General features: G+C 61.0%; 57 protein-coding genes and 5 pseudogenes (2 of these 62 running past the window's edge). 44 read left to right on the forward strand and 18 right to left on the reverse strand.

The genetic code is table 11. The annotated features are described in order from the left end of the window. Positions 1-312 carry the 5' portion of a hypothetical protein gene (locus ABIC09_RS06250; protein WP_354108721.1) on the reverse strand. It extends 171 nt beyond the left edge of the window, so 312 of the gene's 483 nt are visible here — the first part of the coding sequence; the start codon lies at positions 310-312; its stop codon lies beyond the left edge, outside the window. Positions 313-661: 349 nt separating this feature from the next. On the opposite strand from ABIC09_RS06250, the gene ABIC09_RS06255 reads away from it, so the two are divergent. Both ABIC09_RS06255 and ABIC09_RS06260 read left to right on the forward strand, forming a co-directional pair. Next, positions 662-1,153: a lipocalin-like domain-containing protein gene (locus ABIC09_RS06255; RefSeq protein WP_354108722.1), complete on the forward strand. Its 492-nt coding sequence runs from the start codon at positions 662-664 to the stop codon at positions 1,151-1,153. 287 nt (positions 1,154-1,440) lie between these two features. Beyond that, positions 1,441-2,103 (forward strand): tyrosine-type recombinase/integrase, encoded by a 663-nt coding sequence (locus tag ABIC09_RS06260; RefSeq protein WP_354108723.1) that lies wholly within the window; start codon positions 1,441-1,443, stop codon positions 2,101-2,103. Positions 2,104-2,461: 358 nt separating this feature from the next. On the opposite strand, the gene ABIC09_RS37410 is transcribed toward ABIC09_RS06260, so the two are convergent. Together ABIC09_RS37410 and ABIC09_RS06265 are read right to left on the reverse strand one after the other, a co-directional pair. Then, complete coding sequence (locus tag ABIC09_RS37410; RefSeq protein WP_502917652.1) at positions 2,462-2,737, reverse strand: hypothetical protein; 276 nt, start codon at positions 2,735-2,737, stop codon at positions 2,462-2,464. A gap of 758 nt (positions 2,738-3,495) precedes the next feature. Continuing rightward, positions 3,496-3,768, reverse strand: a complete 273-nt coding sequence (locus ABIC09_RS06265) for a hypothetical protein (RefSeq protein WP_354108724.1) — start codon at positions 3,766-3,768, stop codon at positions 3,496-3,498. Between the two features lie 396 nt (positions 3,769-4,164). On the opposite strand from ABIC09_RS06265, the gene ABIC09_RS06270 reads away from it, so the two are divergent. From ABIC09_RS06270 to ABIC09_RS06280, 3 genes are all read left to right on the forward strand, one after another. Continuing rightward, a complete protein-coding gene (locus ABIC09_RS06270; RefSeq protein WP_354108725.1) occupies positions 4,165-4,599 on the forward strand; it encodes a hypothetical protein in 435 nt (144 codons plus the stop codon). A gap of 448 nt (positions 4,600-5,047) precedes the next feature. Continuing rightward, positions 5,048-5,329: a hypothetical protein gene (locus ABIC09_RS06275; RefSeq protein ID WP_354108726.1), complete on the forward strand. Its 282-nt coding sequence runs from the start codon at positions 5,048-5,050 to the stop codon at positions 5,327-5,329. A gap of 260 nt (positions 5,330-5,589) precedes the next feature. Continuing rightward, a complete protein-coding gene (locus ABIC09_RS06280; protein ID WP_354108727.1) occupies positions 5,590-6,345 on the forward strand; it encodes an outer membrane protein in 756 nt (251 codons plus the stop codon). Between the two features lie 732 nt (positions 6,346-7,077). Here ABIC09_RS06280 and ABIC09_RS06295 read toward each other — a convergent pair. Then, a complete protein-coding gene (locus ABIC09_RS06295) occupies positions 7,078-7,611 on the reverse strand; it encodes a GNAT family N-acetyltransferase (RefSeq protein WP_354108925.1) in 534 nt (177 codons plus the stop codon). 222 nt (positions 7,612-7,833) lie between these two features. On the opposite strand from ABIC09_RS06295, the gene ABIC09_RS06300 reads away from it, so the two are divergent. The 6 genes from ABIC09_RS06300 to fabI all read left to right on the forward strand — a co-directional run bounded on the left by ABIC09_RS06300 (position 7,834) and on the right by fabI (position 15,145). After that, the gene (locus ABIC09_RS06300; RefSeq protein ID WP_354108728.1) at positions 7,834-8,679 is read left to right on the forward strand and encodes an HD domain-containing protein; all 846 of its coding nucleotides are present in this window, start codon (positions 7,834-7,836) and stop codon (positions 8,677-8,679) included. Positions 8,680-8,745: 66 nt separating this feature from the next. Next, entirely contained in the window at positions 8,746-9,861 is a 1,116-nt protein-coding gene (locus ABIC09_RS06305; RefSeq protein ID WP_354108926.1) for an AI-2E family transporter, read from the forward strand. Positions 9,862-9,931: 70 nt separating this feature from the next. Then, complete coding sequence (locus ABIC09_RS06310; protein WP_354108729.1) at positions 9,932-12,154, forward strand: DUF3141 domain-containing protein; 2,223 nt, start codon at positions 9,932-9,934, stop codon at positions 12,152-12,154. A gap of 23 nt (positions 12,155-12,177) precedes the next feature. Continuing rightward, the gene (locus ABIC09_RS06315; RefSeq protein ID WP_354108730.1) at positions 12,178-13,140 is read left to right on the forward strand and encodes a phosphate acetyltransferase; all 963 of its coding nucleotides are present in this window, start codon (positions 12,178-12,180) and stop codon (positions 13,138-13,140) included. 5 nt (positions 13,141-13,145) lie between these two features. Next, complete coding sequence (locus ABIC09_RS06320; RefSeq protein ID WP_354108731.1) at positions 13,146-14,360, forward strand: acetate/propionate family kinase; 1,215 nt, start codon at positions 13,146-13,148, stop codon at positions 14,358-14,360. After that, positions 14,357-15,145: an enoyl-ACP reductase FabI gene (gene fabI, locus ABIC09_RS06325; protein ID WP_354108732.1), complete on the forward strand. Its 789-nt coding sequence runs from the start codon at positions 14,357-14,359 to the stop codon at positions 15,143-15,145. Before ABIC09_RS06320 ends, fabI begins: the two co-directional genes overlap by 4 nt. Before the next feature lie 19 nt (positions 15,146-15,164). On the opposite strand, the gene ABIC09_RS06330 is transcribed toward fabI, so the two are convergent. The 3 genes from ABIC09_RS06330 to ABIC09_RS06340 are packed head-to-tail and all read right to left on the reverse strand — an operon-like array spanning position 15,165 to position 16,939. Beyond that, positions 15,165-15,623 carry a MaoC family dehydratase gene (locus ABIC09_RS06330; RefSeq protein WP_354108733.1) on the reverse strand — a complete coding sequence of 153 codons (459 nt, stop codon included), beginning with the start codon at positions 15,621-15,623 and terminating at the stop codon, positions 15,165-15,167. A gap of 13 nt (positions 15,624-15,636) precedes the next feature. After that, a complete protein-coding gene (locus ABIC09_RS06335) occupies positions 15,637-16,287 on the reverse strand; it encodes a 3-oxoacid CoA-transferase subunit B (protein ID WP_354108734.1) in 651 nt (216 codons plus the stop codon). Between the two features lie 4 nt (positions 16,288-16,291). After that, positions 16,292-16,939, reverse strand: coding sequence for a CoA transferase subunit A (locus ABIC09_RS06340; RefSeq protein ID WP_354108735.1), 648 nt, complete (start codon positions 16,937-16,939; stop codon positions 16,292-16,294). Here ABIC09_RS06340 and ABIC09_RS06345 point away from each other — a divergent pair. After that, positions 16,881-17,153 (forward strand): hypothetical protein, encoded by a 273-nt coding sequence (locus ABIC09_RS06345; RefSeq protein ID WP_354108936.1) that lies wholly within the window; start codon positions 16,881-16,883, stop codon positions 17,151-17,153. The two genes, ABIC09_RS06340 and ABIC09_RS06345, sit on opposite strands and share 59 nt — an antisense overlap. A 542-nt stretch (positions 17,154-17,695) precedes the next feature. After that, a complete protein-coding gene (locus ABIC09_RS06350; RefSeq protein ID WP_354108736.1) occupies positions 17,696-18,154 on the forward strand; it encodes a potassium channel family protein in 459 nt (152 codons plus the stop codon). Here ABIC09_RS06350 and ABIC09_RS06355 read toward each other — a convergent pair. Further along, positions 18,132-18,821: a helix-turn-helix domain-containing protein gene (locus ABIC09_RS06355; protein WP_354108737.1), complete on the reverse strand. Its 690-nt coding sequence runs from the start codon at positions 18,819-18,821 to the stop codon at positions 18,132-18,134. The genes ABIC09_RS06350 and ABIC09_RS06355 overlap by 23 nt on opposite strands. A 366-nt stretch (positions 18,822-19,187) precedes the next feature. Here ABIC09_RS06355 and ABIC09_RS06360 point away from each other — a divergent pair, with 366 nt between their 5' ends. From ABIC09_RS06360 to ABIC09_RS06390, 7 genes are all read left to right on the forward strand, one after another. Further along, on the forward strand, positions 19,188-19,811 hold the full coding sequence (locus ABIC09_RS06360) for a response regulator transcription factor (protein ID WP_354108738.1): 624 nt from the start codon (positions 19,188-19,190) through the stop codon (positions 19,809-19,811). A gap of 199 nt (positions 19,812-20,010) precedes the next feature. Beyond that, a complete protein-coding gene (locus tag ABIC09_RS06365) occupies positions 20,011-20,385 on the forward strand; it encodes a response regulator transcription factor (protein ID WP_354108739.1) in 375 nt (124 codons plus the stop codon). 498 nt (positions 20,386-20,883) lie between these two features. Continuing rightward, on the forward strand, positions 20,884-21,549 hold the full coding sequence (locus ABIC09_RS06370) for a YoaK family protein (RefSeq protein ID WP_354108927.1): 666 nt from the start codon (positions 20,884-20,886) through the stop codon (positions 21,547-21,549). A gap of 25 nt (positions 21,550-21,574) precedes the next feature. Further along, positions 21,575-23,251 carry a SulP family inorganic anion transporter gene (locus ABIC09_RS06375; protein ID WP_354108740.1) on the forward strand — a complete coding sequence of 559 codons (1,677 nt, stop codon included), beginning with the start codon at positions 21,575-21,577 and terminating at the stop codon, positions 23,249-23,251. Positions 23,252-23,432: 181 nt separating this feature from the next. Continuing rightward, the gene (locus ABIC09_RS06380) at positions 23,433-23,648 is read left to right on the forward strand and encodes a hypothetical protein (RefSeq protein ID WP_354108741.1); all 216 of its coding nucleotides are present in this window, start codon (positions 23,433-23,435) and stop codon (positions 23,646-23,648) included. 2 nt (positions 23,649-23,650) lie between these two features. Further along, positions 23,651-24,052 (forward strand): aspartate-alanine antiporter-like transporter, encoded by a 402-nt coding sequence (locus tag ABIC09_RS06385; RefSeq protein ID WP_354108742.1) that lies wholly within the window; start codon positions 23,651-23,653, stop codon positions 24,050-24,052. Between the two features lie 31 nt (positions 24,053-24,083). After that, positions 24,084-24,518 carry a hypothetical protein gene (locus ABIC09_RS06390; RefSeq protein ID WP_354108743.1) on the forward strand — a complete coding sequence of 145 codons (435 nt, stop codon included), beginning with the start codon at positions 24,084-24,086 and terminating at the stop codon, positions 24,516-24,518. 43 nt (positions 24,519-24,561) lie between these two features. On the opposite strand, the gene ABIC09_RS06395 is transcribed toward ABIC09_RS06390, so the two are convergent. Continuing rightward, complete coding sequence (locus ABIC09_RS06395) at positions 24,562-24,696, reverse strand: hypothetical protein (protein WP_354108744.1); 135 nt, start codon at positions 24,694-24,696, stop codon at positions 24,562-24,564. A 3-nt stretch (positions 24,697-24,699) separates the two neighbouring features. Between ABIC09_RS06395 and ABIC09_RS06400 the strand changes: the two genes are divergently transcribed. Then, complete coding sequence (locus ABIC09_RS06400; protein WP_354108745.1) at positions 24,700-25,179, forward strand: hypothetical protein; 480 nt, start codon at positions 24,700-24,702, stop codon at positions 25,177-25,179. Between the two features lie 73 nt (positions 25,180-25,252). Here ABIC09_RS06400 and ppk2 read toward each other — a convergent pair whose 3' ends face one another. Further along, on the reverse strand, positions 25,253-26,053 hold the full coding sequence (ppk2, locus tag ABIC09_RS06405; RefSeq protein ID WP_354108746.1) for a polyphosphate kinase 2: 801 nt from the start codon (positions 26,051-26,053) through the stop codon (positions 25,253-25,255). 38 nt (positions 26,054-26,091) lie between these two features. Further along, a complete protein-coding gene (locus ABIC09_RS06410) occupies positions 26,092-26,544 on the reverse strand; it encodes a hypothetical protein (RefSeq protein ID WP_148752528.1) in 453 nt (150 codons plus the stop codon). A 176-nt stretch (positions 26,545-26,720) separates the two neighbouring features. Between ABIC09_RS06410 and ABIC09_RS06415 the strand changes: the two genes are divergently transcribed. The 6 genes from ABIC09_RS06415 (at position 26,721) to ABIC09_RS06440 (ending at position 32,944) form a co-directional block, all read left to right on the forward strand. Next, a complete protein-coding gene (locus tag ABIC09_RS06415) occupies positions 26,721-27,185 on the forward strand; it encodes a hypothetical protein (protein ID WP_148752630.1) in 465 nt (154 codons plus the stop codon). Then, positions 27,178-28,410 carry an HlyD family secretion protein gene (locus ABIC09_RS06420; RefSeq protein ID WP_354108747.1) on the forward strand — a complete coding sequence of 411 codons (1,233 nt, stop codon included), beginning with the start codon at positions 27,178-27,180 and terminating at the stop codon, positions 28,408-28,410. The genes ABIC09_RS06415 and ABIC09_RS06420 overlap by 8 nt, the downstream gene beginning before the upstream one ends. A gap of 98 nt (positions 28,411-28,508) precedes the next feature. After that, on the forward strand, positions 28,509-29,834 hold the full coding sequence (locus ABIC09_RS06425; protein ID WP_354108748.1) for a TAXI family TRAP transporter solute-binding subunit: 1,326 nt from the start codon (positions 28,509-28,511) through the stop codon (positions 29,832-29,834). Positions 29,835-29,953: 119 nt separating this feature from the next. Next, complete coding sequence (locus ABIC09_RS06430; protein WP_354108749.1) at positions 29,954-31,579, forward strand: DUF3300 domain-containing protein; 1,626 nt, start codon at positions 29,954-29,956, stop codon at positions 31,577-31,579. After that, entirely contained in the window at positions 31,576-32,493 is a 918-nt protein-coding gene (locus tag ABIC09_RS06435) for a DUF2950 domain-containing protein (protein WP_354108750.1), read from the forward strand. Before ABIC09_RS06430 ends, ABIC09_RS06435 begins: the two co-directional genes overlap by 4 nt. Beyond that, the gene (locus ABIC09_RS06440) at positions 32,477-32,944 is read left to right on the forward strand and encodes a hypothetical protein (RefSeq protein ID WP_148752523.1); all 468 of its coding nucleotides are present in this window, start codon (positions 32,477-32,479) and stop codon (positions 32,942-32,944) included. Before ABIC09_RS06435 ends, ABIC09_RS06440 begins: the two co-directional genes overlap by 17 nt. A gap of 350 nt (positions 32,945-33,294) precedes the next feature. On the opposite strand, the gene ABIC09_RS06445 is transcribed toward ABIC09_RS06440, so the two are convergent. The 3 genes and pseudogenes from ABIC09_RS06445 to ABIC09_RS06455 all read right to left on the reverse strand — a co-directional run. Further along, positions 33,295-35,022, reverse strand: a complete 1,728-nt coding sequence (locus ABIC09_RS06445; protein WP_354108751.1) for a sensor histidine kinase — start codon at positions 35,020-35,022, stop codon at positions 33,295-33,297. Position 35,023: 1 nt separating this feature from the next. Then, positions 35,024-35,524 carry a hypothetical protein gene (locus tag ABIC09_RS06450; RefSeq protein ID WP_354108752.1) on the reverse strand — a complete coding sequence of 167 codons (501 nt, stop codon included), beginning with the start codon at positions 35,522-35,524 and terminating at the stop codon, positions 35,024-35,026. Positions 35,525-35,674: 150 nt separating this feature from the next. Beyond that, a pseudogene (locus tag ABIC09_RS06455) lies at positions 35,675-35,827 on the reverse strand (epoxide hydrolase); the annotation flags it as partial. Between the two features lie 405 nt (positions 35,828-36,232). Here ABIC09_RS06455 and ABIC09_RS06460 point away from each other — a divergent pair. The 5 genes and pseudogenes from ABIC09_RS06460 to ABIC09_RS06485 all read left to right on the forward strand — a co-directional run. Beyond that, positions 36,233-37,042 (forward strand): annotated as a pseudogene (locus tag ABIC09_RS06460) (methyl-accepting chemotaxis protein); the annotation flags it as partial. A 1,458-nt stretch (positions 37,043-38,500) separates the two neighbouring features. After that, a pseudogene (locus tag ABIC09_RS06470) lies at positions 38,501-38,698 on the forward strand (hypothetical protein); the annotation flags it as partial. Positions 38,699-39,122: 424 nt separating this feature from the next. Then, positions 39,123-39,428 (forward strand): annotated as a pseudogene (locus ABIC09_RS06475) (Rossmann-fold NAD(P)-binding domain-containing protein); the annotation flags it as partial. A gap of 1,022 nt (positions 39,429-40,450) precedes the next feature. After that, positions 40,451-41,185 (forward strand): AraC family transcriptional regulator, encoded by a 735-nt coding sequence (locus ABIC09_RS06480; RefSeq protein ID WP_354108753.1) that lies wholly within the window; start codon positions 40,451-40,453, stop codon positions 41,183-41,185. Positions 41,186-41,319: 134 nt separating this feature from the next. Further along, complete coding sequence (locus tag ABIC09_RS06485; RefSeq protein WP_354108754.1) at positions 41,320-42,279, forward strand: MBL fold metallo-hydrolase; 960 nt, start codon at positions 41,320-41,322, stop codon at positions 42,277-42,279. 82 nt (positions 42,280-42,361) lie between these two features. Here ABIC09_RS06485 and ABIC09_RS06490 read toward each other — a convergent pair whose 3' ends face one another. Next, positions 42,362-42,940 carry a dioxygenase family protein gene (locus ABIC09_RS06490; RefSeq protein ID WP_148753415.1) on the reverse strand — a complete coding sequence of 193 codons (579 nt, stop codon included), beginning with the start codon at positions 42,938-42,940 and terminating at the stop codon, positions 42,362-42,364. 8 nt (positions 42,941-42,948) lie between these two features. Then, positions 42,949-43,965: a tripartite tricarboxylate transporter substrate-binding protein gene (locus tag ABIC09_RS06495; RefSeq protein ID WP_354108755.1), complete on the reverse strand. Its 1,017-nt coding sequence runs from the start codon at positions 43,963-43,965 to the stop codon at positions 42,949-42,951. Positions 43,966-44,055: 90 nt separating this feature from the next. On the opposite strand from ABIC09_RS06495, the pseudogene ABIC09_RS06500 reads away from it, so the two are divergent. The 3 genes and pseudogenes from ABIC09_RS06500 to ABIC09_RS06510 all read left to right on the forward strand — a co-directional run bounded on the left by ABIC09_RS06500 (position 44,056) and on the right by ABIC09_RS06510 (position 45,871). Beyond that, positions 44,056-44,993 (forward strand): annotated as a pseudogene (locus ABIC09_RS06500) (LysR family transcriptional regulator). Positions 44,994-45,310: 317 nt separating this feature from the next. Next, positions 45,311-45,529 carry a hypothetical protein gene (locus tag ABIC09_RS06505; RefSeq protein WP_354108756.1) on the forward strand — a complete coding sequence of 73 codons (219 nt, stop codon included), beginning with the start codon at positions 45,311-45,313 and terminating at the stop codon, positions 45,527-45,529. Positions 45,530-45,616: 87 nt separating this feature from the next. Beyond that, entirely contained in the window at positions 45,617-45,871 is a 255-nt protein-coding gene (locus ABIC09_RS06510) for a hypothetical protein (RefSeq protein WP_354108757.1), read from the forward strand. A 110-nt stretch (positions 45,872-45,981) separates the two neighbouring features. Here the strand turns inward: ABIC09_RS06510 and ABIC09_RS06515 are convergent, their stop codons facing one another. Beyond that, complete coding sequence (locus tag ABIC09_RS06515; protein WP_354033149.1) at positions 45,982-46,368, reverse strand: hypothetical protein; 387 nt, start codon at positions 46,366-46,368, stop codon at positions 45,982-45,984. Here ABIC09_RS06515 and ABIC09_RS06520 point away from each other — a divergent pair. Together ABIC09_RS06520 and ABIC09_RS06525 are read left to right on the forward strand one after the other, a co-directional pair. Continuing rightward, a complete protein-coding gene (locus ABIC09_RS06520; protein WP_354033148.1) occupies positions 46,367-46,591 on the forward strand; it encodes a hypothetical protein in 225 nt (74 codons plus the stop codon). The two genes, ABIC09_RS06515 and ABIC09_RS06520, sit on opposite strands and share 2 nt — an antisense overlap. 47 nt (positions 46,592-46,638) lie before the next feature. After that, a complete protein-coding gene (locus tag ABIC09_RS06525) occupies positions 46,639-47,586 on the forward strand; it encodes a restriction endonuclease (protein ID WP_354108758.1) in 948 nt (315 codons plus the stop codon). Positions 47,587-48,420: 834 nt separating this feature from the next. Here ABIC09_RS06525 and ABIC09_RS06530 read toward each other — a convergent pair. Then, positions 48,421-49,827 carry a DHA2 family efflux MFS transporter permease subunit gene (locus tag ABIC09_RS06530; RefSeq protein WP_354108759.1) on the reverse strand — a complete coding sequence of 469 codons (1,407 nt, stop codon included), beginning with the start codon at positions 49,825-49,827 and terminating at the stop codon, positions 48,421-48,423. A 264-nt stretch (positions 49,828-50,091) separates the two neighbouring features. On the opposite strand from ABIC09_RS06530, the gene ABIC09_RS06535 reads away from it, so the two are divergent. From ABIC09_RS06535 to ABIC09_RS06565, 7 genes are all read left to right on the forward strand, one after another. Further along, positions 50,092-50,400, forward strand: a complete 309-nt coding sequence (locus tag ABIC09_RS06535; protein ID WP_354033145.1) for a hypothetical protein — start codon at positions 50,092-50,094, stop codon at positions 50,398-50,400. 19 nt (positions 50,401-50,419) lie between these two features. Next, a complete protein-coding gene (locus ABIC09_RS06540; protein ID WP_354108760.1) occupies positions 50,420-51,331 on the forward strand; it encodes a sigma-70 family RNA polymerase sigma factor in 912 nt (303 codons plus the stop codon). A gap of 427 nt (positions 51,332-51,758) precedes the next feature. After that, positions 51,759-53,105, forward strand: coding sequence for an ABC transporter substrate-binding protein (locus ABIC09_RS06545; protein WP_354108761.1), 1,347 nt, complete (start codon positions 51,759-51,761; stop codon positions 53,103-53,105). 102 nt (positions 53,106-53,207) lie between these two features. After that, positions 53,208-54,167 (forward strand): carbohydrate ABC transporter permease, encoded by a 960-nt coding sequence (locus ABIC09_RS06550; protein WP_354033144.1) that lies wholly within the window; start codon positions 53,208-53,210, stop codon positions 54,165-54,167. Beyond that, positions 54,164-55,117 carry a carbohydrate ABC transporter permease gene (locus ABIC09_RS06555; protein ID WP_354033143.1) on the forward strand — a complete coding sequence of 318 codons (954 nt, stop codon included), beginning with the start codon at positions 54,164-54,166 and terminating at the stop codon, positions 55,115-55,117. Before ABIC09_RS06550 ends, ABIC09_RS06555 begins: the two co-directional genes overlap by 4 nt. Beyond that, the gene (locus tag ABIC09_RS06560) at positions 55,114-55,326 is read left to right on the forward strand and encodes a hypothetical protein (RefSeq protein ID WP_148750849.1); all 213 of its coding nucleotides are present in this window, start codon (positions 55,114-55,116) and stop codon (positions 55,324-55,326) included. Before ABIC09_RS06555 ends, ABIC09_RS06560 begins: the two co-directional genes overlap by 4 nt. 6 nt (positions 55,327-55,332) lie before the next feature. Continuing rightward, on the forward strand, positions 55,333-55,455 hold the 5' portion of the coding sequence (locus ABIC09_RS06565) for an ABC transporter ATP-binding protein (protein ID WP_148750850.1). Its footprint extends 975 nt past the window's final position; 123 of the gene's 1,098 nt are visible here — the first part of the coding sequence; its start codon is at positions 55,333-55,335; its stop codon lies off the right edge, out of view.

Here is a 55,455-nt window from a genome sequence, read left to right on the forward strand (position 1 = left end):
CTGAGCCTGATAGTCGATGAGCGCTGCGTACTCAACCGGCGGCACCCGTGCGACTTGGACCATGGATTTTTTGGTCGCCTCGGATACGGCACGGTGCGGGTCGGTGAAAAACTCGTCGTATGTGATTGTCCTTCTAGACTCGTCTACACCTATCCGTTGATAGGTGGATGGAACCTTTAGCCGCTCCTTGATTGCCTTGTCGCAGGTCAGAACGAATTGAGAGGTGAACGGCGGGTAGCCACGGCCGTAAGCATAGCCAAGGGCAACAACACCAAAAACTAGAAGTGCCGCGATAGCGAGCTTAGGCTTCATCTGTGACTCTTGCAGGTCTTTGCCGAATTGGTTGCATCTTTGCCCAACTCGCGCAGTGTGCACCACGCTGACCAAAGAAGCCGAAATCAAAAGTCGATCAATTGGATTGCAGCCGTTACTAAACGCTAACGATGTCGGCTTCGGGTCAATCGCGGCGGTTTCGGCCGTGGGCAGTCAGGGCCGGTCTACCCTCAACTTCGGACATGACCGGGCACCGCCCGGGCGGTTGCGATGGGCCGGCACCGGACAGGCTGGCGAGGAGCCTGCCGTCCGAAGGCTCGTAAGTTTTGATCGCTCAAGCTATCCTGATCATTGTCGAAGCCCGACCTGCCATTCATGGGAGAACAGCATGGCGCGTCTCGTTGCCTTATTGGTTGCTCTCTATTGCTATTTTCCGTCTGGACCTGTGTTTGCGGACGACGCATCGAAGCAGCTGGTCGGGAGTTGGAAATTGACCTCATGGACCATTCAAATTGTCGGCGGCGACGCCAGCGAACCATTTGGTCCCAACCCGAAAGGTAGAGCACTTTTCACGCCGGACGGATATGCGGCCTTCATCATTGTGGGGGCAAATCGCAAGCCTGCAACAAACAACGACGAGACCGCGGCGCTCCTCAAGTCGTTGAATGTCTACACCGGAAAATTCACCATCGACGGAGACAAGTTCACGACTAAAGTCGACATTTCGGGCAACGAGCTCCTCACCGGGCAGGATCAGGTGAGATTTTTCAAGCTGGACGGTGACCGGCTGAGCATCCGAACCGCTGAACAAGTCAGCTCCGTTGGCATCTATCAGGGTAAGAAAGTCGTCGGCACTCTCGCTTGGGAGCGCGAACGTTGAGGGCGCCTGTGCATTTGGCTCATTGCCCATTCGACAAACCACCGGCGCTGAATTTCTCCTGTGGGTCAAAATGCGAAGAACTCAACCTGAGCAAATCTGGTCCGCAATGCGCCGCTGAGCGGACTTCTCGAACCCCGCCGCCACTTCGCCAAATGGCCAAGCGGACTAAACCGCTCGCGCGGTAGGGCGCTGCGGCAGGCGACAGGGCCAACAGGGTAGCGCGATGAGGCGTCCTGTCTTGAGATTGAGGGGTTTCGACAACCTCACTCAAGACAGGAGCATCCCCAATGACCGGTCAGGCCATCAGCCCGTTGCGTCGGCGCATGATCGAAGACATGGCGATCCGCAAGTTAGCGCCGAAGACCCAACATGACTACGTCCAAAGGGTCAGGGATTTCGCGGCGTTCCTCGGTCGCTCTCCCGCCACGGCTAAATCGGAGGAGGTGCGCCGCTTTCGGCTGCATCTTGCGTCGAACGGCGCAGGCGCACCAAAGATCAACGCCACCGTCTCGGCACTGCGGTTCTTTTTCAATGTGACGCTCGATCGGCCCGACCTCGCCAAGCACCTGTTGTTCATGCGCGAGCCGCGCAAGGTGCCGGTTGTTTTAAGCCCCGAGAAGGTTGCGCGCTTTCTGGAGGCGGCGCCGAGCGTCAAGTACAAGGCGGCGCTCAGTGTCGCCTACGGTGCGGGGCTGCGCGTCTCCGAGGTTGTCTCGCTGAAGGTGTCCGATATCGACTCCGAACGGATGATGCTGCGCGTCGAGCAGGGCAAGGGTCACAAGGATCGCCACGCGATGCTGGCGTCCTCCTCTCTAGAATTCACGACCCTCAGACGCGGACATACCCCGAGCCTCAGGGTACGCCAAGATATCACAGCCCACGTTGGTGCGGCAGAGGCATCGAAGAAGCGGCGAGGACCGGACAATGATCATTTCGGGTCACTACCATGATGGACTGGAGCGAGAGTTAAAGTTTTTCAGTTGGTTAGAAGGCGCCGTGTGCACGATGTGTGCACCGAGAGGTCAAGAAAAATCTATATCGGGCCAATGAGGATCGGTCGCCGCATTGCGCTCCCATATGGGCTCTCACCAGCCGCCGCATGCGCAATTCCGGTTCGATCAAGCAACACCGAGGGCTCGGTAGAGCTCCTCTTCTCCGTAATCAGGGTCGCGCGAGGTGCTCGCAATCGAGCTCATGATCTGGGCTCCGTCGCGTTGGACTCTATCAATAGCGTTCCGAAACCTGAACACCGCATCCTGCGAACATCATCCGGCAGGATGCGGTGTTCAGAGCTGGCAACAACAGCTATCAACGGCAGACGTAGCTGCCGTTGACCAGAACGCGGACACATGCCGTGCCGACCGCGGCGGCGCCGACTGCCGCGCCGCCTACGATCGCGCGCCTAGTAGTGCGGCGTGCAACGCCGGCTACCGACACGGGTGTCAGGGGCCGCCCGACCCGTGCTTCCGCCGGGCTTGATGAGAGTGAAAGGCCTTCGTCGGCCGACCAGCGAATTGAACCAGACACTCCGAGGGCGACCACGGCAACCGCGAGTGATAATTTTGTGAGCATGCTACGCTTCATGATAGTCTCCGTCCTGTGAGAGTGAATGTCGATCGCTCCACGGCCCGGTGCCCGGACTATTGATCAAGGTCAAAGAACCGAAGAAAATCGCGCAGCTTGTAAGTGCGGGCGAAACGCGAAGAGGGCGTTCAGCCGAATTCGGACACACGCATCAGTCCGCGCAGCTCTTTTATTTCTGCACGCAGAGAGGCCTAAGCGTCTCGTCGGTACTGCGCGCCTTCGCGTATTCTATCAGTGCCATGCGGGCTGCTTCGCAACGTTCTGTGCTCGAAAATTCTTCGATATCACGGCGCCATTGGCAACGCCGAGCCAGCTGACGACGATCAGAACATAGGTCATGCTATTCGCGCCGCACAGCCGCCGCCGCGTGAGTGTGACTTAGCGCGATGAGCGGCTTAATGAGCGCCGCCCATCGTGCCGTTCCCAGGCTTCATTGACACACATACATGATGCCGTCCCCGCCCTTGACCAATGAGCCTGGGACGCATCCGATGCCGTTGCGTGCCGCATAGTCGGTCCAGCCGCTATAACCGTAGCTCCACGGTCCGCCGAAGTAATAGGCTCGCACAGCATACCAGGACACACCCTCGTCGTGTAGTAGTGACCGCGATAATAGGGAGCTACGTACAACCGCGTCGCCGCCTGCGCTTTGTCGAGCCGCAGCAAAAGTCCGCCTTGGTCTGTCCAGCCGATGGACAGCGTCGTGCCGCATACGAGGGCGGCGACGGCAACGGCAATCTTCCTTGCGCTTATCGACTTCATGGAGACGGTATGGCGCGTCTGGATCTGCTCTTCGTCATCTCTACCGTGAGGTTCGTAGGCTCGTGTTGCGCCGCGACCAACTTGCTGAACGCGAAGAAGAATTTGGCAACGATACCGCTTTCGAATTTGCGCTCATCATGAAGCGTCTCGGCAGCCATGCGTGACCAGCTTCTTGCCTCGGCCATCCAGACAGTGTGGTTTGCCGGATCCTGGCTTGCAAGCTGCCGACAAAGGGCTGCGCGCGAACTCAGCTCGAATTGACTCATCATCGGCTCTCCCTGCCAGAAGCTCGATGTACGCGACGAGAATTCTGTGTTGCGCGCCACCTTCCTGCAATTGCCCTCTTGGTCATTGTACCAAGGGGCATGTCACTGGCACTGACCAAGTCGTGCAACGGCGTGCGAGACGATGTTGCGACAATTCAATTCGTTGATCTGGCTCAAGCGAAGCCGCGCCTGGACGCGGTGAACATTAATCTGCCGCGGCGTGGGTGCGCTTGCCAATGAAGCGCCGCCTATGCCTCAGCAAGTGCTTCACCAGAGACGCGCCGCGGCGGAAGCGGCGGCGGCTCGATTTAGGCAACCACGCTCATGCAGGTTCGCCAATTTTGCCGCTGTGGCCCGTTGCTTGCCAGACGAAAATCTGCGGCGGCAATGGTGCCGACAATGCCCATCTCACGATATCTGTTCTATGTCGGCGGTACGTTGCTCGCGATGCTCTTCGTTGCGGACGCCCTGGTGCCGGATCGGCCTGCCAGACACGGTGGAGCTGCGCGCTCCGCCACCATCCGCATCCATTCCGATGGGAAATTGCCCGAGCGGGTCGTTCTCGACACTAACCTGCCCACGATCGTCGCGACCGACATCGCTAAGGTCGAGCTTGGTGCCCCGCCGGGCGCCGACTTCCCACACGCGCGCGTGCGCGAGGCATTTGCCCAGCTTGGACCGCTCGATGCCGAACGGCTGCGAGCGCGTCAGTCGACAAAGGCTGATGCAAAGCCGCAGCGTCAAAGCAAAATTGTGAGGAGACACATCGAAAGACGTATCCGGCTCGTCGCGCGGCCGCCGCAGTACGGTTGGTTCGGCAATCAGGTTTGGTGAGCGTCTCCGTTCGTTGCGTCTGCAGAGTGGGGCGCCTGCCGTTGACACTGATCAACGAATGCACGTCGAGGCATTGCCTACTGAAACGTCCTCAAGATCGGGAGTAACTGACATGAGTGAAACGTCGAGGTTTGAACGACTCGGTCGTCGCGAGGCTCTTTCGTTGCTGGGATGGGCCGCTGTGCTCGGGCTGGCGGCATCCGGTACGTTCCTGTTCGGAACACAAGCGCCGGCGCAGACAGTCGGAATGGAACGACGCCAGGAGAGGCGGGGAGCGCGCCACGAGCGCCGCCAGGAGCGGCGTATGGGACGTACCGAACGGCGCGAGGAGAGGCGTGAGGGACGCACGGAGCGACGCGAAGAGCGGCGCTACTAGGATGCCAACATGATCTCGCCGGTCGTTGTTGGTCGACAGATGTCCGCTTGATGGCGATTCGGAAGCGGGCGCATGCCGCAGACCTGGTACGTCACGTTCGAGGTGCACAAGCGCGGGACCTTGCCGAAGCGGCGAAGTCCCCGGGAGACGCGCACGTTCGAGAGCGAAGCCGAGGCACGGTCTTTCGCGCGAGAGAAGTTCAATGAGGGATTGATCGTGTTCGCGGGCACGCTCAATCCCTTTTTGCCGCGACGGCTGATTCCCTCGAGCGACATTCCGTCCTGGATCGAGCAAGGCCGAGGCGAGGAGGTTGCTGGCCACGAGGACAAGCGCGACTCGGAACAAGGGCCGTGATCACGACCGATTGTTGCCGAGGCCAAGAAGCGAACTCCGGCGGCAGACGGCTTTCCTCCATTCGGCCACCAGGCGAAATCATTGAGGGCTTCGCCAGCGAGAGAGATCAGCTCGAGTGCGAAATGTCTTGGGTGTTGCCATTTTGGCACGCGGAGATTGCGCCCTCGCCCGTAGAGTTCAGCCGGAAGTTGGGGAATCATTGCATTGCAACAAACCCGCCGTTTCGACCAGTCAGAGGCGGTCGGCAAGGAGAAAGCACGATGAAAAGGCTTCTGCTAACAACCGTTTGTCTGGTGGCATTGGGCGCCGTGGGGCCCGCCATGGCTGCCGATATGGCCGTGAAGGCGCCGCCGCCGGCACCGATTATTCCGATCTACAACTGGACCGGCTTCTATATTGGCGGCAATGGTGGATGGGCGCAGAACCACAACTGCGTGGATTTCCTTGACGCGGCTGGCGTGGCCGTCGCTTCCGGCTGCCGCGATCGATCCGGTGGCGTCATCGGTGGCCAGCTCGGTTATCGCTGGCAAGCCAGCCAGTGGGTGTTTGGTCTGGAAGCTCAGGGCGATTGGGCGGATCTCAGCAACCAGCGCGTCAGCCTCATCGATCCTTCGCTCTCCACTCGCACCAAAACGAGTGCCATCGGCCTCTTCACCGGCCAGATCGGCTACGCTTGGAATGCGTCACTGCTCTACGTGAAGGGCGGCGCGGCGGTGACGGACAACCGCCTCAGCGTTCTTGATACTGCGTCCGGCGCCGAGCTCGCCGCGCAAAGCGCAACCCGCTGGGGTGGCGTCATTGGTGTTGGATTCGAGTATGGCTTCACCCCGAATTGGTCGGTGGGCATCGAATACGATCATTTGTTTATGGGGCACCGGAATAATTCGTTCACGGTCGCTGATCCGCGACTTGCCGCTTTTGTAAACGACCGGATCACGCAGGACGTGGATATGGTCACCTTGCGCTTCAACTACCGATTTGGCTGGGGCAGCAATCCGGTCGTCGCAAGGTACTGACCTCTCCCGGGTCTGACGTCTTCAGGGGGGCCGACAGCAATGCCGGCCCTCATTTTTTGCGGCTTTGTCGCGGCATATGGTCAACGCCTGCCGACGCGGTCGACGGGACCGCCGCGGTTTGTCGGAGTGCCGGGCCTCACCGCTTCTCGTGCGGCAGCGCGCGCGACGGGACGCACTCCCAAGGCAACGCCCGGTCTCGCGACGCAATGCGCGGGGTAGTCCACATACTGGCAGTATACGACGGCATTGGCGCTTTCAGGGCTTGCGAAGACGAACCCGGCCGTCATCAATGCAGCAGCTAGTGCAATGGATGGTTTCATTTTTTGACCTCCCTTGTCTGCAGCCATATTCGAGACTCAGCGCTCTACCCGCGAGTTGATCCAGATCAACGAAGGTGTGAGCGCTTGCGCTCGCGGAACTCGCGCGCTCGATAGGTTTCGAACTCGGATTCGCGGGCCGGAATAATAGCTCCGCCTCGCCTGGTAGCCGTCGTAACCGCCATGGCTGCCGTAGGCGCTGTACGCATTGGGCGGACAATAATCGTAGCCGTATCCTCCGCCGAAAGAGGTGCATCCGCCACCGTAGCAGGGCTATGCACCATAGTAGCCGAGGCTTGCGATGGCGCCGCCGACGACAGCGCCCGCGCCCAAGCCGCGGTAGCCATAGCCTCTATATCCATAACCTCTGTACCCATATTCAGCGCCGCGATAGGTCGTGGGCGGCTCGGGACGATCACACACTCCCTTGCCCGAGACGCCGCACCAGATGGATCGTGTGTGGGTCGTGACGCGCGGCCGGCCTGAACCCGAACTTGCCGAATACCGCCAGCATTGACCCGTTCTCGGGCAGGACTTCCGCCGTGAGCTCGTGCAATCCCGCGTCGGTGGCAATCCTGCCGAGATGATCCATCAGGATGGAGCCGACGCCTCGTCCCTGCCAGGCATCGATGACGACGAAAGCCATCTCGGCCCGCCCAGGCTCGAACACGATGTATCGCCCGCCGCCAACGATGATTTGCCGGTCTGCTTGGGCGGCCAGCACCACGAGTGCGACGTGATCCCTGAAGTCGACGCCCATGAAGAAGACGCGCTCCTTGTCGGAGAAATGGCGCTTCATTGCGAAGAACCGGCGCTGCAACGACTGCGCACTTGTCTGGTCTAGCGCGGTGAGCATGTCGGCCTCGTCCGCAGGCCGCAGCGCCCGGATTTCGACCGGGGTGCCGTCCCGCAGGTGCTCTGGGGCGCTGTATTTGGCGGCGTCCAACACGAGCGCTTTCTGGTTCGGAAGGCCGGACAATGCAATCGCCCGAGCTTGGCCCATGAGCCGCCCGGCTGGCTGCGGTCGCTTGATCTGTATCAAGGGCGCGGCGCGAGAGTGGCAACTATGCTCGTTGATCGCGCAGTGCACCATGACTCACGCAGAAGGGAATCGCGGAGAGTCGCGGGCTTGGTCTGCATATCGTCCACAGTACCGTAGTGGAGCGGCCTGATGATCACGGTCCCGGAACTGGTGTCGCAAGCCCTGGGCGCATTTCTGACAACAGAAACCAAAGACCGGTTTGGCGCCTCGCATGCCGGCCTGACCGAACTGCTTCCGTTCGCAGCCAAGCTCACCATGGAGTGCATCGGCAATAGCGATGCCCTGTATCACAACATCGAGCATACGTTGCTCGTGACGCTTGCCGGACACGATATTCTGACGGGACGTGCGTTGCTGCGGCCCACCACGGCAAACGACTATGCGAATTTCATCCTGGCGTGCCTTGCCCACGACATCGGATATGTGCGCGGCGTCGTTCAAGGCGATGAAGACGAGCTGTTCATTGCAGACGTGAACGGCGGCACGGTTCGTCTGCCGCGTGGATCGTCCGATGCGGCTCTCGCGCCATACCATGTCGATCGGTCGAAACTGTTCGTGCTGGAGCGGTTGGATTCTGTCGAGCAGCTGGATGCGGACCGGGTAGCTCGGGCGATCGAATATACCCGATTTCCTTATACGATGTCCTCCAATGATAGCCTCATCGAAGAGGAAGGATTGCTGTTGCGGGCCGCCGATCTCATCGGCCAGCTCGGCGATCCCAACTATCTGAAGAAGTCGAACGCGCTATTCTACGAATTCGAAGAGATCAGACTCAACAAGACCTTGGGCTACGCGACGCCGGCGGACATCGTCTACAAATATCCGCAATTCTACTGGAGCAACGTCGCCCCTCAAATCCAGCAGGCGATACGCTATCTCAACGTGACGTCCCGCGGCCGGCAATGGATAGCGAGTCTCTACGGTAACGTGTTTAGAGCCGAGCGTGAGCTGAACCTGTCCGGACCTCAGCCTTAGAAGAGCCGCCGCTGCTTGATCTGGATCAAGCCTGCTGAGCGAGAGCAGGGGCTAGTTCGCCACAGCATGCGCGGCATGACTGAAGGCGCGTCCGTGAAAACACTCCGCCAGATCTTCTCCGGAGACGAGATCGTCCAGCTTCTAATCCGGCTCGGATTGCTGGGGATGTTGCTCGTCTGGGCGCTACTCCTGATCCGTCCATTCGTGCCCATATTGGCCTGGAGTGTTGTACTCGCCGCCGCGCTGAACCCGGTATTTCGGTGTCTTAGTGACCTTCTCGGTGGACGACCGAAGCTTGCAGCGACGATCCTCACTCTCGTCAATCTCGCGGTCGTGATCGGACCCGCGACGTGGCTAGGCATGGGCGCGGTCGACGGGATTACAGAAATTGCCGCACAAATGACGGCTGGTGAACTGCATGTTCCCTCGCCGCCGCAGCCACTTAAGGAGTGGCCCATCGTGGGGCCTCAGCTCTTCGATTTCTGGGATCAGGCGACGACCAATCTCCGTTCGCTCTTGCGCGCCGTCGTGCCCTACCTGAAGCCGTTCGCGGCCACCTTGCTTGGATTTGCCGGCAATGCTGGCGTTGGAACGGTCAAGTTTCTGCTGTCGGTGGCGGTAGCCGGGGTGCTGTTTCCGTATGGACCTCAGCTCGTGGCGGCTGGGCGCAGCTTTCTGTCGCGCATCGTGCCGGACCAGAGCGAGCACTTTCTGGACTTGGCGGGGGCTACCATCCGCGCGGTGGCCCAAGGCGTGATCGGCGTCGCCATCATCCAAGCTTTGCTGGCCGGTATCGGTTTCAAGTTGGCCGGCATTGCCAGCGCGGGCCTTCTGGCGTTCGCGGTGCTGTTGCTGTCCATCGTGCAGATCGGCGGAACGATCGTCATCCTGCCGGTCATCATCTGGATCTGGACGGACAAGGAATTTCCGATCGCGCTGCTGCTGACGGTGTTTCTCGTGATCGTATCGGTGCTCGATAACATCCTGAAACCGCTCGTCATGGGGCGGGGCCTGACCACGCCGGCGCTCGTCATTCTGATCGGGGTGATCGGGGGAACTCTCTATCACGGCATACTTGGTCTCTTCATCGGACCTATCATTCTGTCTGTAGTCTGGGAGCTGACGGTGGCTTGGATCCGCACGGAAAATGCTGTGCCGGTGCAACTGGCGGTCAAGCGTTGACCTATATCAACGCCGCCAGGTGCAGCGGGCTTTGGATGGATCGATACGACGATAAGGCCGGAGAACGCCGATGGAAATGTCTGTATTGCCCGGTGGCCCGATGTCCGGACTCGTCGCCTCGGCGGTCGAATACATGGTGGATGCAGGACAACGGAGCATTCTGTTCCTCGATGTGATGCGCCGGCGCGGCGATCAGTATCGGGAGCACGTCGCCCAAACCGCTCCTCACGTCTTGCAATATGCCGCCGAGTTGATCATCGATGGCCGCCAGTTAACCGAACCCGTCAATTACGCGCTTGTCCGCATCATCCCGCCAGCGGGCGTGGAGATTGATCCTGGGCGGCGGCCGTTCATCGTGATTGATCCGCGCGCCGGACACGGTCCGGGCATCGGTGGATTCAAGGCCGACAGCGAGATCGGCGTCGCGATGAAGGCAGGGCATCCCTGCTACTTCGTCGGCTTCCTGCCGGAGCCGATGCCGGGACAGACGATCGAGCGTATCGCGCGCGCCGAAGCCAAGTTCATCGAGAAGGTCATCAGCCGTCATCCAGACGCCGACGGCAAGCCCTGCGTGATCGGCAATTGCCAGGCCGGTTGGGCCGTCATGATCCTGGCGTCTCTGCGGCCTGAGCTGTTCGGGCCGCTGATCATCGCCGGCGCGCCGCTCGCCTATTGGGCGGGCGTGCATGGCAAATATCCGATGCGTTATTCGGGCGGCCTGCTTGGTGGAAGTTGGCTGACGGCGCTCGTCAGCGATCTAGGCGCCGGCAAGTTCGACGGCGCCTGGCTGGTGCAGAACTTCGAGGGCCAGAATCCTTCGAATACGCTCTGGACCAAGCAGTACAACGTCTATTCGAAAGTCGACACCGAGGCCGAGCGTTACCTCGACTTCGAACGCTGGTGGGGTGGACACGTCAACCTTAACGCCGAGGAGATCCAGTTCATCGTCGATGAGCTCTTTGTCGGCAATAACCTTGCCTCCGGCAACATCAAGATGTCTGACGGCGAGCAGGTGGACTTGCGCAACATCAGATCGCCGATCGTGGTGTTCTGCTCGAAGGGCGATAACGTCACGCCGCCGCAGCAGGCGCTGGGCTGGATCCTCGATTGCTACACCGACGTTGACGACATCAGGGCCTATGGGCAGACGATCGTTTACACGGTTCACGAAAGCATCGGCCATCTCGGCATCTTCGTCTCCGGGGGCGTTGCCAAGAAGGAGCATGCCGAATTCTCCAGCAATATCGACCTGATTGATGTACTGCCGCCGGGGCTCTATGAGGCAACTTTCGAGGCCAAGGACGCCGACACCACGCATGCTGACCTGGCCGTCGGCCAATGGGTGATGCGCTGTGAGGCCCGGACGCTCGACGATATCCGCGCCATGGGCGGCAATTCGCCCGAGGACGAGCGGCGCTTTGTCGCGGCCAAGCGCGTCTCGGAGCTTAATCTCGCCGCTTATCGAAAGTTCGTGCAGCCCTGGATCAAGAGCATGGTGGCGCCGCAGACGGCGGAGCTGATGCGCAATCTGCACCCGCTGCGGACTCAGTATGAGGCGTTCAGCAGTCAGAATCCGTGGATGACGGCGGTGAAGTCGGTGGCGGAAGGCTTGGAAGAGAACCGCAAGCCGGTTTCGAAGGACAATCCCTTCTTGGCAATACAGGAGCAGCTCTCCAAACAGATCGTTCATTTCCTCGACAGCTGGCGCGATTCGCAGGAAGCGCTGAGCGAGGCGATCTTCCTCAACGTCTATGGCTCGCCTGCGCTCCAGGCCGCGCTCGGTATAGATCCGAAGGTCGAACCTTTGCGTCCGCGCGAGATGCCCGCCGATCATCGTGCCATGCTCGAGAAGCGGATCGCCGAGCTCAGATCCCGGATCGACGAAGGCGGGCTGCGCGAAGCGGCGCTTCGCGCCCTGCTTTATGTCGGTTCGGCGAGAGGAATGGTCGACGAGCGTAGCATTGAGGCGCTGCGTCTGGTCCGCCGTGACTACGCCGGAGCGCGATTGACACTGCCCGAATTCAAGATGCTGGTGCGCGAGCAGTTCTTCATGCTGCTGCTCGATCGCGAGGCGGCCCTGGCCGCGATCCCGAAGCTGCTGCCTGACGATGTCAATCAACGCCGTGCGACCTTCGCGGCGGTGGGCGAGGTGTTGTCCGCCAGCGAGGAAATCACGGGCGAGCGCGCGAACCGCCTGCAACAGATCGCAGCATTGTTCGGCCTTGAAGCTGGCGAGCAGCCGGGGAGGGCGTCGAATATCGCCCCTTTCGATCCCAAAGCGAAGGCGTCGTAAAACTGGTTGGAAGGAGCAGCCTCATGACAGCCGATGCCACGCAGACACAGCCCCTGAGCAAATACGACCGCCTGATCGCGGCCGCCAGGGCTGTGCCGCCTACCCCGACCATCGTCGTGCATCCTTGTGACGAGACATCACTGCGCGGAGCCGTCGAAAGCGCACAGGCTGGCATTATCCGTCCGATCCTGGTCGGGCCCGACAAAAAGATCCGGGATACGGCCGCCAGGCACGGTCTTGACGTTGGCGCGTTCGAGATCGTCGATACCGCGCATAGCGACGAATCTGCCACTCGGGGCGTCGAGCTGATCCACGCAGGCAAGGGCGAGCTGCTGATGAAGGGCAGCCTGCACACGGACGAGCTGATGCGCGCCGTCACTGCCAAGGCCGGCGGCCTGCGCACCGACCGGCGCATCAGCCATGTCTTCGTGATGGACGTGCCGGCCTATGCCGAGACCATCTTCGTGACGGATGCGGCCATCAACATCTTCCCGGATCTCGACGCCAAACGTGACGTCATTCAGAACGCGATCGATCTCTATGTGCAAGCCGGCTTCGGCAAATCGCCGCGTGTAGCGATCCTGTCGGCGGTTGAAACCGTCACGTCCAAGATTCCGTCGACGATCGAGGCCGCGGCACTCTGCAAGATGGCGGACCGGGGCCAGATCACCGGCGGGGTACTTGATGGGCCGCTCGCGTTCGACAACGCCATCGACGAGGAGGCGGCGCGGATCAAGGGGATTAAGTCCGAAGTCGCCGGCCGGGCGCAGATCCTGGTGGTTCCCGACCTCGAATCCGGCAATATGCTGGCGAAGAATCTCGCTTATTTCGCCAAGGCTGACGGCGCGGGCGTCGTGCTCGGAGCCCGGGTGCCGGTCGTTCTGACGTCGCGTGCGGATTCGCCGCGCGCACGGATGGCTTCCTGCGCGGTTGCAGCCCTGTATGCCCATGCACGGCGCCAGCATGCTCCCACGATCGCCGCGTGAGCGCCATGGACACGATCCTTGTCGTCAATGCGGGCTCATCAAGCGTCAAGTTCCGGATTTATTCGATCGAGAACGAAGGAATGCTGCGGCAACAGCTCAAGGGGCAGATCGACGGCATCGGCAGCCGTCCCCGCCTGCGGGCCAGCGGAGCCGACAGTGATCCGCTTGCCGATCGAGCCTATCCGATCGATGGCGTGCCGGACGTTTCGGCTGCGATGGAGGTCGCCGGCGCGTGGTTGCGGGACGAGCTTCGCATCCAACCTATCGCAGTCGGTCATCGCGTCGTTCATGGCGGGCCGGACTACGACCGCCCGATCCAGGTCGATCATGGTGTTGTGACCCGGCTGGAACGATTTATCGCGCTGGCGCCGCTGCATCAGCCACACAATCTGGCGCCGATTCGCTCGATCCTCAACAATTTCCCGGCGCTGCCGCAGGTCGCGTGTTTCGACACCGCATTTCACCGCACACATAGCGCGGTCGCCGACCATTATGCGATTCCGCATGGTCTTCATGCCGAAGGCGTGCGTCGCTATGGCTTTCACGGCCTGTCGTACGAATACATCGCGAGAACCTTATCGAAGATCGCGCCGGAGATTGCGAAGGGACGGGTCATCGTCGCTCATCTCGGGAGCGGCGCGTCGATGTGCGCGCTCAGCGGCGGGCGAAGCATCGAAAGCACTATGGGCTTCACCGCCCTCGATGGCCTCCCCATGGGAACGCGCCCTGGTCAGATCGACCCGGGCGTCGTGCTCTACCTGATCTCCGAGAAAGGGATGTCGGCATCTAATGTTCAGAATTTCCTATACCGTGATTGCGGCCTGAAGGGACTATCCGGCATCAGCAACGACATGCGCGAACTCGAGGCCAGCGGCAGTCTCGACGCCAAACTGGCGATCGACTACTTCGTCTACCGAACCGGGCTCAACGCCGGAATGCTCGCAGCAGCATTGCAAGGCGTTGATGCGTTCGTCTTCACAGCCGGCATTGGCGAGAACTCCGCCACCCTCCGTGCACGCGTAGCCGAGCAACTCGGATGGCTTGGAGTTTCGCTCGATCAGGCCGAGAATGCCCGTCATTCGCGGCTGATATCGGGGCCAAACAGCCTGATTCCGGTTTACGTCGTGCCGACCGACGAGGAATTGATGATAGCGCAGCACACGCTGTCGCTGCTGATGAACAGGCCAGCCACCAGTGCGAGACAGGAGAGGGCGTCATGATTCCCGTGTTTCCTGATACCAAGGTTGCTCTGAAGGGCAAAAAAGGCGTTGTTGTGGGTATCGCCAACGACCAGTCGATCGCGTGGGGATGCGCCAAGGCCTTTCGCGCCCTCGGTGCCGATCTTGCCGTCACATACCTGAACGAGCGTGCGAAGAAGCACGTCGAGCCGCTCGCGCAGGCGCTTGAGGCTCCCATCTTCATGCCGCTCGACGTCATGATGGAGGGGCAGACCGAAGAAGCGTTCGCACGGATCGAGAAGGAGTGGGGACAGCTCGACTTCCTGCTGCACTCGATCGCCTTCTCTCCGAAGGAAGCCTTGCACGGGCGCGTTGTGGACGTCGGTCGCGACGGCTTCCTGAAGACGATGGAGGTCTCATGCTGGTCGTTCATGCACATGGCTCATCTGGCCGAGCCGCTGATGAAGAACGGAGGCACCATGTTTACCATGACCTACTACGGCAGCCAGATGGTGGTCGAGAATTACAACGTGATGGGCGTGGCGAAGGCCGCGCTCGAAGCGTCGGTGCGCTACATCGCGGCCGAGCTGGGGCCGAAAGGGATCCGCGTGCATGCGATCTCGCCTGGTCCGCTCGCCACACGCGCGGCCTCAGGCATTCCGGAGTTCGACGAGCTGATGGACAGGGCGCAATCGAAGGCACCGTCGCGCAGCCTTGTCAGCATCGACGATGTCGGGAACGCCACTGCGTTCCTAGCGCTCGACGGCGCCAAGCTCCTCACGGGCAGCGTTCTCTATGTCGACGGCGGTTATCACATTATCGATTGAGGAGAGACCGGCGCGTTGCTCAGCGATAGTGCAGGGCGATCAGCTCGGCGATGCAAGCCGGCCGTTTGCCGCCTTCGATCTCGATCACGAGATGATAGTTCACGCGCAGGCCGTCGGGAGGCACGTCCTCCGTCTCAGAAACGGTGACGCGGCCGCGCAGCTTCGAGCCCGCCGGGACCGGCGCAAGGTACCTGATCCTGTCCGCGCCGTAGTTCAGGGTGTTGCGCAGCCCCTTCAGCTCCATCACCGAGCGGATGAACATGGGCGCCAGCGCCAACGACAACAGCCCGTGGGCGATGGTGGTGCCGCCGGGCATCTCTTTCCGTGCGCGCTCCTGGTCGACATGGATCCATTGCTCATCGCACGTTGCTTCCGCAAATCTGTTGATCCGATCTTGCGAGATCTCGATCCAGTCGCTGGCACCAATCTCGGTGCCGACGGCGGATCTGATCTCGTCGAAATCGCCAAATATCCGCATGTCCATCACTTGGTCAGATCATCATTTCCGGGACATGGTCAGGAACGACGAGTTCGGCGTCCGTCACCGCCATGACTTCGCCGATCGTGACGCCCGGCGCGGTCTCAAGCAGCGTCGCCTTGCCGCCCGCAAAGCCGATCACTGCCATGTCGGTGACGACCAGGTTCACGGGCCGCACCGAGGTAAGCGGCAAGGTACATTTCGGGACGATCTTCGACTTGCCCTTTGCCGCATGCTGCATGGCGACGATGACGCGCTTGGCGCCGCTGACGAGGTCCATCGCGCCGCCCATGCCTGGCACCATCTTGCCCGGAATCGTCCAGTTGGCGAGATGGCCGAATGCATCGACCTGGAGACCTCCAAGCACGGTAACATCGACATGGCCGCCGCGAATCAATCCGAATGACATTGCGCTGTCGAAGGTCGAAGCGCCGGGTAGAGCAGTGATCGGGCGTCCGCCTGCGTCCGTCAGCGTCGGATGTGCCAAGCCCTGCTCGGGGATCGGCCCGGTGCCGATCAGGCCGTTTTCCGACTGGAAGAACACCTTCAGGCCGGCCAGAACGTAGTTTGCGACGAGCGTAGGGATACCGATGCCGAGATTGACGAGGTCGCCGCTCCGGAGCTCCTTGGCCACGCGCCGAGCGATCAGGGTCTGCGGATCCATGACGTCACCCGTTCGTAATGAGGTAGTCGACGAGCGGTGCCGGCGTTATGACGTGATCCGGCGCGATCACACCGACGGGCACGATGTTCTCCGCTGTGACGATCACGGTATCGGCGGCCATCGCCATGACGGGATTGAAGTTCCGCGAAGTCAGTGCGTAGGCGAGGTTACCGAGGTAGTCGGCCAGGAAGGCGTGCACCAGCGCGAACTGCGCGCGCAGGGCCGTCTCCAGCAGGAACGACCTGCCGTCGATTTCGATCTCACGCTTACCTTCCGCAACCAGCGTACCGACGCCGGTCGGAGTCAGAACGCCGCCCAGGCCGCATCCGCCGGCGCGAATGCGCTCGACGAATGTTCCCTGAGGAATGAGATCGACAGCGATCGTGTTGGCCAGCATCTGCTGCTGCGCCGTTGGGTTGAGGCCGATATGCGTTGCGGTCAACCGCGAGACCTGCGCGGTGTCGAACAGTTTGCCGACGCCTTTGCCGGGGATGGCTGCGTCATTACAGATCAACGACAGGCCCGTCTTCTTCTGCCGCACCAGTTCGTCGAGCAGGCGCTCCGGTGTCCCGACGCCCATGAACCCGCCGACCATGACGCTCGCGCCTGAGGGGATCATCGCAATGGCTTCTTCGACGGAAACGGCCTTCATGGTCGGCACTCCGCTCACTCGTCAATCTGATGTTGGAGATCGAACGGCACAATCCTTTGATCTGCGTCAAGGTTCGAGGCATGTCATCCCGAAGAAAGTGCAATCATTAGCTTACAGCTCGCAAGGAATGCCCAGCGCCGACGTCGCGCGTCCTCATGCGGAAGCCTCGCTGAATTTGCGTCAGATCAAGCTCGCTCCTGCGGCACCCGCCTGACCTTCGTTAACGGACGACGGAGGCAGGCCAAACGAAATTGGCGTTATGTTGATATCGATCAACGGAAGACCGCCGCGGCGAGTTCACGGTTACGGGTCTCTACAGGAGAGACCAACATGACAAGAACTGCCAAGTGTCTTGGACTGATCGTGACTGCGGCGCTCTTGACTGCAACTCCGTTGTCGCCCAACTACTCGGCGGCGAAAATTCTGTCTGTATCCCTTGATCGTGCTGAAGCGCGAGTCGGGCGGCCCCTTACCCCGGGGAGTGTTGCCGGCGTCAACCGCCGGGTGCATCGGCGTGCCTACTATGGCGCGGCCGCGGTGGGGGCCGGCGCGGCTTATGGTGCGTATCGCTATCGCAGGGCCTGCGGATACTATCCTTATCCTCCCTGCTATTGAGGTTCGCATTTTGCTTGTCACTGCTTGAAGCAGCGCCGAGTCTCAAGGCGGCGATCGGAGCGTTTACGCCGAAGAATTGAGCTATGCTGTCATCGCCGGAGGCGCGCGCCTCTTGCCGGTCCGATGGAACGAGAGCACGCGATGGCAGTCCAATTCCTGCTCGGCACCTTCGTCAGCGTGATCAACATCATGATTCATGCGCTCGTGACCGTTGCGGCGATCGACATTGCCCGCGGCGCCGGATTGAGGCACACGACGCGGCCCCGATCGCACCTGATGGCCGTGATGGTCACGACTGCCGTCATTTTAATGGTTGCACATACTGTCGAGGTTCTCATCTGGGCGCTGGCCTACGCCGCGGTCGGCGCGGCGCCTAACGGAAGCGATTTGCTGTACTTCACCTTCGTGAACTACACCACGCTCGGCTATGGCGATGTCACTCCCGTGGAGAGCTGGCGCCTGACGGGACCGATGACCGCGATGAACGGCATTCTGATGTTCGGCTGGTCGACAGCCGTCCTGTTCGAGGTGCTCCGCAAGACGCTCGAACATCTCGCCGCGATCAAGGCGTCCGGGTTCAGTTCTGGAGATCGAGACTAGCGAGCTGCTGCCGGTCCAACAGGACGATCTGGCGCTGATTGTTGCCAATGAAGCCGAGAACGCCGAGCTCATGCAGCCGCGACAGCGCGCGGGACACGGTCTCCAGGGTCAGTCCAAGATAGTCCGCAATATCGCGCCGCGACATCGGCAGCGCCATGATGCCGGCAGCCGTCAACCGCCTGTCCATCTCGATCAGGAATGCCGCGACCCGCTCGAGCGACGTCTTGCGTCCGAGCAACAGCATGTGGTCCTCTGCGTGCTGAAGGTTGCTGGTGGTCATGCTGAGCAGGTTTCGGGCAACCATGGCATCGCCTTTGGCTACGAGTTCGAGGCTCCGCCGCGTGACGAGGCGAACCGTGGTGTCGACGATCGCCTCGGTGGTGAATCTGTGCTCGCTACCGTTCTCCAGCCCGAAGATGTCGCCAACCAGGTGAAACGCGCCGATCTGGCGACGGCCATCGGACAGCAGCTTGTAGCTTCGCACAGCGCCCAGCTTGACTTGGTAGACGTAGTCTGCCGGTTCCTTTTCGCCGTAGATCTCGTTGCCCTTTTTGTAGGTAAATTCATTTAAACTGATGATCGGATTTGAAGCGGTATTCAACCCGAGCTCGCGGAGTGAATGAAGCGGCGACGAAGTGGAAGCGTCGGCAGCGTTACGAACGAACATGGCCAACTCCCGAACTGATGATGACGCAATAGCCCGCCAGAAGATTTTTTCATCGTGGGGGGAACCGCCGATATCCCCAATTCTCGCAAAGGTTGTTTACGGCGAAATCAGCATAAGCGTCTATTGTCTCAAGGTTCACTGTACCAAAGGACAGGGCGGCAATTTGCTGCGCGGAATGAGATGCGTGTCATAGGGGTTGCCCCTTCTCGCTGAGTATAGTCAGATCGGGAATATTCGGCATAATAATGCCGTTCGGCATATTGTACTGCGGCTTTGCGGCGCGGCGGTTGGCTGCCTTGGGGTTGCCTTGGTCAAGTCTTCGCGATCTCGTAGTCTGTCTGCGTTGAGTGGCTCGAGAGGGGACAGGTGCCAGGCCTTGTTTACGTCGTGGACGACGACGAATCGTTTCGGACGGCAATCGAGCGCTGGCTCAAGCTTGCCGGCTATGAGGTCGTGTCATACTGGTCGGCACAGCAATTGCTGGACGATCTGCCGGGTGCTGACAAACCGGCGTGCATCCTGCTCGACGTCCAGATCCCGGGACTGAGCGGGCCTGAACTGCAGGCGCGCCTCGTCGAACGCGGCTCGACGCTTCCAATTGTGTTCCTCACCGGGCATGCCGATACGGCGACGACTGTGCGCGCCATCAAGGCCGGCGCGGAGGATTTTCTGACCAAGCCGGTATCGTCGGAGCAATTGATCGACGCGATCGAACGCGCATTGGTTCGCCGCGAGACTTTGCGCGGCGAACAGAGCAGGCTCGACTCGCTGCGTGCCCTTCTGACGTCATTGACGCCCCGCGAACGGCAGGTTTTCGATCTGATCGTGCGCGGCAAGATCAACAGGCAAATCGCCTATGAGCTTGGAACCACCGAACGCACGGTGAAGGCACATCGCCACCAAGTGATGACAAAGATGCAGGTACTATCGTTCGCCGAATTGGTTTCCGTTGCCGAGCGCCTCGGCCTTCTTGGGTCGGGAAAGGCGTGAATGGCGAGCTGGCTTTCGTACGCCATCGTCGGGTTCACCGTAAGACCTGTACGATAGGACAATATGAAAGTTTATTGACAGAATCTGGCAAAGACTGCCTACATGCCGGTGTCGTTAGCTGTCGGCTTTGCGCAGGAACATTTGCCCCGCATCATCGTTGCGACACACGTGCAGAACCTCCAATGAGAAAGCCAGCCCGTTGCTCGCACGTAGGTCAATTTACGTCGTGGATGATGATTCATCGATGCGCCGAAGTCTGGAGAGGTTGCTTCGGAAACACGGCTTCGATCCGGTTGCTTTCGATTCTGCCGGAGCGTTCCTTCGCCATGGCTGCCTCGAAGAGGCGTGTTGCATCGTTCTGGATATCAATCTGAACGGAGAGTCGGGCATCGCTCTCCGCCGCAGGCTGGCAAGCGATGGTGCTACCGTCCCCGTCATCTACATCACCGGCAACGACTGTCAGGCGAACCACGCGGCCGCGATCGAGTCCGGGTGTGCCGCCTACCTCACCAAGCCCTTCGCGGCAAGTGCTCTCATCGACTCGGTTGAACGCGCCTGTGCGAAGGACGGCTGATCCTGTCTCGCGTGCTCACTCGTCGATGTCCTGCTCCAGGGTTTGTGCCGGCGCGCCGTTGTGAACCGAGGCGAACTGCGTCAGCGGCAACGATGTCGTCAGGGCCAGCAGGTTGGAATCGATGACCTCGAGCACCAAAGTCCTGCCGGATTCCATATCCTTGAACCTGGGATCGGCAACGTCGGCGGCGATGCAGGGCCTTGGTCAGGCACCAGGTGTAGGGCAACGATCGGGAACTTTCCTGTTCGATCGTCAGCATGGCCGGCCGTTGCAGATCATGCCAGCGGGAACAAACAGTTGCAGTCGCGCGGTGCGATCGCCGTCACGCTCGATCAGGTCCACGCGATGGTGCCGATCGAAAAGCCGAGGACCTCCTCCTGCGAGTTTGGCCGAAACTGGTTCGTTAAACCCCGGAGACGCTTGATCCAGATCAATTCTCGCCGATGGCGAGACCCCGCCTATAAGACCGTGCAGGGCATGGGAGCTAACGCTTCGGATATGAGTACAGATACCGCCGCTGCTTCGTCGATACGCCGCGACGAAACGGTGCCAATCGCGCTGTTGCTGGCCTTCGCCGGCGGCTATCTCGATGCCTACACCTGGATCGTCCATGGTGTGATGGCTAACGCGCAGACTGCCAATCTTGTCCTGCTTTGGGTCTATGGTTCGATCGGCGACTGGACGAAAGCGCTCCACTTCGTGCCACCGATCCTTGCGTCCGCGGTCGGCGTCGTGGTCGCGACATGGCTGCGCCGCGCAACCCGAGAGCGCGCCAGCGCGATCAGCACGCTCATCGAAATCCTGTTGTTGGTCGCTATTGCCGTCCTGCACAACCGCCTGCCGGATCTTGCGGGAACGCTTGGCATTTCGTTCGTCGCTGCCGTACAGAGCGCCGTCTTCACCAGGGTCGAGGGCGTGGTCTACAGCTCGGTCACGGGCAACATGCGGCAGGCGATTGAAGGCGTGTTTGCCGAGGTCTCCGGAAATGGGTCGCTACGCCCTGCCGGCATTTTTACCACCTTATGCGTCACGTTCGGCCTCGGAGCCGCTGTTGGCGCCTTCGCGACCAAGCAAATCCCGAATCTGGCGCTCGGTATCCCCGTGATCGCACTCCTGATCGTGCTGCTGCGTTGCGAAGCCCCACGCGACGAGGCTAGCCCATGACGATTTCTGAGCGGAGATAGCGCTGATGTTCCTGTTTCCGCCCGCGACCTGGCTTGCGCACTATCATGGCGCCTGGCTGCGTTCGGACGCCATCGCCGGCATCACGCTTGCGGCTTATGCCATTCCGGTGTCGCTCGCCTATGCGGCGCTGGCGGGCCTGCCGCCCCAGATCGGTATCTACGGTTACATGCTCGGCGGGATCGGCTATGCGCTGCTCGGCTCGTCGCGCCAGCTTGCAGTCGGTCCGACCTCTGCGATCTCGCTGATGATTGCGGCCTCGGTCGGGGCGCTGGCCGGCGGAGATGCGGCGAAATACGCCGAGATCGCGAGTCTCGCCGCATGCGCGGTGGCGCTGCTTTGTCTGATCGCCTGGTTGTTCAAGCTCAGCGTTCTCGTCCGTCTGGTCAGCGACAGTATCCTGGTCGGCTTCAAGGCCGGCGCCGGGCTCACGATCATGATGAGCCAGCTGCCGAGCCTGTTCGGCGTCACCGGAGGCGGCCATAATTTCTTCGATCGCGCCATCAAGCTCAGTGGTCAGCTCGGCGGCATCAATTGGCTGGTTCTGGCGATCGGCGCCATTGCGCTCCTCTTCCTGCTGCTCGGCGAACGCCGTCTGCCGGGAAAGCCGGTCGGACTCACGATTATGGCACTGTCGATCGTTGTGGCGACGCTGCTTGGGTTTCCTTCCCTCGGCGTACCTGTTACCGGAAAAATTCCCGAGGGATTGCCGGCGATCGGATTGCCGACGTTTGGTCTATTGGAACCTGACGAGCTCTTCCCGTTGGCCGCGGGATGCGTGCTGCTTGCCTATATAGAAGGTGTCTCCGCCGCCTGCAGCTTTGCTGCCAAGCATGGCTATGCCCTGGATGTCCGACAGGAGCTTTTGGGCTTAGGCGCAGCGAACCTCGTCACCGCATTCGGACACGGCTACCCCGTGGCAGGTGGACTGTCGCAATCTGCAGTCAACGACAATGCCGGCGCGCGCACAGCGCTGGCGCTGGTGATCTGCTCGGTGACGCTTGCGCTATGCTTGCTGTTCTTCACAGGGCTGTTGACGAACCTGCCCAAGGCTGTGCTTGCAGCGATTGTCTTTGCCGCAGTCTATAGGCTGGTGGACATCCGCGCGCTGTTGCGGATGTGGCACGTCAGCCGCTTCGATTTTTATGCCGCGGCGATTGCGCTCCTGTCCGTGTTGCTCCTGGGGATCCTGCAAGGCGTCCTGCTGGCGGCCATTGCGTCGATTGTCCTGCTCCTGGCGCGCGCCTCACGACCGAATGTGGCGTTCCTCGGCCGGCTCCCGGGTACCGGCCGCTATTCCGACAATGCGAGGCATGAGGGTGTCGAGCCGCTCGTCGGCGTCATCGCGTTTCGGCCCGAAGCCTCGCTACTCTACATCAATGCCGAAACGATCCTGGAGGCGGTTTTGGACGCCTTGCTGAGATCGGTCGATATCCGCTTGGTGATTTGCGACCTCTCTGCGTCCCCCTACATCGATCTGGCCGGCGCGGGCATGTTGCGCGACCTTTACGACGAGCTTGCCTCCCGGCATATCGCCTTCTGCATCGTCGGCGCCCATGCACAGCTGCGCGATCTCTTGCGGGCCGAGGGGCTGGCGGAGAGGACCGATAGCGGCCACTGGCTGCGGTCGCTGGACAGCGTTCTTGGCGACGGTCAGCCCAACGATGCCCAAGGAGCGGGCTAATCTCTCAGCTGCTCCCTATCGGTCAGCGTAGGCCTATTGCGCTGCAAGGAGGATTACCGGCCGTGCTTGCGGCCCCAGTATATCGCGCGACCGTTGACTTGGATCAAGGGAGCAAGCGGCGCGGCACGCACGATCCGGCATCATCCATGCTCCTCGGCTTGATATGGATCGGGAGAGAGACATGTCCAAAGACGCCAAGCCCGCGCAGAATCGCATCGATCAGTTCCTGTCTGGCCCCGGCGCGCGGGCGGACGACTGGCGTGATCTGGTCGAGGCAGCCAAAGCATGGGCGCGCGGTGGCGACCGCGCGAAGTATGATGCCGCGTTGGATGATCTCTCCGTGACAGTGCCAAGATCGGCCTCGGCAATGCCGGCGGTCTGCTGCTGTCGGGCGTGATCGTGTCGCGGCTCCGCTTCTTTGGCAATACCCCGAACGCGGCGCGCAACGTGCTGGAGGAGCTCGGCCTCGTCGTCTTCGTCGCCATCGTCGGCATCAATGCCGGCGCTGGGTTGCTGGCGCAGCTCACGGGCGCCGTTGCCTTGAAGATTTTCGTTGCGGGCTTCATCGCCTGCACGATCCCGCCGTTCATCGTCTGGGCGATCGGCTTCCACGTCTTCAAGATCAACCCGGCCGTGCTGATGGGCGGCGTTGCCGGTGCGCGTTCGCATTCCGGGCCGTGCCGGGAAGCCGCGGTCAAAATCCAGAGCTCCGTGCCCTGGATCGGATTCCCGGTCGGCTACGCCGTGTCGGGCATCCTGCTCACCGTGTTCGGCCATTTCGCGATGATTCTGGCGCAATAGCTCGACGTCACAACCAGAGGAAACGAATCTTATGAGGAAAGCCGCCATCTATGCCGCCTTGGTCACCTCGCTAGCCGGCGTCGCCGGTTTCAGCACGCTAGCGCGCGCCGAAACCGGCCAGGTAGCCGTTGTCTTCACCAAGGGCGGCTTCGTCGTCGGCGTCGGTGGTGGCGAAGGCGTGCTGCTGCTCCGGGGCCACAAATATCCCTTTACCGTCTCGGGCATGAGCGTGGGCTTCACGATCGGCGCCTCGACCACCAAGCTGGTCGGCCGCGCCCTCAACCTGAGGGGGCCGGAGTCCATCGAAGGCTCCTATGCCGTTGGCGGCGCGGGTGGTGCTGTTGCCGCGGGGGCCGGAGCCGTTCAGCTGCAAAACGCCAACGGTGTGATCCTCCAGCTTAGTGGCCCGAAAATCGGCGCGGAGCTCTCTGCCGCCGTGGGTGGTGTGACGATACGTTTGAAGTAGCAGGCGGGCGATCGGGCCGCCGCGGCGGTTGCAGCGCTCGAGCTTACATGGTGGCGGCTTTTACTCCTGCACGCAAGCCAAGGAAGTCGCCGCGAAACAGTGCGAAGTCGGGTGCCGGCCGCAGTTCGCGAGGCATCGTTGAAAAGCGGATCATGGCGCCCATATCGAGGGAGGACATGCCATGCTTCGTTATCTTCTCGCTCTCGTCGCAGCCTTCGTTCTTCTCACCGCGACGCTCGTTCCCGATGATGCCTATGCCCGCCGCGGTGGCGGCGGCTATCGCGGAGGTGGAGGAGGGGGCATGCGCGCCGGAGGCTTCCACGGCGGCGGCTACCGTGGCGGCGCGGTTCACGCCGGGCGTATCCATGGCGGGGCGGGGCGCGGCTATCGCGTCGGCGGGCCACGTCCGAGCCATCCGATCGCGGGTCGTCCGGGTCGTCCAATTGCGGGCCGTCCAGGTTACCCCATTGCGGGTCGTCCCGGCCGCCCGGTCGCTGGCTATCCGCGGTATGGATACCGAGGCGCGGCTTACGGTGCTGCGGTTGGTGCGGCCGCCGTGGGTGCCTACGGATACTACAACAACAATTACAACAGCGGCTGCTACCAGGACACTTACGGCAATTGGGTCTGTCCGCAGTATCCCAATCAATATCACTATTGAGAATCCGCTGCTGACGTAGTGCATCGAAGTCTGGACGATCGGACCGCGCCCCGAGCGCGGCCCGATCGCTTCGTCAATATCGCTCGGTGACGAAATTCATCCCGCGCAGGCTGGCCTGGTCATTGTAGCGTCCCTTGTCGGAGCGCTTCGGTAGCCTCACCTTGTCTTTCTCAATCTGCTTATAGGGAATCGCTTTCAGGAGATGGGCGATGCAGTTCAGCCGTGCGCGCCGCTTGTCGTCGGAGCGAATAATGTACCAGGGAGCGTGCTTTGTGCTGGTTCTCTTGAGCATCAGATCGCGCGCTCGCGAATAATCGTACCACCGCCGAAAGGATTCCACGTCCATGGGGCTGAGCTTCCATTGCCGCACCGGATCGTCGATGCGAGCCTTGAAGCGGCGCTCCTGCTCCTCCATCCCGACCTCGAGCCAGACCTTGATCAGGATGATGCCGCCGTCGAGGACGTACTTTTCCATCTGCGGGCAGAGCGCGAGGAAACGATCGTGCTCGGCGGGTGAACAGAACCCCATAACATATTCGACGCCGGCGCGGTTGTACCAGCTGCGGTCGAAGATCACGATCTCGCCGCCAGCCGGAAACTGCTTCATGTAGCGCTGAAAGAACAGCTGTGACTTCTCGCGGTCCGACGGCGCTGGCAGCGCGACCACGCGAAACACGCGCGGGCTGACCTTTTCCGTGATCGCCTTGATCGTGCCGCCCTTGCCGGCTGCGTCGCGGCCTTCGAACAGGACGATGACCCGGAGCTTGTTTTCCTTCACATAGTCTTGGAGATGGCAAAGTTCGACCTGGAGCTTTTCGAGCTCCTTTTCGTAATCCTTGCGCTTCATCCGCTCTGCGACTTGGTCCTTTGGCATGCTCCGCCTTCCGTTGCTTCAATTCGGCCGAACCGTGATCAGTCTCCCCAGGAAATGGTGATCCCGATGTCGCCGGGCATGCCACCGGGGAAGTCAATGACCTGATAGCCGATGCGGTAGCCGCGCGGCTTGAGGTATTCGGTCCAAAGCTCGAGGATCTCCTTTGGAATTCCCGTCAGCGTTTTCTCCCAGCCCGCCTCCATCTGGTTGATGGCGCGGCCCTTGTCCGTGCACAGCGTATTCGGGAACCGATAGACCTGCACTTCCGTCAAGCCATTGCGAACCGCACGCTGGATGATGGTCGACGCGAGCTTGATCTTCTCGTCCTCGGTCTTGCCGGACGGCTTGCTCAGCCGCTCGATCAAGGCGCGTTTCTCGGCTTCGGCCGCGGCGGCGAGGCGGACATATTCCTCAGCCTTCTCGGCCTCTTTGAGGGCCGCTTCCTTGCGGATTTGCGTAGCGTTGGGGATGAGGTCATCGAGGCCGGCCATGGCTGGAAGCTCCTGTTGGGCTGTCGAGCGTCGGTGCTCGGGTCAGGCTAGGACCGGCAAGGCCAAGTCCTTTGATTCAAATCAAGCGGCTCCATATCGGGCTGTTCAACGTGGGCAGGCTTGGATGTGTGCGGGACCAAAGTGGAGAGATACCTTTGAGCGAACAACTTCATCCGATGGCCCCTCATCATCTGCCGTTTTATCTCGCGCCGGGAAGCGGGACGGACGCGCTGATGGTGGTGATGGGAATCTTCCTGATCGGCACCGTGTTCTGGGTTGGCACGCTCTATTGGAAGCTGCACAGCCTGCCCGAGCGGATGGCTCACAAGTCACAGAAGCTGCAGTTCGAGTTCGTGGCCGTGCTCGGTCTGATCTCCCTGTTTACCCACATGCACATCTTCTGGGTGGCGGGACTATTGTTGGCCTTGATCGACCTTCCGGATTTCGGCACGCCGCTGCGCAGCATCGCCGGATCAGTCGAGAAGATCGCAGACGCAACGCCGGGAGAGCAAAGCGAGGTTGCCGAATCCGGACCGCAGCCACCCGAAAGACCCGGGCCAGCGACGACGGTTGTCAAACCCAACCCGCCGCCGCCCGAGAGACCCGGCGCGGCGAAAGAGAAGGAGCACAGCCATGTTTGAGCTCATGTTCTGCTCCCTTCTAACCATCCTGCCGGACTACCTCTACCGCCGCTACGCCCAAGGGAAGCACTTCGGCAAGGAGATCACGTTCTTTTCCATCTGGTACGAACTGCGATGGGGTATCACCGGCTGCTTGATGCTCACGGTGTCCCTGATCACCATGATCTTCTACTTTCACCCCTCAACGTCCTCGGCGACGCTCTATTACCGTACGGTGCCCATCCTGCCCGAGGGCTCTGGCCGGGTCGCGGAAGTCAATGTCGGCTACAGCGAAGCGGTGAAGAAGGGCGATGTGCTGTTCAGGTTGGACAGTTCGAAACAGCAAGCGGCTTTGGAGACGGCCAGGCGCAAGATCGCCGAGGTCGACGCCTCTATGACAAGCGCGGAAAACGACGTGGTCAAGGCCGAAGCTCAGATCCAGGAAGCAAAAGCGAGCCTTCAACAGGCCAAGGACGAACTGGACGTCAAGACGGAGTTGCAGCGCCGTAATCCCGGTATCGTCCCGCAACGCGACATTGAGAAACTACAGGTCGTGGTCAACCAGCGGCAAGCTGGTGTGGACGCGGCCACCGCGTCCAAGACGTCGGCGACGTTGCGGCTTTCAACGCTGTTGCCGGCCGAAAAGGCGAGTGCCCAGGCGGCCTTGGCCGAAGCGCAGGTCGATCTGGACAAGACGTTTGTTCGCGCCGGTGTCGACGGACGTGTGGAGCAATTCCTGGTCCGCACTGGTGACGTCGTCAATCAGCTGATGCGGCCCGCGGGCGTGCTGGTGCCGGAGGGAGCCGGCCGCCGCGCCTTGCAGGCCGGCTTTGGTCAGATCGAGGCTCAGGTGATGAAGGTCGGCATGGTGGCGGAAGCAACCTGCATCTCGAAGCCGTGGATAATCATTCCCATGGTCGTCACCAACGTCCAGGATTACATCGCGGCCGGGCAGTTCCGAAGCGGCGAGCAACTGATCGAGGCGCAGAATGTCGGGCAACCCGGCACGATCCTGGCTTTCCTGGAGCCGCTCTACAAGGGCGGTCTCGAAGGCGTGACGCCGGGCAGCAGCTGCATCGTCAATGCCTATACCAGCAATCACGAGGAGATCTCGGCGAAAGAGACCGGCACTGGTCGGGCAATCGCTCTGCATGTCGTCGATGGCGTCGGCCTTGTGCACGCCATGCTCTTGCGAATTCAGGCGCTGCTGCTGCCGATCAAGACGCTGGTGCTCAGCGGGCACTGACCGGGTTCGATGTTGCTTGATTGATGTCAACAAGATCCGGATGGACTGTCAGCTGAGCCCGTCTCGGCATTGAGTGCTTTATCTACCGTGGGCGCCGCATGGTCTCAGAGAGAATGCCGATCTGGCTTCGCTTCGTCATTGTCGCCGGCGCGCTCGTGCTGGTCGTCGGGGCCGGACTGTTTGGCTATCGCTGGTATTTTCGTCCGACGACGCTGACCATCGCGGTCGGATCGCTGGATGGCGAGGCGACGCGGCTCGTATCGGGACTCGCGAGCCGGCTTGCGGCAGTAAATGCGTCGATACGGCTCAAATCGGTGGAAACCACCAATGCGGTAGATGCGGCCGACCTGTTCGCGTCGAACAAGGTCGATCTGGCAGTCGTCCGCGGCGACGTCGGCGATCTCTCGCAGGCCCAGGCCGTCGTAGTCCTTGCCCATGCCGTCGTCCTGCTGGTTGCGCCTCCGGGCTCCGCCGTCACCGACATCGCGGGCTTGAAGCGCGCAAGCGTTGGTGTGGTCGGTGGCGAGATCAATCGCAATCTCGTCGGTGTTCTCACCAAGGAATACGATCTCGGCCGCGCCAATGTAAGCTTTCGCAATCTCGCGCCTGCAGATACCCGGCGTGCGCTCGACGCCAAGGAGGTGAGGGCAATCCTGGTCGTCGTCCCGCTGGCCGAAAAATATCTGACCCTGCTGCGAGGTCTTTTTCCGCAGAACGCCAAGACCGCGCCAATCCTCATTCCCATCGAGGCGGCCGGCGCCATCGCGGAGAAGCAGCGTGCCTATGAGAGCTTCGACGTGCCCAAGGGCACGTTGCGGGGCTCGCCTGCTGTCCCGGACGACGACCTGACCACCCTCCGTGTTTCCTTCTATGTGGTCGCGCGAAAGCAGCTTGGTGACGACGTCGCTGGCGCCTTGGCGGAAGCGCTGATGAAGGCGCGTCGGGATCTGCTCGGCGAGTTGCCGATCTTGTCGCAAATGACCGCACCAAGCACGGATTCGGATGCCTTTCTGCCTGTCCATCCCGGCGCAGCCGCGTTCTTCAACGGCACGCAGCAGAGCTTCCTGGACAAATGGGGGAATGCCATCTTCCTCACTCCGATGATCATCGGCGGCTTGATCTCCGTGGCGGCTGCGGCCTGGAAATTCCTCAGGGCAGGTGAATCCTCGAAGGACGAGCGGGGACTGGATGCACTCTACGCACTTGGGGCTCGAATACGCATGACGGAGGCGGAGCCTGAATTGTCCGACATCGAGACCGAGATCGACCGGGTTCTTCAGGCGCAGCGTGCCAGAACGGCGGCGGGAGATGAAAACGCGCTGGATGTCACGACGCTGAATGTTGTCGCGCACCGCCTGCAGAGCTTGATCCACGATCGCCGCATCCTGCTTTCAGCGCAACCGGAGAGCAAAATCCGGGTGTAGGCGGCCGGCCATCGGATCGGCGCTAAGAAGCTGCATGCCAAGGGAGGACCCTTGATCTTGATCAAAGTCGAGGGGCGACTTCCGCCGTTGACTCTGGTTGTTTGGTAACGGAGAACGGCATGTTGCAGTGCAGGAAGTTTCTCTTGGCATTCGTCATCATGATTGCGGCTCCCAGTGTTGCAGCTGCGCAAACAACGGACAGCAAGCCGCCTCCCTCCGAGCAAACGCTGCTTAAGCCCGAGCAACTCGAAGCGCTCGTGGCGCCGATCGCGCTCTATCCCGACGAATTGCTCGCCAATGTGCTGGCGGCATCCACCTATCCTCTGGAAGTCGTGCAGGCCGATCGCTGGCTGAAAGAGCGCAAGACTCTGAAGGGCGATGCCCTGAAGACCGAGGTCGAGAAGCAGGCTTGGGACGACAGCATCAAGGCGCTGGCCTCGACCGCCGAGGTGTTGACCATGATGAGCGACAAGCTCGACTGGACCAAGGCGCTGGGCGACGCCGTGCTGGCGCAGCAGCCGGACGTGATGGATGCGGTCCAGCGGCTGCGGACCAAGGCCTACGACAACAAGAAGCTGGTCACCACCAAGCAGCAGAAGGTGAGCGTCAAGACCGAGGAAAGCAGGCAGGTGATCGTGATCGAACCGGCCGTGCCCGATACGATGTACGTGCCGTATTACGAGCCTGCGACGGTTTACGGCGCGTGGCCCTACACCGAATATCCGCCATACTACTTCGGCTATCCCTCCTATATCGGTGCGGGCGTCGTCGCAGCGGGTCTTGCCTTTGGCACCGCCTGGGCCATCGGCCGCTGGGGCAATTATTGGGGCGGCGGCTGCAACTGGGGCAACCGCAACGTCTATATCAATCACCGGACCACGAATATCGGAAATGGCTGGCAGCACAATCCGTCGCATCGCCAGGGGGTACGGTACAACAATGCGAATGTTCAGCAGCGCTTCGGCAACAGCAACCTCAAGGTCGGCGCTGCAGATCGGATGGACTTCCGCGGCCGCGACGGACAGCAGGTGTTGAAGCCGGGACAGGATCGGCCAGGTGCGGGAGATCGTTCCGGCGACCGTGCGGGAGATCGCGCAGCAGACCGTGCCGGGGACCGCGGTGATCGAGGCGGTGACCGACAAGGCGCGGGGGATCGTGGCAAGGCGGGAGGCGATCGCGGCAAAGGCGGCGGCGATCGTGCGGCCAAGGCCGGTGGTACCAAGAATGCCGGCGCGAAGAATGCTGGCCCTAAAGCGGGTGGTGCCAAGGGCGGCGGCGCCAAGTCCGCGAACCGCGGTGGTGGCGGCAGCGCGCTGAACGTGTCGTCGGGCCGCTCGGCGGCCGCAGCATCGGCCCGTGGTCATGCGAGCATGGGGCCGCGCGGCGGCGGAGGTGTGAGCTTCGCCGGCCGAGGCGGCGGCGGAGGCTTTCAGGGGGGCGGTGGCGGAGGCCGGGGTGGTGGTGGCGGCGGCGGACGACGTTCCGATATCTCGCTGAAGCACGATGTCGTTCTGCTCGGCCATCTCGCAAACGGCCTCGGCTATTACCGCTTCAGTTACATCGGCAGCGACAAGGCCTATGTCGGCGTCATTGCGCAGGAAGTCGAAGACGTAACGCCGAAAGCCGTTACCCGCAGAGCCGACGGCTATCTCCGGGTCTATTACGAAAAGCTCGGTCTGAAATTCCGTACCTATCGCAATTGGCTCGAAAGCGGCGCGAGGATTCCTGCCGAGGTGACGCCATGATGGGTTTGAAGTCGCTTCATCGTGCAGCCTTGCCGACCATCATGGCGCTGGCGCTCCTCAGCTCGCCATCCCTGGCGCAGCAGTCCTATCCGACACCGGAGGATGCAGCAGTGGGGCTCGCCGCCGCCGTCAAAAGCGGACCGGACCGGGCCATCCTGAAAGTCCTCGGCAGCGCCGCCGAGGACATCGTCTCGTCCGGCGACGAGGTCGCCGACGTCGACATCCGGCAACGCTTCACCTCGATGTATGACGCCAAGCATTCGATCAAGACGGAGGGTAACAAGAAGGCGACGCTGATGCTGGGCCCGGACGACTTCCCGTTCCCGATCCCGCTCGTCAACACCAAGACCGGCTGGGAATTCGATACCGCCGAAGGCCGCATCGAAGTGCTGTATCGCCGCATCGGCCGCAATGAGCTCGACGCGATCCAGACCAGTCTCGCCTTTGTCGATGCCGAGAACGAATACGCCGACAAGGATCGCGGGAACGGAGCCGGCGTGTACGCACAGCGTATCGCAAGCAGTGCCGGCAAAAAGGATGGGTTGTTCTGGCGCGACGACAGCGATCCGAGCCCGCTCGGCGCACTGGCGGCACAGGCTTCGGCTGAAGGCTACAAGGCCGAGGAAGGGCCGGCGCCCTATCATGGCTACTATTTCCGCATCCTGAAGGGACAGGGGTCAAACGCGCCAGGGGGCGCACTTGACTATGTCATCAAGGGCAAGATGATCGGCGGTTTCGCGCTGATCGCCTGGCCTGGCGAGTACGGCAATTCCGGCGTGATGACCTTTCTGGTCAACCATGCAGGCATCGTCTACCAGAAGGATCTCGGGCCTCGAACCAAGGCCCTCGCTACCCGCATCACCGCGTTCGACCCGGACCAAACCTGGAAGAAGGTCGATGTTCCAAAGCCCTGAGCGACGGACGGAGTTGTTGCTTCAGTTACTTGGGCGTCTTGCGGCCATTGTGCTGCTCGCACTCCTTGTCCCCGCGACGCCCACCTTTGCGCAGGCCTCGGGTCAGGTCCGCGTCAAGATCATCAAGGCCGGGCTGCTGGTGGGCGGCGGCGCCGGGAACGGCGTGCTCACTTATCGCGGCCGCAACTACCCGTTCAGCGTCAGCGGATTGAGCTTGGGCGTTACCGCCGGCGCCAGCTTCGGTCGGCTCAAGGGTTGGGCTTCGGGCATTCGTGAGATCAGCGACTTCGCCGGCACGTACAGTTCGGTTGGCGGCGGGGCTGCCCTAGTCGGCGGCATCAATGGCGTTCAGCTGCGCAACGACAAAGGTGTCACGATGGTGCTGCAGGGACCAAAGGCTGGGCTGGAGTTCGCCGCTAACCTCAGCCAGATCACGATCTCCTTGAGGTGAACGTGTATCCCTCCGCTCGCCAAACGTTATGGAGATCTGTTCGACGAGCCGGTCTCCTGCTTCTGTTGGTCGTGATGTGGGGAATCGGAAGCTCACATGCAGCACCGCTGACGCCGTTTCGCTACGAGGGGCAGGCACAACGCCACTGCCCCGAAGACGAAGTGGTTTGGCTCGATTTCCGCGTGGGCCGGTACTATTCCCAAAGGCAAAAGCGCTACGGCGCAGGCTTGAGCGGCAGCTATGTGTGTCGAAAAGAGGCCAAGTCGAGTGGCTTTAAGCGATCACCGCTCGGGCTTCGGTAGCGGCGTGACCTGAATGGAACGCTGGGCGACCGTGATGGTCTCCAAGCGTTATTGAGCTGAAGCGGGAGCGAAGATCGGCAACTCCAGCTCGAAAATCGAGCCACTGGCGTCCGACTTGACCAGCCTCAACCTTCCTCCGCACCTTGCGACCAAGTTGGAGGAAATGGCTAGCCCCAGTCCCATACCGTCTTGTTTCGTCGTGAAGAACGGATCGAAGATACTCTCTTGATGATGCGGGCAAATACCGGTTCCCGAGTCTTCAACCCACAAATGAACCGTCGAGCCACCGTTGACACGGGTCTTCATGGTTAGTTTTCGTCGGTCGATGGGGACAGAGCTCATTGCGTCAATCGCATTTTTGCCGAGGTTCAAGACGATCTGCTGAAGCTCGGTGCCATCCAGGGCAACTGGGGGAATGTTGCCCTGAAACTCCGCAGCAACTGATACTCCATTGGCCAGGAGATCGTGCTTTAATAATCTCAGCGCGAGGTCTGCCACACCTTCGACGTCTGTCGAGGCGCCTGCGTGCGCCGTTTTGATTGTCATCTCGCGAATGCTCGAAATAATTTGAGCGGCTCGATTGCTGTCGGCTTCGATGTCACAGAGGATGTCCTCGATGTCCTCCAGCTCAGGGGAGGCAGCTTGCAGCTGACCGAGCCCTGTCGCGGCATTGAGCGAGATGGCTCCCAATGGAGATCTCAGCTCATGGGCGATTGCACCGGTGACCGCGTCGATGCTGAGAAGCCGGTTCGCTCGTTCGCGTCGTTGAAGCGCAATGACGCTGGCGAGGCGTGAATACAGCAACATTGTCTCGATCAGCAACACGGTCAGCAACATGCTGCTACCGATCAGGACGAAACCGCGCGCTGCGTACCAACCCACGGTAAATCGAACTGAGCTGCCGATGATCGCGACCAGGAAATTGGGCAGGTAGGCGAGCAAAGTCACCATGAGCCAGAGGTCAAGTATCGTGCGCATGCGGACAAACAAGACAGCGAGCGCAGTCAGGTCCCATAGCAGAAGCATCAGGTTGACCTGATTGCCAAGAGGCGTCTGATGCCTGATGTTGCTGACGTAGAACGCAGGAATATTTTCGGCTTGCGCGGTCACGATCCACGTTAGTCCAGCAATTGCGGCAGCGATGCAGCCGATCGTAATTGCGATTGCCGCTACTGCAGGTCTGCCTGGTCTGGTGGCCTTAAAATGATCCTTCGTGAACCCGTAAACGAGGATGGCCGCTGGAAAGGTCGTGTGCCAGAGCACGTAAAGCCAAGCCGGGCTGTTCAGTCCATCCCCGATCACACCTGCAGGCGCGTATCCGTTCGGAAAGGCGAGGGTCTGCAAAATCGCGAACGATCCGCTGAAAACGTATCCACTTGCGAGTGCGAGAAGCGCCCGCTGAGGCTGGATCGCAAATTGAGCAAACAGCAGGGCTGCCGTGATGAGTTCGGCCAGGCCCAGGGCAGTCTGTAAAACCGGAACGAAGCCATCGATCTGGCCCAACTGGATTCTCGCGAACGGCGCGATGACCGCTGCAATGACGATGAGCAGGACGGCGACACCCCCGGCGGAGGCCATTTGGCGACGGGTTGCGGGCATGTTCGCGATGATCAATGGGAATTCTTGCTCATCGTCGTGAGCGGGCACGCCGGCCGCGCTGGCCGGTCGCTGGCCCGCTTGCGCAATGCGCGGCCCTGATGCTGTCGCACCGCCGACAAGTCCCGCGAACTGGCGCTGCCTCATGCCGCCCCCCAAAAAAGGTACCGCGAAACCCATTTTACTCGTCTAAACGCCCTCGGTGAAGCGCCTGATTGGGCGGTGGATATAGCCTAGTGGCAATGGCGGAATTCCCGCCATGCTGCGGATGGTGTGCTCCCGATGGACGCGCTCCGCACACGTCGCCGAGAATTATCTCGGATTCCACCCCATCACCCGGCCCTCCTCCGGGTCCATGTTCGTCAGACGTCAACGCGCGTGGCCTTATCATGGCCGAATGGATCTCAGCCCACGAATGATCCAGTGCCGCGTCTCGCATTGGATCGATGACATAGTCCACCTCCAGAAGCATTGTACTGCTCAGAGCCTTATTGTCTTGGTAGGACTTTTCGACCATCTGATCGAAGCGAGCCTTGCGCAGTACGACATCTTCGATCGCAGCGAGATCTTTGCCGAAGGCGAGCTTAACGGCGCCTTCGAGCCCCATCGGCCCGAACTTCGCGCCGGGGGCGACCACGTTTTCTGGTGGTCCGTTAAGCATCTGCAGATCAAAGCTCGCCAATGCTTCAAGAGGTCTCGGCGGCGACCAGGGTAGCGTCCGCCTAGAGGCGAACTCATTCCGACCGGATTGAAACGACCGCCCCGCTGAGGCGATCATCCGAGCCGATTTCAAGTGAATTTCCGTTTCGACGTGTGTAAGAACCAGTTTCGGTCAGGGTTGTCGGAGCGACCGGAACGCTGCGGGGATCTCCTGGGAGAAGAGCTCAGGCTGCTCCCACGCAGCGAAGTGGCCGCCTTTGTCGACCTCGTTGAAGGAGACGAGGTTGCGATAGGCGCGACGGGCCCACGTCTGCGGAGCGGGGTAGACCTAGTCTTCGGATGAGCGCACCCGAGGGTAGGCCGGGGTCACCCGGTCGGCCTTCATGCGCCGCTTCGTCTGGCGGGGCTAACACGCAACAAATCCGTCAATTGCGCAGCCGCTATGGGTCGGGATTCAACGGAGCCCACTCCTGCTTTCAGCTTTGAAATTGTCCGCTTTCGCCGATGCCTTTCGGCCTTGTCCGCTTGATCCCCGCTGCTTGGCTAGCTTGAAGGGCGAAATCCATGAGGGCTGGCTATGCGGGCGTTGCCGGCAATGATGTGAACCCTACTCGGTGGGGGCCGCTTGTGGGGCAAACTGGGTCGACACAAGCACATTTGAGTGGTACAAGCCGCATGTCTGTCGTCGCGGTAAGTTATTGTTTTTGTTACGTTTTGGTAGATTGATGTCCAGTCCGCAGTTGGAGAGATCATCGAGACGGTTTCGTCGGCGTCCACCGAACTTGAAGCCTCGGCAACTTCTCTAACTTCAACCGCCGAGCGCAGCCAGGGCATGGCAACGAGCGTCGCGGCGGCTTCCGAGGAAGCTTCAACGAACGTGCAGTCGGTTGCATCAGCCACGGAGGAGCTGTCTTCCTCGGTCAACGAGATCAGTCGTCAAGTTCAAGAATCCGCGCGAATGGCCAGCGACGCTGTCACTCAGGCTCGAACCACAACCGAGCGGGTAGGCGAACTTTCGAAGTCGGCCGCACGCATTGGCGACGTGGTTGAACTCATCAATACCATCGCAGGACAAACCAATTTGCTGGCTCTGAATGCGACCATCGAGGCGGCGCGTGCCGGTGATGCGGGGCGCGGCTTCGCTGTGGTCGCATCCGAGGTCAAGGCTTTGGCGGAACAGACGGCGAAAGCGACTGGCGAAATCGGGCAGCAGATTTCTGGAATCCAGGCTGCCACCCAGGATTCCGTCGCCGCTATCAGGGAAATCTCAGGCACGATTGAGCGCCTATCCGAAATCTCCTCAACGATCGCGGCCGCGGTTGAAGAGCAGGGGGCTGCTACTCAAGAAATCTCGCGCAACGTCCAGCAGGCCGCCATGGGCACGCAGCAGGTTTCCTCGAATGTGATCGATGTGCAGCGGGGAGCGACCGAAACTGGCTCGGCGTCTTCGCAAGTGCTGTCGGCCGCCAAGTCGCTCTCAATCGACAGCAATCGACTGAAGCTGGAGGTCGGTAGCTTCCTGAGAACTGTGCGGGCGTGAGGTCATGATGCGCGTCGCGCCGGTCGAGGTCGGGACACGGCAAAAGACGAAAAACTAGCTGCCACCACCGACAGTCAATTTGCCGGCGCCCGGCGACTCACCGATCCCGATGCCCGTTCGATGGCCACCAGTTGAGGTGGATCAGGTGCTGTCGCTACAATGTCCAGGTCGCGGTGGATACCGAACTCTGATTGCTACGCGCGAGGCCATAAACGTCGGCAACGACCGTGGGCAGCTTGCTTGGAGGTCGAAGCAAGCCAAAGAAGCGCTCGAAGTGGACAAACCCGAGGCAGCCGCCGGCCGTGGCTACCCCGACGGGGAGGAGGTCTTAGCCTGCGAAGAGGCCGGCGTTGCAGTCACCCTGCCCATGCCCATGATGTCAAACGCCAAGGCCGGTTCGGCAAGCGGACTTCGCCTACCTGCCTGATGAGGACGTCTACCCCTGCCCATCCGGCCGGTTGCTGCCCTATCACTACACCAACGTCGAGCACGGAATGACTTTGCGCGGTTACTGGTCGAAAAGAGCGTGCCAAGGCTGCGCGATCAAGAGAACCAATGCACGCCGTCAAAGGAGCGCCGCATAACGCGCTGGGAGCATGAGCATGTGGTCGAGCAGGTCCAGAGACGGCTCGATACCAATCCCGACGCCATGCGGACGCGGCGCGAGACGGTCGGGCATCCGTTCGGCACGATCAAAGCCCGTGGGTGCGACACACTTCCTGATGAAGCGCCTACGGAACGTAGCCGTTAACATGGCGCTGCATGTCCTCGCCTATAACCTCACACGGGTGATGATCATCGTCGGCAAACCAAGCGTGAGGGCAGTCATCCGCGCCGCCTGAAGGTCGGAAAGCGCGTCCAAAAGCGCAATACCGCACGCCGTGCCACTTTGGCGGTCATCGACGATCCCGACGCGAGAAGATCGGCCGCCTGCTATTGGCGAGCACGGCCGCGTGCCGGCCTATCGGTTTGCATACAACCAGGATTCACAACCGACATCCGACCTTTGGTCTGCCGGAAATGCTGGGCTCCGCAGGTCTCGCTAGTGCAGCCTCTGGTCAGGAGGACGGACGCCGCTCATAAGCGTCAGCTCTTGCTCTAGCTGCTCATTGAGAAGCATGAGCGCTCGAAGCGCGCTGCGCAGATCACCGTCACAAGCGGCGACGATCTCATCGACCGCCAGCTCGTATTGATCTAGAGCGGAGTTGGTGCGTTGGCGTGGCATAAGAACAACATACAAACAGAAACCTAAGCTGATCGTGTCGACCCGCTGGTGATTTCCCCACAATTCACAGCCTGCCGTGCCTGCCTCAGTTCTCCCTCATTTGGATGCCGCGAGCCAAAAGCTCGCGCGCGTTGCAGATTTACAACCCGCACCGCCATTCGAGATACTAAACTCGTCCTGGCGACGGGCCAAAGTATACTTCATGCTTACTTCAACGTAATCGCGGGGACGAAATGTATGATGTCTATCGCAATGACAAGCGCTTCTTACTCGTTCTAATTTCAGGCTCTCCCGTACCCGGGCTTTACTCTGCACATAAGTGGCGCAAGGGCAGGAAACGAGTTCTCAAGGTCAGCGACGAAATCAAGTCAGCCGTCCAGACACAAGGTTATTACGTCCGCAACCTGCGGGCTGCGAAGGTGCGAATGATCGAGTTCGAACAGGTCGCGGTCAGTGTTGTCTCTTCTGCACGCTGTACAGCATCAGCGCCAACAACGTCCCACGCTCCGCTCACGTCTTCTCGGTCTTCCGGCTGCTTGAAGAAGTAGCACGTGCTATGCCGAACGGCACGCCTTCTAGATATGCAACGCTCCGGCGTCGGCACAGACTGAAGATGAGATGATTAGGATTGAAAAGTTGAGAACAACTGCAGCGTTGATCGCGACAGCTATTTGATCGGAGGCAGCCAGGTCAGCCTCGCTGCGGTCGTGCCGGCGCTTATGGTTGCGCTCTGGTCCGCGGCCAAGGCAGGAGAATGGGAAAGACCCAAGTCGCCATGACAAGCTGTATCCGCTTGCGGTCGGCATTTATCGCGATGCGCCGGGCGCACGGGCGACGGCGCGGCTCAAGATGTGTCTGCAGGTCGTGGCGCTGGCTTTTGCCGTGGCGCGACGCTGGCCGGACGTGCTCAGCAATGCGGTCGATCCCGGCTGCGTGCGCACGCGAATGGGCGGCTCGGGCGCGCCGGTCGACCTCAAGACCGGACAACGGACCCAGACCTGGCTGGCCGTAAGCGACGACCCGGCTGCAATGGTCAGCGGCCGCTACTGGCATGACATGCGGCAGGAGCAGCCAGCCAGCGAGGCTACCAATCCCGTGTTCCAGGACCATCTCGTCGCAAAGCTGAGCAAGCTGACGGGCGTGGTGCTTCCCGGGGTTTAGGAGCGCGGCCAGCGCTCGGCGAGACGCCCCGGATTCCTACGGGGCCATCGGGAAGTGACCGTTTACGGTCTGCGATTATATTTCCGCAGATGGACAGAGAGTACGACCCCGAGCGCGAGGCTTTTGCGGCGATGAACCTCGCTGCTGAAGCCGATGGAGCGGAACGGCAGAGATGGATCAACGCTGCGCTGGCGTGGATCGAGCTCACTCGCCTGCGGGTTCCTGGGCGCGATCTCAGCGGGACGGAAGGGGCGGCCTCAATCCCGAAGGTGCCATCCGATAGGACCCGACTCCGTTAGCAGCGTTTCAGGGCGATCTTAACTGTCTGGCCGCCATCTTGGCGCCCAGCCCCTCCTCGACCATTATCCAACCGAGTTATCCCGGCGCGCGTTCCGGCTGTGCGCCAAGGAGCCCGCCATGTCGAGATTAGCAATCGTATTAGTGTTGGCATTGTCTGTGACTTCGGCCAAGGCGGAAGATAGTGTGTCCGGACCATCGCGCGCGCCGGCCGCTGCCAACACGTATGAAACACAGCCTTTCCTATTTGATGGACGGATGCGAGGTGATGGCATCCGGCAGCGAGGACCAGCCGACAATCGCCACCCCAACGCCGGTGCCAATGGCGTGGAACCGAAAGCAAACCAGCCAAGGCGGGACCGATGAGCCCGCGTGCTTCGTCAGGTCCGTGTTGAGTCAAGATGCGCATGCAGGCAGCAGGCCTTCGCTTCCGGTCCATCCGTGCCTCTTAGCCACTCCCTCAGCCGCCGTGATGTCCGATGTCGCTGATAAACCGGACGTTGTTCTGAACCTGCTTCGACCGCAGCTTTTGACCCGAACCGGAAATCGGTCCGCATCTAAAAGCGAATTTGCTGCCAAGACGTGATAGAGTCTCTGCCGGGACAGAGGCATGAGCTCGTCCCGCGCCTCGCCATCCGTAATGGGGGACATCGATGGACGTCAGACGAGCAATGCCGCGTCCGGCGCTCCGTAACATTGTTCGCTCGTTCGAGGAACGGCGCGCAATGCTCGGATCCCAAGTGCTGGCATTTCCGCTCGCGGCGCGCCCCCATCAGATCATCGATATTTATCTGGCGGACCCGCTCCGTGTTGGAGTGGACGGCGGTCAGCTGGAAACGGCGCCGGAAACCGTCGTCGTCGGACCGCAGGGCTCACGTCGGATTCACATCTACGCTTCGGGCCAGGTTCATATTTTCAATATTCTGCTTCAGCCGGCCGCTCTCCATCGGCTGGTCGGAATCGATATGACGTCCCTGATAAATGAAGGCGTTACGGCATGCGACGTGCTCGGCAGCTCCGCACAGCGACTGAACGACGCAGTCCGGTCGGCGCATGATTTTGCTTCCCGCATCGCGGCGGCTGAAAGCTGGTTCGGCATGATGCTCGAGCGCTGCCCAGCGGACGACGGGGTGGGCGAGGCATCGCGGAGCCTACTAGGCTCCCGGGGCAACCTGCGGATCGACAGGCTGGCAGAGAAGTCGGGCCTGAGCCCACGCCAGTTTCAACGGCGCTTCACGAGCCAGGTGGGCCTTTCTCCCAAGCTGTACGCGCGCACGGTCAGGTTCGATCATGCGCTGGCGGCGCATCGAAGCCAGCCCGCAATCCCCTGGACACGCATTATCCATGACGCCGGCTATTACGATCAAGCGCACTTCGTTCGGGAATGTCATGCACTGGTTGGACTCCCGCCGAGCCAGTTCATCGGGGACTGGGACAACATCTTCTTCCTGCATGGCTGAAATATACAAGCGCCGGGCCTCGCGCCGTGCTCTGCTGGCCGCAGGCTTAATCAAGCACCACCGGAGTTCCGATGACTGAGCGTATCAGGAGAATGGCTTGCGCCCTGTTGACTGGCGCCGTAGCAGTCCTCGCGATGGCTCCGGTCCTGCCAGCCTTTGCCGCAGGCGAGGAGCGCGCTGCCTCCGCCAACATCGTGGTGACATTGCTCGGGACTGGCGGTCCAGAACCGACGGCGGCGCGCTTTGGACCGGCGACGCTGATTCAGGCAGGCGGCCTGACTCTGCTGTTCGATGCCGGTCGAGGGGCCACGATCCGGCTTTATCAACTCGGCATCTCGTCGGGCAAAGGCATCGATGCGGTGTTTCTCACCCACTACCACTCCGATCATGTGGAAGGCCTGCCCGACCTTTGGATGACCGGCTACATGTTCGGGCCGTTCGGCTCGCGCAGCCGGCCGCTGCGGCTGTGGGGACCATCGGACGGCAAGGAGCCCAGCGGGGTGGCGAGGATCGCCAAGGGGCTCGCCGAGACTTTTTCCGACGATACGCGCATCCGCGAAGCCGACGAACATATCGCGGCCATTGCAACCGAGATCGAAGCACACGATTTTCAGCCGGATCACGTCGTATTCGATGAAGCCGGCGTGAAGGTCACGGCGTTCACGGTCGATCATGGCGACCTGATCAAGCCTTCGGTCGGCTACCGCGTGGACTATGGATCTAGGTCCGTAACGCTGTCGGGCGACACGAAATTCAGCGAAAACCTGATCAAGTTCGCCAGCGGGACGGACCTTTTGATCCATGAGGTCTTTGCGATGTCGCCGCAATTGGCAAAGCTGCCGCAAATGAAGCCGGTAGCGGCGCATCATACTTCGCCTGAGGAGGCCGGGACAGTATTCTCCCGCGTCAGGCCTAAGCTTGCCGCCTATTCACATCTCGTGCTGCTTGGCGTCAAACCGGAGGACGTCTTGTCCCGGACAAGCAGCGCGTACCAGGGCCCGGTGGTAGCGGGCGAGGACTTGATGCGCTTCGAAGTCGGCGACAGCGTCGTCATGAAGAATTGGAATCAGGAGCTTCGCAAATATCCTGATTAGATCCACAATGAGTATTGACCAAGGGTCTGCTTCTGGCGCGAAGCGGTCATCAGCTGACTTCGATCCTTCGACTGAAGAACCTCTATCCGCGTGCAAGAACAATATCGAAGTTCAGCACGCGGTGGCTGGATGCATCCGTCGATGGGACCGGCTTTGCGATCAGCAGATCCGGACGCAGCGCGGCGTTGAGCAGCCGGTCGCAGGCATTGAGCGGCTCGCCGGGAAAATACATCTGGGTGATCAGCCGCTCGAACCGGCCGTGAACCTCGAAGTGAATGTGCGGCGGCCGCGTCCAGTCGGGACCTGCGGGATAGGCGCCAGGCTTGACGGTCTTGATCCGATAGAGACCGTCGCCGTCTGATTGAATGCCGACGCAGCCGACGAAGTGTGGATCGAGTGGCGCGGGGTTGGGGTCGTTGACATGGCTGTAACGGCCATGGCTGTTAGCCTGCCACACTGTGATGCGAATATCGCGAACCGGTTCGCCGTCGAGGTTGAGCACCCTCCCGGTGACCTCGATGACTTCGCCCCGCGCATACCCCTCGACTCCCTTCACCGAGGTCAGGTCGATTTGTGGGACCGGCGTTTGCTCGGTTGGGAAGTAAGGGCCGAGAATCTGGTCCGGCGTGCGGTGCCGGAGAGTGGCAGTTGAATTGTCCATGACGCGTCTCAATCTTCCGGCGTAAATCCGGAGGCCCGCACGATCGGCCCCCAACGGTCAAAATCGGATTTGATCAGTTGCGCAAATTCCTTCGGCGTTTCCCCGGCGGGATCGACCGAAAGCTTGGCCAAGGCCGTTTTGAAGCTGGCGGTATTCATTACTGCGCGGATCATTTCATTTAGGCGGTTCACCGTTCCGGCTGGCGTATTTGCCGGGACGAAGACGCCGAACCACTCATTGGCTTCCAGTGCAGGATATCCGGCCTCCCGAGCCGTCGGCACATCGGCAAGTTGTGGCGATCGCTGCGCGGCTGTCGTGGCCAGCGCCCGGATAGCGCCGGACTGCACATGCGGAAGTGCGGTGCCGATCGGATAAATCGTTGCGGCAATTCGGCCGCCGATCAGGTCCTGGATGCCGCCCGGGCCGCCATAGGGCAGATGAACGAATTCGAACCCGCCCGCCTTGGCCAGCGTCACGCCGGTGAAATGGAGCATCGATCCCGCCGCCGCCGTGCCGTACGTCGCCAGCTTGGGATTGGCCGCGCACCATTTCACAAAGTCGGCCAGCGTCCTGACGTCGGCCGGCACCATCGGGCCCACCGTGATCAGGAACGGAAAAGAGCAAGCGGTCGTGACTGGAACGAAGTCCCTGAACGCGTCATAGCCAAGCGATTTGTAGACATGAGGGAACACGGCGAAGCTGGAGGCCGGCGTCAGGATCATGGCGGTGCCATCGGCGGGACTGCTTTTCAGTGCGCCGAGCGCTAGGCGTCCACCGGCGCCGGGGCGATTCTCGACGATGAATGGAGGTGGGTGATCCTTCATCCCCTCAACCAGCATCCGGGCGATCACGTCGATCGCGCCCCCGGCACCGAAGCCTACCAGCATGCGCGAAACGGTCTCGGCGGTTGCCTTGCGGATCGCATCTGGAAAGATGGCGGCGAGAGCGCCTGCGCCCGCCAACGACATGAACCCTCGTTTCGTGATCATGGCATCGTCCTCTCGCGGGTTCATCGGGTAGGTCATGACCGAACCGCCGCCACTCTGGTCCGTCCGGCCATTATCTGGTAGATCGAAAATTGCGACATCCCTGTAACCCTCAGGTTAAGGCTCGCGATGGACTGGTCCGATCGAATTGGCCGCCGCATCAAGTTGCGCGACCTTCATATCCTGATGGCGGTGGCTGATACCGGCACCATGGCGAAGGCGGCCGCCAAACTGAGAATTTCCCATCCCGCCGTCTCCAAGGCGATCTCCGAAATTGAAGGCGCGCTCGGCGTGCGGTTGTTCGATCGCAGCTCACAGGGCGCCGAACTCACCGCCTATGGCGAGGTCCTGCTCCGCTGCGGCATCAATGTCTTCGACGAGATGCAACAGGGACTTCGCTCGCTGGAATATCTGTCTGATCCAAATTCGGGCGAAGTGAAGCTCGGATGCACTGACATTATTCTGCACAGTCTGGTGCCACCTATCGTCCGTAAATTTGCCAGCGAACATCCCGGCGTTCAGCTTGACGTAAAGCTCACCAATCCCGGTGAACATCAGATTCACGAGCTGCGCGAGCGCAGGATCGATCTTCTGATTACGAGAGCCACAGGACAGCAAGACGACTTCCATTCGGAAGCCCTGTTCGACGAGCCTTTTGTCTTTGTTGTGGCGCGCAGACCCAATTGGCGCGAAAGCGCGGCATCGCTCTCAAGGATATCATCAAAGGCAGGTGGGTCTTGCCGCCCTACGACAGCGCGCCGGGCGCGCTCGTTGCCGAGGTGTTTCGAGCTAACGACCTTCCGCCGCCGAAGCCAGTGGTCAAGACGATAGCTATTCAGCTGACGGTGTCGCTCATTGCGACCGGAGAATTCGTCGGAATTCTACCGGCATCCGTCGCGGCACTGGGCGCGCATCAAACAGCTTTGAGGATTTTGCCACTGAAACCCCTGGGCCCGCGCATCACGGCGGAGATCGTGTTCTTGAGGAACCGGACCCTCAGCCCAGCGGTCGAGTCCTTCATAAAGTGCACGCGTATAGTTGCGAAATCTCTGGTTAAAGTATCTTGATCGACCAAATGGCCTCGCAATCAATCGTATGCAGAGTGAGCGGTTATGGAGCGACCACTTCTGGCGCAAAGCAGCCATTGCGCTGGAGTTGAAGCGGAATTCGAACAGTTTGTGCATTTAGGTGGACGATCGGAGGAAATATCGCAGATTTGCGTCGTGTGGGGAAAGACGGTAGCGGCCTCCCGCTACCAAATTCCATTTAGGATACCGTCTCTTCTTAGATCCAAAGCAAGTCTGACCTTCCGTCGCTGGTGGAGGCGAAGGGGGGCCGGAATTCGGATACGCCGAATCGGATATGTTCCGGGAGCTAGCTAGCTATGGCGATCGATTGGTGGGAGGTATCAAAAACCTTCGCGGGACCGGCGGCAACGGTGATTGCGGCCGCCGTCGCAGTAACCGTTACCTATCGGTTCGGGAAAATCCAAGCAGGCATCGCACAGTCACAAGCAAGAACGGCGGAGGCTGCGAAGGCAATTGCGCAGTCACAGCGCGATATTGCCTTCGATAAACTCAAGCACGATTTGTTTGACAAATGATACGAGATCTACACGACCGCGCGAGCGCTGATCGAGCATGTCAGTGGCGACAAGTTTGACGGAGTACACGACGGAAGGCTTCGCGAAATGCGTCTCAAGCTCGATGAGGCAAAGTTTTTCTTTCCTCCTAGAGAAACGGCGGTTTTCACAACTATTGAAAAAATGACAGTCGATTATCTCGTAGGCGAAGTGGAAAGAAATCACGCTGAAGACGATCAAGTAGAGCGTTTCAAGGCCGCTGACAAAATGACAGACGCTCTGAAGATCCTCGTCGACCTTTATGCCAGACTCCCCGACCTTATGAAGGACGAACTGGGATTCTCGCAGCTTACATCGGAGTAGTACGTAGGATGGGTAGAGCGCTTGCGAAACCCATCACGTTTCATCGTCCATCAAATCCTGATGGGTTTCGCTTCGCAGCCCATGCTACGGGCGATCGAAACCATACAGGGTCACTTGCAAGCTATTTCCAGTTCGTCCGCATCGCGAAGTGACTCATCCTTGTCGCTGGCCTTCAGGCTGACGAACTTCATGTTTACCCGAGGAGGCACAGCAAAATCCACGTCCAGATACGCCGTTCCCAAACGCATAGTGCTCTGGATGCGCTTTGCTGTCGCCGCGCTTGTAATCAGGGCGGAAACCAGCACGCCGCCGCTCGTTGCCTTGGCCGCGATTGCATTCACTTTTTGAACGTCGGGATTGCCGGTTGATTTCAACCGCAATCGGGCCTTCGGCGGCAGACCCCAGGTGATTTTGAATGTGGTCACGTCATAACCCATCTGTTCGAGGATAGGCAGCGCGTCGCCGACCTGCTGCGTGAATGTGTTGAACTCTGTCATGATCCTGCCGGTCGCGTCGGAAAGGTCTGGTAGCGAGAGGTCAGGCATCGACGGAAGGGAGACGGACGGCATTGAAGGCATGGCGGGTATCATGTCACGCGCGGACTTGGTTATTCCGTCGATCCGGCTTGGAGTGGAAGTTTCCTCACACTGCGCGCTGCAAGTTGCGATAGCTAACAACACGAGTATCAATATTGCTCGCATCTCAATTTTCCTTGGCTAAATCGTTTGCAGACACTATAGAAATCTCTACAGTTTTAGGAAGCAATGATGTTCGATACAATCACAGAGGGCATCAGAAAGTGGCTCGTTGGCCGGTTTGCTTCGGCTATCAAGCATACGACGCGGGCTGAGGATCGGGCGCTCGCCATCCAATGGCTCAGCGAGTCGCGCGCTATCGTCGCCAGTGATCTCCGACCGGTCGAAAAATTTAAGGAGCTGAACGCGCTGATCAGTTCTCGAACGGCTATTGTTGCGATTGCGAAGAGTGTTTCTGAAGCCGTTTCAAACTACCGGAAATCCGATCTTCCGTTGTCGATGAAGATCGCTCTGCCCGCGACATTGGCTGCCGTCCCGTTGGTCGGCGGACATGCAGCGGGTATCGCAGCGTTCGGTGGTGCGCTCGGAGTCCCGGTGCTGTTGCTGATTTTTCTCGGCACGGCGGGCATCACGTCGATCATCGAAGCTGTCGTCACAAGCCCTGAGGCACGGCCTCATATCGCCGAGATCATAGAGCTCATAATAGAGGACGAGCGGTTGCGCCGCGCTAGCGCGCAAATGAAGGCTGCGATGAAGGAGCAGCCGATGGACCCGACCCGGTTCGCCGTGCCGGTTGAGGAGTTAGCCCTTCGGAAGCATCTGCTCGGCATGGACCCTTTCCAGTTCGAGCGCCACACCATGAGCTTCTTCGATGCGGCGGGTTTGGAAGCTTGGGCGACGCGAAAATCGAACGACTTCGGCGTTGACGGTTTTGCCGTTCATCCTGATGGATTGATCATCGTCCAATGCAAGCGAAACACAGCAGACAACAAGGTTGGTCGGCCGGCTATCCAACAATTCAAGGGCGTGATTGAGGAGCAAAACGCTCTTCGTGGATACGTAGTCACAACCGCCACATTTACCGACGAAGCAATTCAGTCGGCCAGGCTTTCTGAGAAAATCGTGTTGGTGGACATCGACACGCTTATGCGATGGCACGCGGACGCGCCAACGTTCTGAAAACTTCCCAGGCGGTAGTCCAAATTGTCCGCTCGATTGAGCCGCCGGCCTGTTTCGCCACCCCGTCAACCCTCCCCGCAAAAATATTCCACTTTACCGAAATTCGGAAATGGCGTATGCGTTGCTTATCCCGGCTCATCCTTGAGGGGCGATCTCGTTGTCGTCTTGATTGCGAGCCGGGCTTGCGGTGGACGCGGCAGCGTCGGCATGAGAGGTGCGGGCAGGGCGGGTAGTCCCTGTGAGTCCGCGGCCACGTGCGGACGAGCGGCGCTGTCAGGTTCGTCTCGTCTGTAAGTTTCCGGCTCCGTCGACAGGGCCGGGAAAACTGCGGCGAAATGGCGAGCCGTGCGTACGGCAAAACCGTGTGGTCCTGGCCGTCGTCGCTACGGTCAAGCTTTCGCGGAGGTGTGGAGCGCCCAACCGGGTCATCCGCATCGTCAATTCGCGAGGCGAGGGAGGCCAGAACGAACTCGGCTCCCGGGAGAGCACGGCATAAGCCGTCAACCCACTGCGCAGGGAAGGCCGAGTGATTGGCACCACCTGTATGCTGCTGTGCGGTCTTTTTGCGCTACCATTTCGCGCAGCGGACCGCGGGTGCGAGGTCAGCACCCGGCCTTCCCTGCGCCCTCTTGGCTTAGAGGGTGGAGTGACCAGGCAAAGCTCGGGCGATTTGCGCCGCGAGGACGCAAAAGCGTGTCCCGCGGGTTGCAATGCCTGTCAGAGGACTGCGATCCCTTCCACCAGAAGTCATTTTTAGAACGACGTTTCATTATCAGAAAGAAGGATGGCGACATAAGGCGCTCGGCCGATAACGAAACTCTATCGTCGCGAGCTTCACGCATCTTGCGGTGCGGCTGCGCCGGCGGTCCGTCGCCGTGCCGGCAGGAAAAACCCGGCAATCGCGCCGGCCAGCGACAGCGTTGCGGCGAGGCTCATCGCGGCAGCAAATCCGCGTTCGAAATGCGCGGCCGAGTAGGCCCCGCCATGGGCCGAGAAGCTCGCCACCAGCGCGGCGATGCCGAACATGCCGCCGAGGAAGCGGCCCATGTTGAAGATGCCGGACGCCTTGCCCATTTCGGCCACCGCGACCGAGCTCAGGATGGCGTTCTGCGCGGCCGGCATCGCCATCGAGACGCCGACACCGGCCAGCACCAGCGGCGCGACCAGGGCGGAGTAGGCCACCGCGGGGCTGACGATCTCGGCGATCCAGCCAAGGCCGATCGCCTGCATCAACAATCCCGTCACCACCAGCGGCCGCTCGCCGAGCCTGTTGACGACCGCGCCGGCGACCGGGGCGGTGACGAACAGCGTCGCAGTCCAGGGCAGCAGGCGAAGTCCAGCACCGAAGGCGTCGAAGCCCAGCGTGGTTTGCAAGAACTGCGGCAGCAGGAACAAGACGCCATACATCGCGGCGTAGAACAGGACGCTTGCGGACATGCCGGAGGCAAGCGCGCGCGATGCAAACAGCCGCATCGGCACCATCGGCGCGGCCGCGCGCAATTCCCGGAGCACGAAGCCGGCGGTGAACACCAAGCCTGACATCAGCGTACCCATGACCTCGGCGCTCGTCCACCCCACAGCATTGCCGCGCAACAGGCTCCACACCCACGCCAGCGCTGCGAGGGCGACGAGCGCCAGTCCTGGGATGTCCAATGCGGCAGCCGGTCCGAAGCTTTCGCGCAACCGTGCCAGCACCAGGGCGATCGCGATCAGGCCGATCGGCAGGTTGATCCAGAACACCCAGCGCCAGCCGAAATGTTCGGTGATGAAGCCGCCGATGGCGGGGCCGATGATCAGCGCGCAGCCGGTGATGCTGCTGAAAATGCCGAGCGCGCGGGCGCGCTCCTCGCGGCCGAACGTGCCGCTCAGGATCGCCATCGCCAGCGGCATCACCAGCGCGGCGCCGGCGCCCTGCAGTGCGCGGGCGGCGATCAGCGCGGTCGCATTGCCTGCGAGCGCACAGGCCGCCGATGCAACGACGAACAGGGCGAGCCCGGCCGCGAACATGCGGCGGCGGCCGAAGCGGTCGCCGAGTGCGGCGCCGGTCAGGAGCAGCACGGCGAAGCTCAGATTGAAGGCGTTGACAGTCCATTGCAGCGTCTCGACCGGGCTGCCGAATTCGGCGCGAATGGCCGCGAATGCCGTCGTGATGATCATGGCGTCCAGCGCCATCATGAAGGATGCAAGCGCGGTGATGCCAAGCACCCAGTTTTGCGCGGCGCGATTGGTCGGGGTCTGCATCGCCCTGTCTCCGTGTGTCGCGCCGCCCTGTCGCGGCGCGTTCTGCGGGCTAGACGAGGCCGGAGTGGCAAAGGATGCGCCCGTAAATAATTTCTCCTGGGGCCGCATCCTTTGCCGGCGGGCAAACGTCTTAGGGGGACGCGGCCATTTACGCGACCTTGATCCGGAGGAGCGCAGCACCGGTTTTCCGACAAGGGTCATGCTAGAATGGAAAGATGGAGCGCGATGAGCGAGCCAGGTCGCGACATCAGCAAGGAGCGCGCGATGAGAAGGACGTTGATCAGGTACAAGGCCAAGCCGGAGCTGGCCGACAGGAACGCCGAGCTGGTTGCGGCCGTATTTGCCGAATTGAAGGCGGCCGGGCCCGACGGCGTGCGCTATCTGACGCTGCGGCTGGAGGATGACACCTTCATCCATTTCGTCGAGGCCGCGGCCGAGGACGGCTCGAGCCCGATCCCGAAGCTCAAGGCGTTTCAGACGTTCCAGGACGGCATCCGCGACCGCTGCGCGGAGCCGCCGCTGGTTCGTGATGTGAGGATCGTCGGCAACTACCGTATGCTGGACGAGTCCTGACAGGCGAGGCGGAGGAGCAATGGCGTCAGACCCGCTGGCTACCATCGATATCGAGGCCCTGCTGGCGCGGATGCGACCGAAACTGCATCGCTACTGCGCCCGCATGGTCGGCTCGGTCATCGATGGTGAGGATGTGCTGCAGGATGCGCTGATCAAGGCGATGGAGGCGCTGCGATCGGTCACGCCCGTCGTCAATACGGAGGGCTGGCTGTTCCGCATCGCGCACAACACCGCGCTGGATTTCCTGCGTCGCCGCAACCGGCAGGAGGCGCTGCATTCGGCTGAGGAGGTGGAGATGATTGCCGACCAGCTCGATGATGTGGAAAGCCGCCAGATCGCCGCGACCGGCCTGCGCACCTTCATGCGACTGCCGGTGGCGCAACGGTCCAGCGTGATCCTGATGGACGTGCTCGGCTGCTCACTGGCTGAGGTCTGCGACATCATGGATTTCAGCCTGCCGGCGGTGAAGGCCGCGCTGCATCGCGGACGCACGCAACTGCGTGAGTTCGCCGGAGAGCCGGACGATGTGCCGCAGCCGGGCCTGTCGGACGCCGATCGGGCGCGGCTCAACGCCTATGTCGGCCATTTCAATGCCCGCGACTTCGACGCGATCCGCGCCATGATCGCCGACGACGTCAGGCTCGAACTCGTCAACCGCACCAGGCTGAAAGGCAAGGCCGAGGTGTCGAACTACTTCGGCAATTACTCGAAGGTCAGCGACTGGCACCTGGTGACGGGGCAGGTCGAGGGACGTCCCGCGATCCTGGTGTTCGATCCGAATGAGCCGGGCGGGCGGGCGAAATATTTCATGCTCCTCGACTGGTCCGCCGGCAAGCTCGCCACCATCAGGGATTTTCGTCACGCAGCCTATGTTGTCGATGGTGCGGAGTGCGTGGTGGATATAGGTCTCGACGAACGCTCTTCGGTATAAGTCGAGCGGACCGACCTGCCCTCTCAAGGATGAAACAGGGGTTCGATTCCCCGGACGCTTCGCTCGCAATGACGAGTGGAGAGAGCTCACTGGCTCCGCCGGCTCATGCTGCCGCAGCCGAAACCGCGCTGCCGCATTCGAACTGACGCGCCTTGCGCGCGAGCCCCTCACAACATCATCAACACCGATCGCATGCCCGCGTCGGATGCTGCGCGTCCAACAAGACGCCAACTCCGCTTGCAATGTTTAGTAAATGGTGGTTCACTAAACAAATCGAGCCTGCCGGGCCTCTAGAATCCGGGTGGCGCGAGGAAACGCTAGTTTAGTTATTCAGCTCGTCACGGACTGTGTCGCTCTGCTCGAAGCATTCGGGCGGACAGGAAAGCCGCGCCACGTCGATGGCCGGCCCACTCGGAGGGAACGTGCAATGCAACGGACAATGAAGACGCTTGTTGTGGCATGCGGGGCCGTCGGCGCCGCATTCGGCGTCGAAGCGGGCACCACGCCCGCGCAGGCGCAAGGCAAGACCATCACGCTGTGCTGGGCCGCATGGGACCCCGCCAACGCGCTGGTCGAACTGTCGAAGGACTTCACCGCGAAGTCGGGCATCGGCATGAAGTTCGAGTTCGTGCCGTGGACCAATTATGCCGATCGCTTCCTGAACGAACTCAATTCGCACGGCTCGCTGTGCGATCTCATCATCGGCGATTCGCAATGGATCGGCGGCGCCGCGGAGAACGGCCAGTACGTCAAGCTCAACGATTTCTTCAAGAAGGAAGGAATCAGCATGGACGACTACATGCCGGCCACGGTGATCGGCTATTCCGAATGGCCGAAGAACACGCCGAACTACTGGGCGCTGCCGGCGATGGGCGATGCGGTGGGCTGGACCTATCGCAAGGACTGGTTCGCGCGGCCGGACGTGCAGAAGGACTTCAAGGCCAAATACGGCCGCGACATCGGCGTGCCGAAGACGCTCGATGAGCTCCGCGACATCGCGCAATTCTTCCAGGGCCGCGACATCGACGGCAAGAAGGTCTATGGCGCCTCGATCTATACCGAGCGTGGCTCCGAAGGCATCACCATGGGGGTCTCGAACTACCTCTACGACTACGGCTTCAAATACGACGATCCGAAGAAGCCCTATGCGATGGACGGGTTGGTGAACTCGGCCAGCGCGGTGAAGGGGCTCGAGGCCTACAAGGAGCTCTACAAGTGCTGCACGCCGCCCGGCGCCTCCAATTCGTACATGTCGGAAGGGCTTGACGCCTTCAAGTCCGGCCAGGTCGCGCTGCAGATGAACTTCTTCGCCTTCTTCCCGGGCCTCCACAAGGACCCGAATGTCGGCGGCGACAAGATCGGCTTCTTCGTCAATCCGGCCGGTCCCGCCGCGCAGGCAACCCAGCTCGGCGGACAGGGCATCTCGGTGGTCTCCTACTCCAAGAACCAGCCCGAGGCGCTGCAATACATCAAGTGGTTCTCCGGCGGGGATGTGCAGAAGAAGTGGTGGGCGCTGGGCGGCTATTCCTGCGCCAAGTCCGTGCTGAACGATCCGAGCTTCCCGACCAGCGCGCCGTTCGCCAAGGAGTTCCTGCAGTCGATGGGAATGGTCGTCGACTTCTGGGCCGAGCCCTCCTATGCGCAACTCCTGCAAGCCGAACAGAAGCGCGTGCATGACTACGTGGTGGCGGACAAGGGCACCGCGCAGGAAGCGCTCGACGGTCTGGTGAAGGACTGGAAGGCCATCTTCAAGGAAGAAGGCAAGAAGTTCTAGGGCAACCGCCTGGAGCGCACGCGAGCGCGCTCCAGGCTCTCTTCGGCCACGTCGGCAGCTGTCGCATAGCTGATGGTCCCGGCGCGAGGATCGACCAAAGCCATGAACGATTTGAGCGCTTCGTCGCAGATCACCTATCGGGCCGTTCCGGTCCGGCCAGCCGTGGCGCGTCGTATCCGGGGCCTGTCGGACCAGGCGCTCGCCTGGCTCTTCATCACGCCGACAATCGTGCTGCTGCTGGCGATCAATATCTTCCCGCTGGTGTGGACGATCTATCTCTCGTTCACCAACTACCGCGCCAATCGGGCGAACGCGCCGACGATATGGCTGGGCACCGACTGGTACCAGTCGATCCTGACCGATCCGGATATCTGGGCGGCGATGCAGGTGACGGCGCATTTCGTGATCTGGACCGTGCTCATCGAGACCGTGCTCGGATTTGGTCTTGCCCTCCTCATCGACAAGAAATTCCGCGGCCATGGCATGTGGACCACGATCATTCTGCTGCCGATGATGCTCTCGCCGGCCGTCGTCGGCAATTTCTGGACCTTTCTCTATCAGCCGCAGATCGGATTGTTCAACTACGTCGTCGCCTTCTTCACGGGACGCGCGGCCTCGTCGTTCCAGATGCTGGGCGACGTCACGCTGAGCCCCTGGGCCATCGTCATCGTCGATGCCTGGATGTGGACGCCCTATGTGATGCTGATTTGCCTCGCAGGCCTGCGCTCAATCCCTGATTACATCTATGAGGCGGCGGAGGTCGACCGCGCGTCGAATTGGCGGCAGTTCTGGTCGATTACGCTGCCGATGGCGCTGCCGTTCATCATGCTCGCGGTGCTCTTTCGCGGTATCGAGAACTTCAAGATGTTCGACATGGTCAACTTGCTGACCGGCGGTGGGCCGGGCTCGACCACGGAAGTTGCCTCGATCACGCTTAAGCGGGCAGCCTTTGAGAGTTGGCGAACCGGTTATTCTTCTGCCTTCGCAATTATTCTGTTCGTGACGGTGTTCGGCCTCGCCAACATCTACGTCAAGGCGCTGAACCGGGTGAAAAACCGATGAGTGTCGCAAATGCAGCCCATTCAGTCGTCGAACCATCGGCCGGCACGCGCCGCTTCGCCGGCCTGTTCGTCATACTCTATGCCATCATCACGATGATTCCGCTGGTATGGATCGTGCTCACCTCGTTCAAGTCGCCCGACGATGCGATCTCCTATCCTCCAAAGATACTGTTCAAGCCGTCGCTCGAAGGCTACTGTAATCTATTCACAACCCGCTCGCGCCAGACGCCGGAATTCATCCAGACGCTGGGCCAGCCGCACGGGCTTTGCGACAGCATCGCCCGCAGCCGCAATATGGTTGTGGCCGGGCCGTCGAACTATGTCCCGCGTTTCGTCAATTCGCTGATCATCGCGTTCGGTTCGACGATGCTCGCCGTCGCACTAGGCACATTGTCGGCCTATGGGTTCTCGCGGTTCCGCGTGCCGCTGAAGGACGACCTGCTGTTTTTCATTCTGTCGACGAGGATGATGCCGCCGATCGCGGTCGCGATCCCGATCTACCTGATGTACCGCACCGTCGGACTGTCGGATACCCGGCTCGGGATGATCCTGCTCTACACGTCCGTCAACGTTTCGCTCGCCGTCTGGCTTCTGAAGGGCTTCATCGACGAAATCCCGCGGGAATACGAGGAGGCAGCGATGATCGACGGCTACACGCGGTTTCAGGCCTTCGTGAAAGTAGTGCTGCCGCAGGCGACAACAGGAATCGCAGCAACGGCCATCTTCTGCCTGATTTTTGCGTGGAACGAATACGCCTTTGCGGTACTTCTGACCTCCGGCAACGCGCAGACGGCGCCGCCTTTCATTCCGATCATCATCGGCGAGGGCGGGCAGGACTGGCCAGCAGTAGCCGCCGGTACGACGCTCTTCCTGGTGCCCATCGTCGTGTTCACGGTGCTGTTGCGCAAGCATCTTCTGCGCGGCATCACCTTTGGAGCCGTCCGCAAATGAGCCTCGATGCGAACACATCCACGCGCCGACGCGGCCTCGCAAACAGGATTCTGCGACGCGGTCCGCTGGAGGCTATCGCGACGACGATCATCGCCGCGGGCGTCGTCATGCTGATGCAGCCATTTTTCCTCACGCTCTATTCTTGGTCGTTCGCGACTGCGCTGTTCGGGACGGTGATGTTCACCATCGTCTCGAAGGTCAGGGAGTAAGGCGCGATGGCACAGATCAGGGTCGAAGGGCTCGACAAATCCTTCGGGACGTTTCATGCGGTCAAGGCCGCCAGCTTCACGGTGGAAGACGGCCAGTTCCTCTGCCTGCTCGGGCCTTCCGGCTGCGGC

Origin of the sequence: Bradyrhizobium sp. S3.12.5 (assembly GCF_040548225.1) — a bacterium.
GTDB lineage: Bacteria > Pseudomonadota > Alphaproteobacteria > Rhizobiales > Xanthobacteraceae > Bradyrhizobium > Bradyrhizobium cytisi.

Coding starts and splice junctions, on each gene's coding strand:
- ABIC09_RS06255 (WP_354108722.1), top strand. CDS start 662: ATGGCGCGTCTCGTTGCCTTATTGGTTGCTCTCTATTGCTATTTTCCG.
- ABIC09_RS06260 (WP_354108723.1), top strand. CDS start 1,441: ATGACCGGTCAGGCCATCAGCCCGTTGCGTCGGCGCATGATCGAAGAC.
- ABIC09_RS37410 (WP_502917652.1), bottom strand. CDS start 2,737: ATGAAGCGTAGCATGCTCACAAAATTATCACTCGCGGTTGCCGTGGTC.
- ABIC09_RS06265 (WP_354108724.1), bottom strand. CDS start 3,768: ATGATGAGTCAATTCGAGCTGAGTTCGCGCGCAGCCCTTTGTCGGCAG.
- ABIC09_RS06270 (WP_354108725.1), top strand. CDS start 4,165: ATGCCCATCTCACGATATCTGTTCTATGTCGGCGGTACGTTGCTCGCG.
- ABIC09_RS06275 (WP_354108726.1), top strand. CDS start 5,048: ATGCCGCAGACCTGGTACGTCACGTTCGAGGTGCACAAGCGCGGGACC.
- ABIC09_RS06280 (WP_354108727.1), top strand. CDS start 5,590: ATGAAAAGGCTTCTGCTAACAACCGTTTGTCTGGTGGCATTGGGCGCC.
- ABIC09_RS06300 (WP_354108728.1), top strand. CDS start 7,834: ATGATCACGGTCCCGGAACTGGTGTCGCAAGCCCTGGGCGCATTTCTG.
- ABIC09_RS06305 (WP_354108926.1), top strand. CDS start 8,746: ATGCGCGGCATGACTGAAGGCGCGTCCGTGAAAACACTCCGCCAGATC.
- ABIC09_RS06310 (WP_354108729.1), top strand. CDS start 9,932: ATGGAAATGTCTGTATTGCCCGGTGGCCCGATGTCCGGACTCGTCGCC.
- ABIC09_RS06315 (WP_354108730.1), top strand. CDS start 12,178: ATGACAGCCGATGCCACGCAGACACAGCCCCTGAGCAAATACGACCGC.
- ABIC09_RS06320 (WP_354108731.1), top strand. CDS start 13,146: ATGGACACGATCCTTGTCGTCAATGCGGGCTCATCAAGCGTCAAGTTC.
- fabI (WP_354108732.1), top strand. CDS start 14,357: ATGATTCCCGTGTTTCCTGATACCAAGGTTGCTCTGAAGGGCAAAAAA.
- ABIC09_RS06330 (WP_354108733.1), bottom strand. CDS start 15,623: ATGCGGATATTTGGCGATTTCGACGAGATCAGATCCGCCGTCGGCACC.
- ABIC09_RS06335 (WP_354108734.1), bottom strand. CDS start 16,287: ATGGATCCGCAGACCCTGATCGCTCGGCGCGTGGCCAAGGAGCTCCGG.
- ABIC09_RS06345 (WP_354108936.1), top strand. CDS start 16,881: ATGACGCTCGCGCCTGAGGGGATCATCGCAATGGCTTCTTCGACGGAA.
- ABIC09_RS06340 (WP_354108735.1), bottom strand. CDS start 16,939: ATGAAGGCCGTTTCCGTCGAAGAAGCCATTGCGATGATCCCCTCAGGC.
- ABIC09_RS06350 (WP_354108736.1), top strand. CDS start 17,696: ATGGCAGTCCAATTCCTGCTCGGCACCTTCGTCAGCGTGATCAACATC.
- ABIC09_RS06355 (WP_354108737.1), bottom strand. CDS start 18,821: ATGTTCGTTCGTAACGCTGCCGACGCTTCCACTTCGTCGCCGCTTCAT.
- ABIC09_RS06370 (WP_354108927.1), top strand. CDS start 20,884: ATGAGTACAGATACCGCCGCTGCTTCGTCGATACGCCGCGACGAAACG.
- ABIC09_RS06375 (WP_354108740.1), top strand. CDS start 21,575: ATGTTCCTGTTTCCGCCCGCGACCTGGCTTGCGCACTATCATGGCGCC.
- ABIC09_RS06380 (WP_354108741.1), top strand. CDS start 23,433: ATGTCCAAAGACGCCAAGCCCGCGCAGAATCGCATCGATCAGTTCCTG.
- ABIC09_RS06390 (WP_354108743.1), top strand. CDS start 24,084: ATGAGGAAAGCCGCCATCTATGCCGCCTTGGTCACCTCGCTAGCCGGC.
- ABIC09_RS06395 (WP_354108744.1), bottom strand. CDS start 24,696: ATGTCCTCCCTCGATATGGGCGCCATGATCCGCTTTTCAACGATGCCT.
- ABIC09_RS06400 (WP_354108745.1), top strand. CDS start 24,700: ATGCTTCGTTATCTTCTCGCTCTCGTCGCAGCCTTCGTTCTTCTCACC.
- ppk2 (WP_354108746.1), bottom strand. CDS start 26,053: ATGCCAAAGGACCAAGTCGCAGAGCGGATGAAGCGCAAGGATTACGAA.
- ABIC09_RS06410 (WP_148752528.1), bottom strand. CDS start 26,544: ATGGCCGGCCTCGATGACCTCATCCCCAACGCTACGCAAATCCGCAAG.
- ABIC09_RS06415 (WP_148752630.1), top strand. CDS start 26,721: ATGGCCCCTCATCATCTGCCGTTTTATCTCGCGCCGGGAAGCGGGACG.
- ABIC09_RS06420 (WP_354108747.1), top strand. CDS start 27,178: ATGTTTGAGCTCATGTTCTGCTCCCTTCTAACCATCCTGCCGGACTAC.
- ABIC09_RS06425 (WP_354108748.1), top strand. CDS start 28,509: ATGGTCTCAGAGAGAATGCCGATCTGGCTTCGCTTCGTCATTGTCGCC.
- ABIC09_RS06430 (WP_354108749.1), top strand. CDS start 29,954: ATGTTGCAGTGCAGGAAGTTTCTCTTGGCATTCGTCATCATGATTGCG.
- ABIC09_RS06435 (WP_354108750.1), top strand. CDS start 31,576: ATGATGGGTTTGAAGTCGCTTCATCGTGCAGCCTTGCCGACCATCATG.
- ABIC09_RS06440 (WP_148752523.1), top strand. CDS start 32,477: ATGTTCCAAAGCCCTGAGCGACGGACGGAGTTGTTGCTTCAGTTACTT.
- ABIC09_RS06445 (WP_354108751.1), bottom strand. CDS start 35,022: ATGGGTTTCGCGGTACCTTTTTTGGGGGGCGGCATGAGGCAGCGCCAG.
- ABIC09_RS06480 (WP_354108753.1), top strand. CDS start 40,451: ATGCTCGGATCCCAAGTGCTGGCATTTCCGCTCGCGGCGCGCCCCCAT.
- ABIC09_RS06485 (WP_354108754.1), top strand. CDS start 41,320: ATGGCTCCGGTCCTGCCAGCCTTTGCCGCAGGCGAGGAGCGCGCTGCC.
- ABIC09_RS06490 (WP_148753415.1), bottom strand. CDS start 42,940: ATGGACAATTCAACTGCCACTCTCCGGCACCGCACGCCGGACCAGATT.
- ABIC09_RS06495 (WP_354108755.1), bottom strand. CDS start 43,965: ATGACCTACCCGATGAACCCGCGAGAGGACGATGCCATGATCACGAAA.
- ABIC09_RS06505 (WP_354108756.1), top strand. CDS start 45,311: ATGGCGATCGATTGGTGGGAGGTATCAAAAACCTTCGCGGGACCGGCG.
- ABIC09_RS06510 (WP_354108757.1), top strand. CDS start 45,617: ATGCGTCTCAAGCTCGATGAGGCAAAGTTTTTCTTTCCTCCTAGAGAA.
- ABIC09_RS06520 (WP_354033148.1), top strand. CDS start 46,367: ATGATCCTGCCGGTCGCGTCGGAAAGGTCTGGTAGCGAGAGGTCAGGC.
- ABIC09_RS06515 (WP_354033149.1), bottom strand. CDS start 46,368: ATGACAGAGTTCAACACATTCACGCAGCAGGTCGGCGACGCGCTGCCT.
- ABIC09_RS06525 (WP_354108758.1), top strand. CDS start 46,639: ATGTTCGATACAATCACAGAGGGCATCAGAAAGTGGCTCGTTGGCCGG.
- ABIC09_RS06530 (WP_354108759.1), bottom strand. CDS start 49,827: ATGCAGACCCCGACCAATCGCGCCGCGCAAAACTGGGTGCTTGGCATC.
- ABIC09_RS06535 (WP_354033145.1), top strand. CDS start 50,092: ATGAGAAGGACGTTGATCAGGTACAAGGCCAAGCCGGAGCTGGCCGAC.
- ABIC09_RS06540 (WP_354108760.1), top strand. CDS start 50,420: ATGGCGTCAGACCCGCTGGCTACCATCGATATCGAGGCCCTGCTGGCG.
- ABIC09_RS06545 (WP_354108761.1), top strand. CDS start 51,759: ATGCAACGGACAATGAAGACGCTTGTTGTGGCATGCGGGGCCGTCGGC.
- ABIC09_RS06550 (WP_354033144.1), top strand. CDS start 53,208: ATGAACGATTTGAGCGCTTCGTCGCAGATCACCTATCGGGCCGTTCCG.
- ABIC09_RS06555 (WP_354033143.1), top strand. CDS start 54,164: ATGAGTGTCGCAAATGCAGCCCATTCAGTCGTCGAACCATCGGCCGGC.
- ABIC09_RS06560 (WP_148750849.1), top strand. CDS start 55,114: ATGAGCCTCGATGCGAACACATCCACGCGCCGACGCGGCCTCGCAAAC.